Source organism: Acinetobacter bereziniae LMG 1003 = CIP 70.12, assembly GCF_000368925.1.
Taxonomy (GTDB): Bacteria; Pseudomonadota; Gammaproteobacteria; order Pseudomonadales; family Moraxellaceae; genus Acinetobacter; species Acinetobacter bereziniae.
On record NZ_KB849756.1, the window covers coordinates 2,061,679 to 2,119,349 of the forward strand.

At 39.3% G+C, this 57,671-nt stretch carries 44 protein-coding genes, 2 tRNA genes, 3 rRNA genes and 1 pseudogene (1 of these 50 running past the window's edge); 15 read left to right on the forward strand and 35 right to left on the reverse strand.

What is annotated here, in order from left to right; genetic code table 11:
• The first annotated feature begins 44 nt into the window (after positions 1–44).
• The gene (locus tag F938_RS19485) at positions 45–557 is read left to right on the forward strand and encodes a helix-turn-helix domain-containing protein (protein WP_005029281.1); all 513 of its coding nucleotides are present in this window, start codon (positions 45–47) and stop codon (positions 555–557) included.
• The gene (locus F938_RS19490; protein ID WP_010591792.1) at positions 554–1,399 is read left to right on the forward strand and encodes an IS3 family transposase; all 846 of its coding nucleotides are present in this window, start codon (positions 554–556) and stop codon (positions 1,397–1,399) included. The genes F938_RS19485 and F938_RS19490 overlap by 4 nt, the downstream gene beginning before the upstream one ends.
• Before the next feature lie 93 nt (positions 1,400–1,492).
• Here the strand turns inward: F938_RS19490 and ppa are convergent, their stop codons facing one another.
• Positions 1,493–2,017, reverse strand: coding sequence for an inorganic diphosphatase (gene ppa / locus F938_RS19495; protein WP_004825594.1), 525 nt, complete (start codon positions 2,015–2,017; stop codon positions 1,493–1,495).
• 121 nt (positions 2,018–2,138) lie between these two features.
• On the reverse strand, positions 2,139–2,537 hold the full coding sequence (locus F938_RS19500) for an MAPEG family protein (protein ID WP_004825596.1): 399 nt from the start codon (positions 2,535–2,537) through the stop codon (positions 2,139–2,141).
• A 67-nt stretch (positions 2,538–2,604) separates the two neighbouring features.
• On the opposite strand from F938_RS19500, the gene F938_RS19505 reads away from it, so the two are divergent.
• Entirely contained in the window at positions 2,605–3,033 is a 429-nt protein-coding gene (locus tag F938_RS19505; RefSeq protein ID WP_010591096.1) for a hypothetical protein, read from the forward strand.
• 76 nt (positions 3,034–3,109) lie between these two features.
• On the opposite strand, the gene F938_RS19510 is transcribed toward F938_RS19505, so the two are convergent.
• The 8 genes and pseudogenes from F938_RS19510 to F938_RS19540 all read right to left on the reverse strand — a co-directional run bounded on the left by F938_RS19510 (position 3,110) and on the right by F938_RS19540 (position 12,709).
• Positions 3,110–4,783 carry a long-chain-fatty-acid--CoA ligase gene (locus tag F938_RS19510; protein WP_005034492.1) on the reverse strand — a complete coding sequence of 558 codons (1,674 nt, stop codon included), beginning with the start codon at positions 4,781–4,783 and terminating at the stop codon, positions 3,110–3,112.
• Positions 4,784–4,932: 149 nt separating this feature from the next.
• Positions 4,933–7,152: a DNA topoisomerase IV subunit A gene (parC, locus tag F938_RS19515; RefSeq protein WP_005034494.1), complete on the reverse strand. Its 2,220-nt coding sequence runs from the start codon at positions 7,150–7,152 to the stop codon at positions 4,933–4,935.
• Between the two features lie 247 nt (positions 7,153–7,399).
• Positions 7,400–7,819, reverse strand: coding sequence for a hypothetical protein (locus F938_RS19520; protein WP_005034495.1), 420 nt, complete (start codon positions 7,817–7,819; stop codon positions 7,400–7,402).
• A 62-nt stretch (positions 7,820–7,881) separates the two neighbouring features.
• Complete coding sequence (gene niaP, locus F938_RS19525) at positions 7,882–9,201, reverse strand: niacin transporter NiaP (RefSeq protein WP_005034497.1); 1,320 nt, start codon at positions 9,199–9,201, stop codon at positions 7,882–7,884.
• A gap of 48 nt (positions 9,202–9,249) precedes the next feature.
• Positions 9,250–9,408: pseudogene (locus F938_RS24815) on the reverse strand (GNAT family N-acetyltransferase); the annotation flags it as partial.
• Positions 9,409–9,563: 155 nt separating this feature from the next.
• Positions 9,564–10,208 carry a trimeric intracellular cation channel family protein gene (locus F938_RS19530; RefSeq protein WP_004825611.1) on the reverse strand — a complete coding sequence of 215 codons (645 nt, stop codon included), beginning with the start codon at positions 10,206–10,208 and terminating at the stop codon, positions 9,564–9,566.
• A gap of 61 nt (positions 10,209–10,269) precedes the next feature.
• Complete coding sequence (locus F938_RS19535; protein ID WP_005034500.1) at positions 10,270–10,737, reverse strand: YchJ family protein; 468 nt, start codon at positions 10,735–10,737, stop codon at positions 10,270–10,272.
• A gap of 391 nt (positions 10,738–11,128) precedes the next feature.
• Complete coding sequence (locus F938_RS19540) at positions 11,129–12,709, reverse strand: TerC family protein (protein WP_004825615.1); 1,581 nt, start codon at positions 12,707–12,709, stop codon at positions 11,129–11,131.
• Between the two features lie 437 nt (positions 12,710–13,146).
• Between F938_RS19540 and F938_RS19545 the strand changes: the two genes are divergently transcribed.
• Positions 13,147–13,782 carry an LOG family protein gene (locus tag F938_RS19545; RefSeq protein WP_004825617.1) on the forward strand — a complete coding sequence of 212 codons (636 nt, stop codon included), beginning with the start codon at positions 13,147–13,149 and terminating at the stop codon, positions 13,780–13,782.
• 157 nt (positions 13,783–13,939) lie between these two features.
• Here the strand turns inward: F938_RS19545 and F938_RS19550 are convergent, their stop codons facing one another.
• Both F938_RS19550 and F938_RS19555 read right to left on the reverse strand, forming a co-directional pair.
• Positions 13,940–14,281: a GlpM family protein gene (locus F938_RS19550; protein ID WP_005034503.1), complete on the reverse strand. Its 342-nt coding sequence runs from the start codon at positions 14,279–14,281 to the stop codon at positions 13,940–13,942.
• Between the two features lie 109 nt (positions 14,282–14,390).
• On the reverse strand, positions 14,391–15,158 hold the full coding sequence (locus F938_RS19555) for a hypothetical protein (protein ID WP_005034505.1): 768 nt from the start codon (positions 15,156–15,158) through the stop codon (positions 14,391–14,393).
• Positions 15,159–15,612: 454 nt separating this feature from the next.
• On the opposite strand from F938_RS19555, the gene uvrA reads away from it, so the two are divergent.
• The gene (gene uvrA / locus F938_RS19560; RefSeq protein ID WP_005034507.1) at positions 15,613–18,444 is read left to right on the forward strand and encodes an excinuclease ABC subunit UvrA; all 2,832 of its coding nucleotides are present in this window, start codon (positions 15,613–15,615) and stop codon (positions 18,442–18,444) included.
• A 295-nt stretch (positions 18,445–18,739) separates the two neighbouring features.
• Positions 18,740–19,315 (forward strand): hypothetical protein, encoded by a 576-nt coding sequence (locus tag F938_RS19565; RefSeq protein WP_005034511.1) that lies wholly within the window; start codon positions 18,740–18,742, stop codon positions 19,313–19,315.
• 15 nt (positions 19,316–19,330) lie between these two features.
• Here F938_RS19565 and F938_RS19570 read toward each other — a convergent pair whose 3' ends face one another.
• Both F938_RS19570 and blaOXA read right to left on the reverse strand, forming a co-directional pair.
• Positions 19,331–21,046 carry a GGDEF domain-containing protein gene (locus F938_RS19570; protein WP_005034512.1) on the reverse strand — a complete coding sequence of 572 codons (1,716 nt, stop codon included), beginning with the start codon at positions 21,044–21,046 and terminating at the stop codon, positions 19,331–19,333.
• 281 nt (positions 21,047–21,327) lie between these two features.
• Positions 21,328–22,146 (reverse strand): OXA-229 family carbapenem-hydrolyzing class D beta-lactamase, encoded by an 819-nt coding sequence (gene blaOXA / locus F938_RS19575; protein WP_010591094.1) that lies wholly within the window; start codon positions 22,144–22,146, stop codon positions 21,328–21,330.
• Between the two features lie 905 nt (positions 22,147–23,051).
• On the opposite strand from blaOXA, the gene omp33-36 reads away from it, so the two are divergent.
• Positions 23,052–23,936: a porin Omp33-36 gene (omp33-36, locus tag F938_RS19585; protein ID WP_004825632.1), complete on the forward strand. Its 885-nt coding sequence runs from the start codon at positions 23,052–23,054 to the stop codon at positions 23,934–23,936.
• Between the two features lie 69 nt (positions 23,937–24,005).
• Here the strand turns inward: omp33-36 and F938_RS19590 are convergent, their stop codons facing one another.
• The 4 genes from F938_RS19590 to F938_RS19605 form a co-directional block, all read right to left on the reverse strand.
• Positions 24,006–25,973 carry a BCCT family transporter gene (locus F938_RS19590; protein ID WP_004825635.1) on the reverse strand — a complete coding sequence of 656 codons (1,968 nt, stop codon included), beginning with the start codon at positions 25,971–25,973 and terminating at the stop codon, positions 24,006–24,008.
• 169 nt (positions 25,974–26,142) lie between these two features.
• A complete protein-coding gene (locus F938_RS19595) occupies positions 26,143–26,820 on the reverse strand; it encodes an ion channel (protein WP_004825636.1) in 678 nt (225 codons plus the stop codon).
• Between the two features lie 270 nt (positions 26,821–27,090).
• A complete protein-coding gene (locus F938_RS19600) occupies positions 27,091–28,806 on the reverse strand; it encodes a cation acetate symporter (protein WP_005034517.1) in 1,716 nt (571 codons plus the stop codon).
• A gap of 1 nt (position 28,807) precedes the next feature.
• Positions 28,808–29,140 carry a DUF485 domain-containing protein gene (locus tag F938_RS19605; protein ID WP_004825640.1) on the reverse strand — a complete coding sequence of 111 codons (333 nt, stop codon included), beginning with the start codon at positions 29,138–29,140 and terminating at the stop codon, positions 28,808–28,810.
• Between the two features lie 186 nt (positions 29,141–29,326).
• On the opposite strand from F938_RS19605, the gene F938_RS19610 reads away from it, so the two are divergent.
• A complete protein-coding gene (locus F938_RS19610; RefSeq protein WP_005034520.1) occupies positions 29,327–32,818 on the forward strand; it encodes a hybrid sensor histidine kinase/response regulator in 3,492 nt (1,163 codons plus the stop codon).
• A gap of 417 nt (positions 32,819–33,235) precedes the next feature.
• Complete coding sequence (locus tag F938_RS19615) at positions 33,236–34,003, forward strand: hypothetical protein (protein WP_005034522.1); 768 nt, start codon at positions 33,236–33,238, stop codon at positions 34,001–34,003.
• Between the two features lie 98 nt (positions 34,004–34,101).
• Here F938_RS19615 and F938_RS19620 read toward each other — a convergent pair whose 3' ends face one another.
• The 9 genes from F938_RS19620 to F938_RS19660 form a co-directional block, all read right to left on the reverse strand.
• Entirely contained in the window at positions 34,102–35,346 is a 1,245-nt protein-coding gene (locus F938_RS19620) for an esterase-like activity of phytase family protein (protein WP_005034524.1), read from the reverse strand.
• Between the two features lie 104 nt (positions 35,347–35,450).
• Positions 35,451–35,846: a tautomerase family protein gene (locus tag F938_RS19625; protein WP_005034526.1), complete on the reverse strand. Its 396-nt coding sequence runs from the start codon at positions 35,844–35,846 to the stop codon at positions 35,451–35,453.
• Between the two features lie 170 nt (positions 35,847–36,016).
• Positions 36,017–37,180, reverse strand: coding sequence for a PQQ-dependent sugar dehydrogenase (locus tag F938_RS19630; protein ID WP_005034528.1), 1,164 nt, complete (start codon positions 37,178–37,180; stop codon positions 36,017–36,019).
• 443 nt (positions 37,181–37,623) lie between these two features.
• On the reverse strand, positions 37,624–38,523 hold the full coding sequence (locus F938_RS19635) for a hypothetical protein (protein ID WP_005034530.1): 900 nt from the start codon (positions 38,521–38,523) through the stop codon (positions 37,624–37,626).
• A gap of 68 nt (positions 38,524–38,591) precedes the next feature.
• Positions 38,592–38,706 (reverse strand): 5S ribosomal RNA (rrf, locus tag F938_RS19640).
• Between the two features lie 170 nt (positions 38,707–38,876).
• Positions 38,877–41,767: ribosomal RNA gene (locus F938_RS19645) — 23S ribosomal RNA — on the reverse strand.
• Positions 41,768–42,124: 357 nt separating this feature from the next.
• Positions 42,125–42,200: transfer RNA gene (locus F938_RS19650), tRNA-Ala, on the reverse strand.
• A 44-nt stretch (positions 42,201–42,244) separates the two neighbouring features.
• Positions 42,245–42,321, reverse strand: a tRNA-Ile gene (locus tag F938_RS19655).
• Between the two features lie 59 nt (positions 42,322–42,380).
• Positions 42,381–43,919 (reverse strand): 16S ribosomal RNA (locus F938_RS19660).
• Together the 16S, 23S and 5S rRNA genes with 2 tRNA genes alongside form the textbook arrangement of a ribosomal RNA operon.
• A 167-nt stretch (positions 43,920–44,086) precedes the next feature.
• Between F938_RS19660 and F938_RS23990 the strand changes: the two genes are divergently transcribed.
• A complete protein-coding gene (locus tag F938_RS23990) occupies positions 44,087–44,413 on the forward strand; it encodes a hypothetical protein (RefSeq protein WP_005034533.1) in 327 nt (108 codons plus the stop codon).
• A gap of 235 nt (positions 44,414–44,648) precedes the next feature.
• Here the strand turns inward: F938_RS23990 and F938_RS19665 are convergent, their stop codons facing one another.
• Positions 44,649–45,275, reverse strand: coding sequence for a TetR/AcrR family transcriptional regulator (locus F938_RS19665; RefSeq protein WP_026040263.1), 627 nt, complete (start codon positions 45,273–45,275; stop codon positions 44,649–44,651).
• A gap of 86 nt (positions 45,276–45,361) precedes the next feature.
• Between F938_RS19665 and F938_RS19670 the strand changes: the two genes are divergently transcribed.
• On the forward strand, positions 45,362–46,573 hold the full coding sequence (locus tag F938_RS19670; RefSeq protein ID WP_005034537.1) for an oxygenase MpaB family protein: 1,212 nt from the start codon (positions 45,362–45,364) through the stop codon (positions 46,571–46,573).
• 24 nt (positions 46,574–46,597) lie between these two features.
• Here the strand turns inward: F938_RS19670 and F938_RS19675 are convergent, their stop codons facing one another.
• The 5 genes from F938_RS19675 to def all read right to left on the reverse strand — a co-directional run bounded on the left by F938_RS19675 (position 46,598) and on the right by def (position 51,399).
• A complete protein-coding gene (locus F938_RS19675) occupies positions 46,598–47,767 on the reverse strand; it encodes a hypothetical protein (protein ID WP_004831943.1) in 1,170 nt (389 codons plus the stop codon).
• Between the two features lie 94 nt (positions 47,768–47,861).
• Positions 47,862–48,104: a DUF4199 domain-containing protein gene (locus F938_RS19680; protein WP_005034540.1), complete on the reverse strand. Its 243-nt coding sequence runs from the start codon at positions 48,102–48,104 to the stop codon at positions 47,862–47,864.
• A gap of 25 nt (positions 48,105–48,129) precedes the next feature.
• Complete coding sequence (locus tag F938_RS19685; RefSeq protein ID WP_005034542.1) at positions 48,130–50,214, reverse strand: TonB-dependent copper receptor; 2,085 nt, start codon at positions 50,212–50,214, stop codon at positions 48,130–48,132.
• Positions 50,215–50,296: 82 nt separating this feature from the next.
• The gene (locus F938_RS19690; protein WP_370469256.1) at positions 50,297–50,800 is read right to left on the reverse strand and encodes a DUF2946 family protein; all 504 of its coding nucleotides are present in this window, start codon (positions 50,798–50,800) and stop codon (positions 50,297–50,299) included.
• A gap of 68 nt (positions 50,801–50,868) precedes the next feature.
• A complete protein-coding gene (def, locus tag F938_RS19695; RefSeq protein WP_004831951.1) occupies positions 50,869–51,399 on the reverse strand; it encodes a peptide deformylase in 531 nt (176 codons plus the stop codon).
• Between the two features lie 123 nt (positions 51,400–51,522).
• On the opposite strand from def, the gene F938_RS19700 reads away from it, so the two are divergent.
• Genes F938_RS19700 through F938_RS19710 form a run of 3 tightly spaced genes read left to right on the forward strand, consistent with a single transcriptional unit; the run spans position 51,523 to position 54,442 of the window.
• On the forward strand, positions 51,523–52,674 hold the full coding sequence (locus F938_RS19700) for a LysM peptidoglycan-binding domain-containing protein (RefSeq protein ID WP_005034545.1): 1,152 nt from the start codon (positions 51,523–51,525) through the stop codon (positions 52,672–52,674).
• Positions 52,675–52,697: 23 nt separating this feature from the next.
• Positions 52,698–53,825 (forward strand): DNA-processing protein DprA, encoded by a 1,128-nt coding sequence (gene dprA, locus F938_RS19705; RefSeq protein WP_005034547.1) that lies wholly within the window; start codon positions 52,698–52,700, stop codon positions 53,823–53,825.
• Positions 53,826–53,872: 47 nt separating this feature from the next.
• Positions 53,873–54,442 (forward strand): L-threonylcarbamoyladenylate synthase type 1 TsaC, encoded by a 570-nt coding sequence (locus F938_RS19710; protein WP_005034549.1) that lies wholly within the window; start codon positions 53,873–53,875, stop codon positions 54,440–54,442.
• A 430-nt stretch (positions 54,443–54,872) separates the two neighbouring features.
• Here the strand turns inward: F938_RS19710 and F938_RS19715 are convergent, their stop codons facing one another.
• Both F938_RS19715 and F938_RS19720 read right to left on the reverse strand, forming a co-directional pair.
• Entirely contained in the window at positions 54,873–55,772 is a 900-nt protein-coding gene (locus tag F938_RS19715; protein WP_004831959.1) for a DMT family transporter, read from the reverse strand.
• A 156-nt stretch (positions 55,773–55,928) separates the two neighbouring features.
• Positions 55,929–56,573: a TetR/AcrR family transcriptional regulator gene (locus F938_RS19720; protein ID WP_005034551.1), complete on the reverse strand. Its 645-nt coding sequence runs from the start codon at positions 56,571–56,573 to the stop codon at positions 55,929–55,931.
• A gap of 140 nt (positions 56,574–56,713) precedes the next feature.
• On the opposite strand from F938_RS19720, the gene F938_RS19725 reads away from it, so the two are divergent.
• A protein-coding gene (locus F938_RS19725) for an MFS transporter (protein ID WP_005034553.1) crosses the window boundary here: on the forward strand, positions 56,714–57,671 show its 5' portion. Its footprint extends 287 nt past the window's final position; 958 of the gene's 1,245 nt are visible here — the first part of the coding sequence; it begins with the start codon at positions 56,714–56,716; the stop codon falls past the right edge of the window.

Below are 57,671 nucleotides of genomic sequence, written 5' to 3' on the forward strand. Positions count from 1 at the left end.
TGAACTGAACCCTATAAGTTGGACACAACTTATAGGGTATTTTTATGAAATACAATTTAAAGTTTAAACAAGCAGTCATTGCTTATTATGCTCAAGGCCATTCTAGTTTATCAACAGCCAAGCATTTTTCGATTAGTGATAAGGATGTCTCTAAATGGTTGGCTCAATTCAACTTAGGTGGAATTGATGCAATAAAACCAAAACAGAATAAGACAATTTATACAGCTGAATTTAAATATAAAGTATTAACAACTATGCAGGATGAGCGATTAAGTTTATCTGATACAGCTCTTCGTTTTGGTATTTCTTCCCCGAGTTTGATCAGTGTATGGCGTAAAATCTATCAAACCGATGGTATGCTTGGACTAGAACCAAAGTCTAAAGGAAGAGCACCCATGTCTAAAAATAAACATAAATATATTGTTGATAAACCTGATCATGAAAAAACAACTGCTGAGCTTCAGCATGAACTACTCTATTTACGCGCTGAGAATGCTTACTTAAAAAAGCTCGACGCCTTGCTGAATCCACCCAAAAAGGACAACAAGCAAGGTTGATTGATCAGATGAGTACTGAGTTTGCTTTGCCATTGCTTTTAGATATTGCTGAGTTATCGAGGAGTAGTTTCTACTATCATAAAGCCAAGCTAAATGCCGTAGATAAATATGCAGAGCTCAAGCAACGAATTTGCCAAATTTATGATCAGCATAAAGGTAGATATGGTTATAGACGAATCACTTTAGCCTTGAAGCAACAAGGTCTTCATCATAACCATAAATTGATTGCTAGGTTGATGAGAGGCTTTGGTTTAATTTCATTGATTCGGCGTAAAAAGTACAATGCCTACAAAGGTACATCCAATAAAATAGTCAAAAATAAACTCAAACGTAACTTTGAAGCGAAGCGACCCAATAAGCGTTGGCTGACAGATATAACCGAATTTAAAGTTGCTGATACGAAGTTATATTTATCTCCGATTTTAGACTGCTATAACAATGAGATTGTGAGCTATACACTTTCAAGACGCCCAGTATTTCAACTTGTTAAAGATATGCTTGATCAAGCCATAAGTCATTTACCAAACTCACGAAAACACAAGCTTATGCTTCATTCAGATCAAGGCTGGCATTATCAAATGAGCCAATTTAGGAGTACGCTTAAAGCGAATAAGATTAAGCAAAGTATGAGTAGAAAAGGGAATTGTTGGGACAATGCTTTGATGGAGAGTTTCTTTGGTACATTAAAATCAGAGACGATTTATCTAGAGAAACCAGAAAGCATTGAAGTCTTAGAGCAACAAATTCATGACTACATCCATTACTATAATCATGAGAGAATACAAATTAAACTAAAAGGATTGAGCCCTGTTCAATTCAGAACTCAATCCAGCGTTAACTAAACTGTCCAAGATTTGGGGTTCAGTCCATTTAATCATGCAGGTTTTTTATTGGTTTGAAGATTATTTAATCTTCAAACCGCATTTCTATCAGGCTTATTTTGCTGCTTCGATTGCTTTTAATACTTCAGCTTTAGCAACTTCAGAACCTTCCCAACCTGTCAATTTAACCCATTTCCCAGGCTCTAAATCTTTGTAATGTGCAAAGAAGTGTTCAATTTGATTCAACAACAAAGCTGGAAGATCTGAATATTCTTTCACATCTTTATAAAGCGGTGTTAATTTGTCGTGTGGTACAGCGATAAGTTTAGCATCGATACCACCATCATCTTCCATGTTTAATTTACCCACTGGACGACAACGAATCACTGAACCATGTACCAACGGATGTGGTGTAACGACCAATACGTCTAATGGGTCACCATCTTCAGACAAGGTATTTGGAACATAACCGTAGTTCGCTGGGTAGAACATTGCAGTACCCATGAAACGGTCAACAAATAAAGCATCTGAATCTTTATCTACTTCATATTTGATTGGTGCAGCATTGGCTGGGATTTCGATGATTACATAGATGTCATTAGGTGCATCTTTACCAGCAGGAATATTGCTATAGCTCATAGGATACTCTTTGAAGTGAGGTCTTATAAAAAATCTTGACGATTATAACGCTAAAATACGCGAACAGCTGCGGATTATACATTTTGCATCATCAAAATGAATGGATTTCGTCTAAATCCACTCAGACAATTCGAATAATCAATAATAATAAAATGATTGGACAAGCCATCGATAGAAACCAAATGATTGAGCGTAATGCTGAAATATTGGCTAGATAACAAATCCCATAGATAATGCGCAGTACAATATAAGCAATCCCCAACATCATGATCAAATGTTGTGAGACCACCATATACTCAGCCATAAGCACAGCGGCAATAAATAAAGGTAAGCTTTCAAAACTATTTTGTTGTACCGCATTGGCGCGTGCCGACAAGCCTGTGCTTTTGGCTAAAAAGTCACGAGGATTCTGGTTATCTGCGAGTTTAAATCCCCCAGATACTTTCGCAATAATGGTAAAAACATAAGGAAGTAAACAGGCAATTAGAATTAAATATATGATGCCATCTATCCCAGACATGATTTTTTCTCATGAAGTGTTAATGCAGGTTATCATAGCATGGCAATAACAGAATATTTTTTGTTTAATGCAGAGTTTTGCAAAATTGTGTAGTGAGGACAATGTCGTGCAGCCCGACCAAAATGAATTGTTTGAAGTTTTAGAGAAACAACGCCAGCAACATGCCGAGATTGATCGTATTCTTAAAATTGTGCTGCCTATTTTGGCATTTTTATTATGTGTGATTTGTGCCAATTATAACTGGCAGTCAACATTAGGCACGCTTATCATTTTAATTGTGGCTTTTTTTGCGGTTGCGATCAAACGAATGAATCTATATTTGTGGCTTGCGATCATTATCATCTATTGTTCGATTGATATTTATATGAGTTACGGCAGTATTGTTCCTTCTGCTTTAGGTCGTCAAATGGGAACAATGTTGACCTTTACTGCGATTGTAGGTTTAAGCCGTCCCTATATTGATGGTTGGTATAGTCGCTCAAAGCAAAATTTCTGATTCTATCCATCGTTGCACTGTTCTATGTTACAAAAAAAAGCGCCAATCTTGGCGCTTTTTCAATTTGAGTTTTTGCTTATTTACGCAAATCTTTACGTAAGATTTTACCTACATTCGATTTTGGTAAATCATCCATAAACTCCACATAACGTGGGCGTTTATAGCCAGTTAAGTTTTGTTTTGCAAATTCAAGAACTTCTTCTGTTGTTAATGAAGGATCTTTTTTCACAACAAACAGTTTTGGCACTTCACCAGATTTTTCATCAGGTACACCAATCGCTGCAACTTCAAGCACTTTTGGATGTTGTGCAATGACTTCTTCAATTTCAGATGGATAAACATTAAAACCAGACACTAAAATCATGTCTTTTTTGCGGTCTACAATTTTGAAATAACCACGGGCATCCATGACACCGATATCACCAGTACGGAAATAACCATCAGCTGTCATCACTTTCGCAGTTTCATCAGGACGGTTCCAATAACCTTTCATGACTTGTGGTCCACGAATCGAGATTTCACCTTGTTCACCTTGTGGTAGGTGGTTGCCATCATCATCAAGGATCGCCACATCAGTCAAAGGTAATGGAACACCGATTGTACCGCTGAATTCAGTCGTTGCAGGTGGGTTAGCTGTTGCAACAGGCGAAGTTTCAGATAAACCATAACCTTCAATAATGATGGTACCCGTCACTTTTTTCCACTCTTCCGCAGTTGAAGGCAATACAGCCATACCACCGCCCATCGCCATTTTTAAATTGCTGAAATCGAGCTGTCTAAATTCTTCGTTATGTACCAATGCATTGAATAATGTATTGACCGCTGGGAAAAAGCCCGGCTGATATTTACGTAATTCTTTAATCACCGCAGGTAAGTCACGTGGGTTAGGAATCAGAATATTTGCTTGACCTTTGTACATACCATAAAGTGCACACACCATAAATGCAAAGATGTGGTAAAGCGGCAATGCACAGAAGATACGGTCATCTTTAGCACCGTCACCCTGACCAAACTTACTTTGGAAAATACCATCACATTGCATTAAGTTTGCAACTAAATTGCGATGAGTCAGTTCAGCACCTTTTGAAACGCCTGTAGTACCACCTGTATATTGCAACACAGCAGTATCACTCAACGTCATGTTAGGGCGTTTGTAGTTGCTTGGACTTACTTTTGCCAATGCGGCATTAAATTTAATATGTCCAGGAATGTTCCAATCTGGAATTTGCTTACGTACTTTACGTAATACAAAATTCACTAAAGTACCTTTTAAAGTACCTAGCATGTCACCAACAGAGGCAACAACCACATGTTTTACTGGCGTTTTTCCGATAATTGCTTGGTAAACTGTTGCAAAGTTTTCAACAATAACCAATGCTTCTGCACCTGAGTCATTTAACTGATGCTCTAGTTCACGTGCAGTATAAAGTGGGTTGACATTGACAAGCACTAAACCTGCACGGAATACCGCCAAAGCAACAATAGGATATTGAAGGACATTAGGCATCATTACTGCGACACGTGCGCCTTTTGCCAAACCCAAACTTTGTAAATAAGTTGCAAATTTACGGCTTGCCAATTCAAGATCACTGAATGACATCACCTTATCCATGAAGATAAAGGCATCACGCGAACCAAACTTTTGGAAATTACGCTCAAAAATATCAATAAGAGAAGTATTTTCCTGGGGCAATTCTACAGTCTCTGGAATCCCAGTCTTTTGGTATTCAGCGAACCAAATCTTTTCCATAATGCCATAATCTCCAATCAGTAATCCTTAGTTTTAAACTGTTTTTCTCAATATCGAGCATAATTTTTTGGCTTCTTTGTGCTCAATATTGCATCCATTTCCACGAACACATTGCATATATAACGTATTTCGATCCAAGGATGCTAGTTTTATCTTTGAATCAACAGTTTATTTGCTTTTTGATATCCACGGGGTAAGAGTTGACCTTTCGATGCTCGTTTACCAATATACTTCTGTAAATCATCACCTTTTAGTTTTAATTGTTGCTGTCCTGCAAGCACTTGAATTACATCATCTAAATTCAACGTTAGCATAAACTGAATATATTCATCAGCCTCAAGTTGTATCAACTTGTTTCCCTTTCCTTTATTCAGCGTTGGCAATTCTGACAAATCAATCAAAAGTAAACGTCCTACTGAACTGAGTATAGCCAAATGAGTCTGATTTTCAACGACCTCTATCGGCATAGCTTTCGCATCATCTGTTACAGTCAAGAATGTTTTACCCGCTTTGGCATTGGTATCCAATTGTTTCGCTTGAGACTTAAAACCATAACCTCTTGAACTTACAGCAATAATTTCTTTATCTTCATCCCCTACCAGTACTTGAATAAAGCTCACACCGTTAGCAGGTGACAGTTTTGAACTCAACGGTTCTCCCAAACCACGTGCAGAAGGCAAACTATTTATTGACAAGGCATAACTTCGACCGGTCTCATCCAAAATATACACTTTTTGATTCGACTTACCTTGTGCAGAACTCAAGTACTGATCGCCTGCACGGAAATTCAATTTCTCAACATCAATTTCATGACCTTTGGCTGAACGAATCCAACCTGCTTCTGAAAGAATTACTGTGACAGCTTCAGCAGGCATCAAGTCTTGCTCGCTCATTGCCTGTGATTCTTCACGTTGCACAATTGGTGAACGGCGATCATCACCAAATTTTTTCGCATCATCTTTAAGCTCTTCAATAATCAAAGATTTTAAAGATTCTGGATTTGCCAACTGCTCACGAATCACCGCCGCTCTTGCCTCAAGTTCTTCCTGCTCACGACGCATTTCCATTTCTTCAAGTTTTGCCAAATGACGTAACTTGAGTTCTAAAATCGCTTCAGCCTGTATTTCATCAATATTGAAACGCATCATTAACACAGGTTTTGGCTGATCTTCTTCACGAATGATTTTGATCACTTCATCAATGTTTAAATAAGCAATGATCAAACCACCTAAGATATGCAGGCGCTTTTCAATCTTGTTGAGATGATATTGCAGTCGACGTGTGACAGTATGTTTACGAATTTCAATCCATTCTAATAATATTCTGCGAATTGATTTGACTTGTGGACGACCATCAGCTCCGATCATGTTCATATTGACACGATAACTGGATTCTAAGTCTGTAGTCGCAAACAAATGACTCATTACCGCTTCTGCATCAATACGATTTGAGCGCAGTACAATCACTAAACGTGTTGGGTTTTTATGATCTGACTCATCACGTAAATCACTCACCAAAGGCAATTTTTTGGCTTGCATCTGATCTGCAATTTGCGTAATAACCTTAGAGCCTGAAACTTGGTAAGGCAGTTCAGTTATGACGATTTCATTTTTTTCAATATGATAAATTGCACGTGTTCGGTAACTTCCACGCCCTGTGGTTTGGAGCTTAAGTAATTCTTCACGTGAGGTAATAATTTCTGCTTTGGTCGGCAAATCAGGTGCAGGAATATATTCTGCAACTTTTTCATCGGTTAAATTAGGATTACGAATTAATGCAATTGTGCCTTTGACCACTTCACGTAAGTTGTGCGGTGGAATATCGGTCGCCATCCCAACAGCAATACCTGTTGTACCATTCAGCAAAATATTCGGTACACGCGCAGGTAAACTCACTGGCTCTTTCATTGAACCATCAAAGTTATCTTGCCAATCACAAGTACCTTGACCTAACTCTGATAATAATAAATCGCTATAAGTTGAAAGTTTAGCTTCGGTATAACGCATTGCTGCGAAAGACTTAGGATCATCAGGTGAACCCCAGTTGCCCTGACCTTCAATGAATGGATAACGATAACTAAATGGCTGAGCCATCAGCACCATAGCTTCATAACATGCAGAGTCACCATGAGGATGATATTTACCCAGTACGTCACCGACTGTACGTGCAGATTTCTTTGGCTTACCACTTGGCTTTAATCCCAACTCGCTCATCGCATAGACGATACGGCGCTGTACAGGTTTTAAACCATCACTGATATGAGGCAGTGCACGATCCATGATCACGTACATGGCATAGTTCAGGTAAGCTTGTTCAGTAAATTCTGCTACGGAACGGTTTTCTGTCGCATGATGCGCAAGGCTTGTCATAACAACCTTTTATCCTAATTAAATTCGTTCTAAATAAATGCTGATGTATCTACATTCTTATGCTAAGTCGCAGCGCCTGACGACACAAGCACAAGTGTACGCCACAACGACAAATTGCGTCTTTCAGTGTTTCTAATGACGTAAAATTATCCACTTTTTGGAAAATGAGCAACTTTTATTTAAATGGTTATTTTAAAATTCGAATATACACTTTATTTCAAACGAAATTTATAAATGCTGAAACTTATTAGAGTGGTCCAATTCGTGCTTTTATAAAATGAATGCTCAAACTCAGCAACCACCCGATCCCATATAAAAACAGCAAAGTAACAGGAACCACTAAGCTATACGCTTCCATCCAAGACAGCCGATCCAATAAAGGACCTAACCCAATTACATTAAATGCTGACACTTGAAAACCTATGGGTAATTGTAAGAAAACAAAATTTCCTTTGTTATCTGTCATTGGATCTAATGCAATATATAGACAAAATGCACTAAGCAAAAGATAAATAATACAAAAGCTTAATCCTATTTTACTTTTCATTATTTCGCCCTCAATTCTTGTTTGATCTAATCCATAATATAGCGATAAATTGTTTGTTTTTAATTCAATATACGAAAAATTAAAACGGCTGATCGCTAAGATTAACCCGATATCAGCCATTCTATACTTATTATTTGTTATCGTTTTTTTGGCGCTTTACTTTTAATACTTCTAATCAACCACTATAACCCAATCTCTTCTAAAGTCTTGCCCTTGGTTTCTTCACCCAAGACCAGTACAACAGCTGCTACTGCTAAAAGTACGGCTGTAAACATCATAAAGACTGAACTAAAACCATTGCTTGCCACCATCATATGAGTGACGACCAGTGGTGCAACGATTCCGCCAATACGCCCAATCGCAGATGCCCAACCTGAGCCAAAGGCACGAATATTGGTGGGATACTGTTCAGGCGTATAAGTATATAAAACACCCCACGCACCCAAATTGAAGAAAGACATTAAACAGCCCCAAAACATGATCATATTGACTGAGGTGGCTTGTCCAAAGAAATACGCAGATACCGCACACATCGCAATAAAGCCTGCCAGCGTAGCTTTACGCCCCAGCTTTTCAACCAACCAAGCAGCAGCAACATAACCCGGCAACTGCGCCAAAATCATGCCCAAGACATATTCAAAGGACTGCACGATGGTATAACCTTGTTTGACCAACAAACTGGGTAACCATGTGAAAATGCCATAATAAGAATAGACGATACCAAACCAAATCAACCACAACATCAAGGTCCGGCGGGCAAAAGCACTCGACCACAGTTGAGTGAAGGAAAGATTTGGCTTGGCGGCAACAGGTTTAACTTCAATCGTAGTGATCACTTCTACACCACATTGTCGTTCAAGTTTTTGTACCAGCGCATGAGCTTCGTCAATGCGACCACGATTAATTAGATAAGGAACAGATTCAGGCACTTTTTTCAAAATCATGAAAACATAAATGGCAGGTAATCCACCAATCAAAAATGCGATATGCCAACCATAATCAGGGATCACAAAGTATGAAATCAAAGCTGCAACTAACCAACCTAACCCCCAAAAACTTTCAAGCAAAACAATAAACCGACCTCGAACCTGAGCAGGGATATATTCACTGACCAGCGTCACAGCAACAGGCAATTGCCCACCCAGCCCTAATCCGACAATAAAACGGAAAATCAACAGCCATGTCAGATTCGGCGCAAAAGCACATAACGCGGTTGCAACGCTATACGTCACCAAAGTAATCGCAAAGACTGTTCTTCGACCGATTCGATCAGCCAAGCCACCTGAAAATACAGCACCGATTGCCATTCCGACAAAGCCAATCGAGACCACCCAGCCTTTTTCCGTAGGTGTCATCTGCCATTCTTCTGCCATTTTGGTCAAAATAAATGAAATCAGACCTGTATCCATGGCATCGAACATCCAGCCCAGTCCGATCACCCACAGCAAAGTATAGTGAAACTTCCCAATGGGTAGACGTTGTACACGTGATACTAAATCCATAAGACACTCAACAAATAGGTAAATTGATCGACAAGCGTGGCATACACTTTATTTTTGAAGAATTAAGTTCAGAATTTCTCCCGACAATCCGTCAAAATCTTTAAATTCTTGAGAATGAAAACCATTGTTGATCAAAATTTTTCGAGATGGAATATTTACAGGATCAATAATGGCGATTAAACCCTTTAACTGAGACTGTTTTTTTGCATGACATCAACTTTTCTGACGAGTTGAAAATTTGCTCTAAAATCTAAGGTTGTAAATTTTCCAAGTTTAATCTTTGGGTTGCCTCTATATGACATATACAACCTCAAATTCGGCGATAAATCTTCAAAATACTCTTCTAAATAGCATCACTATATTCAGCTTTCATCTTTAGAGGAGGCTGATTGTCCATCATCATCTTTATAAATAAATTTCGGCATTTCTAAACCAAAATAAATAGCAATACAGCGTAGCGCAAAACCAAACACCAATGTCGAAATTACAGTGATTTCTAGAGATAAGCCAAAGTCTATACAGAACCAGTAGAAAATAACAGCAACAAAGGAAATTGATGCATACAACTCTCGACGGAATACCAACGGAACATCATTACACAAAATGTCTCGTAAAATACCGCCTGACACACCTGTCAAAACACCAGCTACTGCTGAAACAACAAAACCATGCCCCATCTGTAACGCAATCTGACAACCAATAATGGTAAAACCAATTAAACCCAAGGCATCTAACAATAAGAAAATGGAGTGCAAATGCTTCATCCATTTAGCGATGAGAATTGTGACAAAAGCCGCACAGCATGTCAGTACAAGATATTCAGGATGTTTCACCCAAGTGAGCGGATAATGTCCCAACAAGACATCACGGACCGAACCACCGCCGAGTGCGGTTACACAGGCAATCAACACTACACCAAACCAGTCCATACTACGTCGTCCTGCTGACAACGCTCCCGTCATGGCTTCTGCTGTAATTGCAATAATATAAATAATGGTCAGTAACATTGCCCTTCATCCACTGATGGGTAAAAGATGCGCGCTATTTTAAGTCAAAACGAGCTAAAAGCTACAAGAATTGCGCACAACATTGCTTAAATTTTTTTGTTGATCCACAAATACAAGGCTGTTTCATTGTAACTTGCTGATCTGTGGTTGGATCTAAAAAATACCACTGACCTACATGATAGACAAAATGTGAAACTTCATGATGAATCTGCGTTTGCTGACCATCATGAAAATGTGCTTTAAACTCAACCTGAGCATGATTTTTATCCAGCTTTTCTTTGGCTTGAACTACCTCTAATTTGAGCCACTGATTAGACTTACTCCATGCTGCAATCGCCTGTACATCCAATGCTTGCTGCTGCCCCAATGCAGTGGTTGCCACAATATATGCAATCTCTTGTTTGGCAAATGCGCTATAGCGAGATTTCATTAATTGCTCAGCTGTCTGGGCTTTTTTTTGCCCCAAATGTAGTGGCTGACAACATTGACTATATTGCGCCGAACCACAGGGACAGGATAGATTGGACATAGAAAACTCAAAATCTGAATAGGCTTAAATGATAATGCAACCCTACTTAAAATCGAAACTTTTCTCAAAAATATAGCGTTATAAAAACAGCTGATTTAAATGATGCAAGTTTTCAAGAATATTCAAGCCATATCACCAGATTATTCATATAAGTCATTTACTTTGAATGATTTATTCCAACTCGACTTTAAACCTTTTATACAAATTTTTAGTGACTGTTTAATGCTTTATCTGTTTTGTCCTTTTATAAACCGTGGAATATCTCTCTATCCTAAAGCAACATGAATGTCGCCATTGGCTACGCTACAGCTTATACCGATCATCTGAACAAAAAAACAAGCCAGTTTTTCAACTGGCTTGTTTTCAATATCCTTGCTTTCAATATTAAGGTTTATTCTGAGTCTTTAGATGGCGACAATGCCACAATATGAACTTTTTCAATCTTATGCCCATCCATCGTGACCACTTCAAACTCATAACCATCTGCTTGTAACTTCTGACCATTTTCAGGTAAGCGACCAAGATGGAACAAGATATAACCCGAAAGTGTTGAATATTGCTCTGACTCATCTACCAAATCTCGACCTAACAGCAATGAAACATGGCGAATATCGGTTGAACCTTCCAACATCAATGAACCATCTTCCAAGCTTTCAGCAGCAGCCTCCAACTCATCTTCATCAGGGAATTCACCTGCAATCGCCTCAAGTACATCAATAGGCGTGGCAATCCCCTCGATTGAACCATATTCATTGAGGACAATCGCCATTTGCAAAGGTGCTTGACGTAGTTGCTCCATCACCATCAACACTTGTGCATTTTCATGAACAATGACAGGTTCACGTAAGTGTTTGTCAAAATTCAAAATACCCGTTTCAATATAATCATTGAGCACTTTATGCGTGAGCACAATACCTGCGATATTGTCTAATTCACCATGCGCTAAGATCAGTCTTGAGTGAGACATTGCCATTAAATTTTCTTTGATGGTGGCTTCGTCTTCATCCAAGTCCAACCATTCTAATTCTGGTCGTGGCGTCATGACTGATTTCACTGGGCGCTCAGATAAACCCAATACACCTTGTACCATGACACTATGGTATGCCCCATTTTCATCATCAAAGATTTCATCTGCTAAAGCTTGTGTTGCAATCACATCATCGGCTTTACCATTTTGACTTTCTGCATTTTTGCCCCCTAACATTTTCAACACTGCTGAAGCCGTACGGAAACGCAAATCTGTGGTTGTGACCATCTTTTCTTGATTCTTACGCATGGTTTGGTTCATGAACTCAATCAATACCGAGAAACCAATGGCAGCATATAAATAACCTTTCGGAATATGGTATCCAAAGCCCTCAACAATCAATGAAAAACCAATCATCATCAAGAAGCCTAGACATAAAATCACGACAGTCGGATGTTTGTTGACAAAGTCCATCAAAGGTTTAGATGCCCACAGCATAATCCCGACGGCGATCACCACAGCAATCATCATCACTGAAAGCTCTTTCACCATACCTACCGCAGTAATCACACTGTCTAGGGAGAATACAGCATCAAGAATGACAATCTGAACAATCACCATCCAAAAAGCCGCATGGACTGGATTTTCTTCTTTTAAATCCTGTCCACCTTCAAGGCGTTCATGGAGTTCCATTGTGCCTTTAAAAAGCAGGAATACCCCACCAAACAACAGGATAAGGTCACGACCAGAGAAAGGATGGTCGAAAATATGGAATAAAGGTGCGGTGAGCGTAACCACCCAAGCAATGGATGCCAGTAAAACCATGCGCATACACAGCGCAAGCAACAAGCCTAAAATCCGTGCTTTATTGCGTTGCTCTGGAGGAAGCTTTTCTGCCAAAATTGCAATAAAAACAAGGTTATCAATACCTAGAACTATTTCCAAAACAACCAAAGTCGCCAGACCAACCCACGCCGAAGGATCGGACATCCATTCAAGTATCATTGATCTTGCTCCATTGCAGTTGCGCAATTGATATTTTCAGCATTTGAGAACTGTAAATTTCGAAACAGAGAAGAAAACTTTAGTTTATTTTGAAATATTTTTTTGTCTAAAGATTGTGCATTTTCGGAGCGACTACAACCACTACCCATGATGATTCATTTGTTGATAAACAGGCTTTAATTATAGGCAGTTTTGATAAAAATTTCATCTTATTTGTATGGGATTTTATTTGCTTAGCGCATAAATCGTAACTCACTATATTGTCGTAACGGCGGAGATCGCTCATTTTCATGATTTGCTCACTCTCACCTCAATAGCAACCCTTTAACGATACAAATCATTGCAAAAGTGCCTATAACGCAACATGTTTTTGTCATATTTCTTGCTTAAGGTAGTCGAAATACATAAGAACATGATAAGTTAAGGTGAAAAAATAAATGATGAATAGTGTATTGCCTGTAATGATAAATGAATCGTTAGAATTAGATCAGCAAACTCCTAAAGCAACTCAATGTTTAATTGCACTGTATTGTGGCTCCCGACCTGGAAATAATCCGACTTATAGAGAAAAAGCAATTCAATTGGCTCAAGGCATAGCCGAACATGGTTTTGGCATTGTCTATGGTGGTGCCAGTATCGGTTTGATGGGACAAGTTGCAGATACCGTGACTGAACATGGTGGTGATGTTGTAGGCGTGATCCCTGAATTTATGCTGGATTATGAAATTGCACATAATCAACTGACTGAACTACACATCGTACAAAGTATGCATGAACGAAAAGCCATGATGGCAGATCGTGCCAGTGCCTTTGTTGCTCTTCCAGGTGGTTTTGGAACCTTTGAAGAAATCTTAGAAGTCGCCACATGGGGACAACTCAATCAACATCAAAAACCCATGATGTTATATAACGTGAATGGATTTTATGACCATTTGATTGCCCAGTTAGATCATGCTGTTGTTGAAGGCTTTTTACCACCACAACATCGTGCCAAACTGATTGTGTGTAACCATGCTGATCAAATCTATAATGCAATTAAAAACTTAGAAGCGCCTAAACAATTCGTCGTCTAAGCTTTATATCGTCAATCGATGGAATGAATAAGATGAATTTTCAAAAACTCATCTTATTCAGTCTGATAGGGTTCAACTTTTGATCAATCTATTCAAATTAGATCAATAACATTGAATACAGATGCAATTACTTCAAAGCAGGACTAAAACGACTATATCATTGGTGGAATATTTGCCATCCATAAATTAAACCTGCAGCAGCTACAATCCAACACAATGTCGCAACGCCAAAACAAGACCACATTGAAAGTTTTGTTGCCAATAAATAAACCACCAACAAATAAATAAAATAAGGAACGAGTGACCATATTCCGAATAAAGCGGTTTGTTTTAACGCTTCGGCACCTTTTTCTTGAGCTACGATTACATGTGCGATCAGTGCAAAGGTGGGAAACAGTGGAACCAAGCCCGCAATATAAAATGTCTTACTTTTTGAAAGAATTGAAATCAGTAAAACTACTGCTGCACCGATACTGCATTTCAAAAATAAAGACAACATTGAATACCACTCAAACAAACATCAGATCTGAGCAAGAGTTTACGCCAACATTATCCTTTTGAAATCTAAAAAATCAGCTTATTTCATCCAAAATCAACACAATGTTGAATTAGAATGCACGTTTCAATTTGCCACGATGAATAAAGGCAAAAAAAGCCATTGCCGCTAACGCACCGAGGAAAAAGATGAATTTAATTTCACTTCGGCTTAAATGGTATTCAGATTTGTTGGTCTCTGTTTGGCTAAAATCTGCTTTTATAGGTGGGATACTTGTCGTCAGATAAGAGTGTTTGATATTTTTAAAGTTTAATTCAGTCAGCGCAGCTGGTTTTTCACCTTTGCCTACTAAAACATAGGCAGCAACAACATCAAAATCCACTGCATTTTGAATGCCAAATTTAACCTTTATCGGTTCATAAGTATTGTATTCTGGAATCCAATCATTCAGCTGACTGTAGATACGAATGGTGTCGGTCTTTTCTAATTTGGGGTCTTGAATAAGTTGAACAGCGTTTTCATCCAACAAAGCGGTTAACGCTTTAAATTGATGAAATGAATACTGATTGGTTTGTGTAAGTTGCTCTGCAATCAAGGTTTGCTGCGTGGAATGTTCGCTTGGCTTCGCTTTATTTAATAAGCCTTGATTTTCAAGTATAAAATCTGCTTTTGACGTCAATCCAGGGAAGTTTTGACGTCCGACTAAATATACAGCTGTCCAAATCTGATCGCCAGGTTGAACATGTTCTAATTCCACTTCATACAATTGATTTGGTTTAAGCTGTAAAACTTGGTCAAACAGGACTGGCGTAGCATCTTCTGCAAAAACATTGCACGAAAATACCAAACAAAGAACACATATAAGTTTGTGTATATTCATTTTTAAGCCCCTGTAAATGCGATACACATCACATATGTTACAGTAAAAATAATAACCAATCGCAGAATAGTTGTCTTACAATCTGTTTTTCTAGATAAATGGTTTTTCCTCTAATTCAGTAGTCATAACCAAACACTCAAAACAAACCAACCCGTTGGGTAAAAAAATACAGACTCAACTTTTGATATATGAAACTGGTTATTTCATAAGCATTTCATTTTAAATAAATTATATTGTCATATTGAACGTATAAAAATTAGACCAATAAAATAAATCACAATCAGTCTAATGCTATGAATCTTATTATTTTATGTAAAACATTGATTGTGGTAGCTTTTAAAAAATGGTCAGTTAGATGACACAATTTGTCGCTTAAAAACTATTTTTTACAGCTTGAACAAAATTAAATCGCTATCATATAGCACTTTAATTCGCATAATTTCGAGAAAGTTTTATGAGTCAAAGTCATATCCGTATTCGAGGCGCACGTACCCATAATTTAAAAAATGTGTCACTCGATATTCCACGTGACAAGTTTGTGGTGATCACGGGACTTTCAGGCTCAGGAAAATCATCACTGGCTTTTGATACTTTATATGCTGAAGGTCAACGTCGTTATGTTGAATCCCTCTCTGCCTATGCACGTCAATTCCTCTCACAAATGGAAAAACCAGAAGTCGACTCAATTGAAGGTTTAAGCCCTGCGATTGCCATCGAACAAAAGTCGACCAGCCATAACCCTCGTTCAACAGTCGGAACCATCACTGAGATTTATGACTATCTACGTCTACTCTATGCACGTGTAGGTACACCCTATTGCCCTGAACATGACTTACCCATGGTTGCACAAACTGTTTCTGAAATGGTAGATGCAGTTAAAGCTCTAGAAGAAGGTACAGCGTTAATGCTACTTGCACCTGTGGTTCGTGAGCGTAAAGGTGAATACACCAATCTGTTTGAACAATTACAAAGTCAAGGTTTTGTCCGTGCGCGTGTTGATGGTGAAGTGATTGATATCGATACTCCGCCAGAGCTGGATAAAAAGAAAAAACATACCATCGAAGTGGTTGTTGATCGCTTTAAAGTACGTGACGATTTAGGGAACCGTATTGCAGAAAGCTTTGAAACAGCACTACGTCTAGGTGGTGATATTGCAGTTCTATCGTGGATGAGCGGTGAGCAGCCTGATCGTGTGTTTTCTGCAAAGCACTCATGCCCTGAATGTGATCGTGCAGTAGCCGAACTTGAACCCCGTCTGTTTTCGTTCAACAATCCTTTCGGTGCCTGCCCTGTCTGTGATGGTTTGGGTACGCGAAGCCACTTTAGCGCTGAAAAATTAATCCCTAGCCCTGATGTATCTATTAGCCAAGGGGCGATACGTGGTTGGGACAGACAACGCCCTTACTACTACAGCATGATTCAAAAAGTTGCAGATCATTTCGGTTTTTCATTAGATACACCATGGAATGAGCTGGATGCAGAAACCAAAAAGAAATTTCTGTATGGAACAGGCAAGGAAAAAGTTGATTTAAGCTATATCGATGAACGTGGTCGTAAGCACAATCGAGTACAACCTTTCGAAGGTATTTTGCCCCATTTAGAACGCCGCTATCGTGAAACTGAATCGAATTATGTTCGCGATGATTTGGCACAATATTTATCAAATGCCGCTTGTGATGCTTGTGGTGGCTCACGCTTAAATGAAATTTCCCGTCATGTTCGGGTAAAAGATAAAACCATTGCTCAAATAACTAAAATGTCGATTGGTGATGCTGAAAGCTACTATCAAGATTTAAATCTTGAAGGTGCCAAAGGTGAAATTGCCGATAAGATTTTTAAAGAAATTCGTGAGCGTTTGCATTTCCTTGTTTCCGTTGGTTTAAATTATTTAAGCCTTTCACGTTCGGCTGAAACCCTTTCAGGAGGTGAAGCACAGCGTATTCGCCTTGCTTCGCAAATCGGTGCAGGCTTAATGGGCGTGATGTATGTTTTAGATGAACCATCTATCGGTTTACATCAACGTGATAATGACCGTTTACTTGAAACATTGGTACGATTGCGTGATCTTGGCAATACGGTATTGGTGGTTGAACATGATGAAGATGCCATTCGTGCCGCTGACCATATTATTGATATTGGTCCTGGCGCTGGTATCCATGGCGGCCATGTCATTGCAGAAGGTACTTATGAAGAATTGGCAAGCAATGAAGATTCTTTAACTGGTAAATACTTATCTGGAAAATTAAAAATCGCAGTGCCTAAACAGCGTGTAACACCGCCAAAACCTGATGAGCAAATTAAACTGATGGGCGCAGCAGGTCATAACCTTAAAAATGTTGATCTGAGCATACCTTTGGGTGTGATGACCTGTGTGACAGGGGTTTCTGGTTCAGGAAAATCAACACTGATCAACCGTACGCTATTGCCTTTGGCTGCAACTCAACTCAATGGTGCAACCACCTTAACGGCGGAAAAGTTCGACTCGATTGATGGCTTGCAATTCCTTGATAAAGTGGTCGATATTGACCAAAGCCCGATTGGACGTACACCACGCTCCAATCCTGCAACCTATACAGGTTTATTCACCCCGATTCGTGAATTATTTGCTCAAACACCTGAAGCGAAAGCACGTGGTTATGCCGCAGGTCGTTTCTCTTTCAACGTCAAAGGTGGTCGTTGCGAAGCCTGTGAAGGTGATGGCATGATCAAAGTGGCGATGCATTTCTTGCCTGATATGTACGTGCCTTGTGATGCCTGCCATGGTCAACGTTATAACCGTGAAACTTTGGAAGTCGGCTATAAAGGTAAAAATATTTCTGATGTGTTGGAAATGACGGTTGAAGATGCCATGCATTTCTTTGATGCAATTCCTGTCATTCACCGTCGATTAGAAACCTTAAACCAAGTGGGTTTAGGCTATATTCGTTTAGGTCAGTCAGCAACCACTTTGTCTGGTGGTGAAGCACAACGTGTTAAATTGGCACGTGAATTGGCAAAGAGAGATACAGGCAAAACCTTATATGTCCTTGACGAACCAACGACGGGCTTACACTTCCACGATATTGCCAAGCTTTTAGACATCCTGCATGAGCTTCGCAATAAGGGCAATACGATTGTGGTGATTGAGCATAATCTGGATGTGATTAAAACTGCGGACTGGGTAATTGACTTAGGTCCTGAAGGTGGTTCAGGTGGTGGTCAAATTATTGCTGAAGGCACACCAGAAGATGTGGTTAAATCGAAAGTTTCACATACAGCGAAATTCCTAAAACCGTTGTTGAAGTAAGGCGATTTATTGCATTTCTGCCCTCTCTTGTTTTAGAGAGGGCTCACGTCTCTATGCTCGTCGTTAAAGGGGCATAGAGGACTCTAAGTCTTTATAATTAAAATTAACATATATAACTGATATTTTTTATCCACTTTGATATTTGTCTTTTACCCATCTATCCGTCAATTATTAGCTTATATGTCAGGTTTTCTGATCTATATCTTGGCTCATTACTCTGTCTTTTAACTGTAAAAATTTTGCATTTCCAATTTATACAAGGCAAGATCAATCCATAGCACAGGATATTCATCATATGAAGTTTCTTTACCCATGCTTTTTGATCCCCAGTATTGCTTTACTCAGCGGCTGTATCGGCAATATGAATCCAGCTGGTGGAAATGGTCGCCCCAACTATCCATATTTCGTCACTACACAACCCATGATCATTAAAAAAATAAATGTACCGGCAGGGACTATACTGACCTATGAGAAACAAAGTTTTAAGACAGGCAAACAAAATCAACTCATGAATGAAAATAAACTACAATCCATTTTGATGCCAAGTGGACAAAACATCATATGGGGTGGCGTACCCGTCAGTATGATCGAGAAATTTTTCAATTCACAAATGCGCGGTTATAGTGTTCATGCAGAATTCGAAAAGTTATCACCGAGTCAAAGCACGAGATTTTCAAAATTATGGAAAAGTTGTAATGACCATCTTGGAATTACAATTAAAAATAATAACGATTGGTCATTTAATCTGAATAATATAGCTGATGTAGAAAATTGTAGTGTGCTTTATCAACGCTACTTTAAACATGATACTGAACAACAGCAATTTCTGGATCAGTTATATCGGGAATTAAAAAAAGTGAATCTCAAATAACCGTGTTTGAATGAACTATCCCACGACTTTATTGCGACCTTGTGCCTTTGCTTTAAATAAAGATGCATCCGCTTGCGCGAATAAATCTTCCCAATTCTTTGCCCCTGTTGCTACGCCAATACTTACGGAAACATTCAAGTGATCTGTTGAAGGTGTATGATTAAATTTCAACTGGGAAACATCTGCCAAAATACTTTCAGCAATTTGCAACGCCCAATCCCACTCGACTTGATCAATTAAAATCAAAAACTCATCGCCACCAAAACGTACAATCAAATTTGACTGGGCAATATTGGCTTTTAGACACTGGGCAATTTCCACAATGACAGAATCGCCTAGGATATGCCCAAATTGATCATTCACATATTTAAAATTATCAATATCCACCATGATTAGTGTGAGTTTTTCAAAACGTTCTGTTTGAGTGGCAATATTTTTTAAATAATCTTCTAATGCCAAACGATTCGAAACTCCGGTTAAAATGTCCGTATTGGCACTGTTCTGTAATTGAAATTCAAAAGCATCACGCTGTTTTAACATTTCTTTTAATTTATCAATGGCATCTTTCAATGTGTGCACTTCTTTACTAGGAGCGGTAGAAACAGCGCCCATATAGTCACGCTCTTGAACTTGTGATAACTCTAAAATCATATTTCTAGCATAAATCAAAGGCTCAAAGAGTTTTTTCCTAGTATATAACATGGTAAAAATCGCCACAGCCAATGACAAAAGCGAGATAAATAATGTGATCAAAAACTGACGTTGCTCCGACTCCAATTGTGCTTGAGCACTCAACGCATGTGTTTCCAATAAATACTTTTGTAAGTCGATCACTGAATTGAATTTCCCAACCAAAACATCAGTCAACTGATTGGCTGTTAAAAAATAAGCTTGCTGATGTGAACTTTCCTCAATTAAACGATTAACAGTCGGTAATCCTTGATCAATAAATTGGCTTTTTACTTGAGCGTATAAATGTAGATATGCTGGCGTTTTTAAATTTTCCATTTGCATGGTATCCATCAAACGCCATAAGTATTTTACTTGCTCTTGAGTCTGTAGTGAGCGCGCTTTGTTATATTCAGGAATAGGCTCTGAAAAACTCAGTGGTGCCATAATATTGGAAGCCACACGCCCCGATTGATCTCGTAAATCCGCCAAGATCAATACGATAGATGCATAGTCCGTCACATCACTATTTATTTTTTTTGAGTCATTGATTAAGCGCTGTAACATGGCTCTACAGCTATCCCATGCAGCAAACATCCCCTGAATTGCTTGATCCATTTGAACAGAAGTACGTTCTTTTGCAGGCAATGCCAAATAAGCATCGACCTTCCCCCGTGCGACAGCTAAATCATGTCTTAACTGTACATCCACCTGATCCGCTAAAGCATTGAAGCCTGTCTGCCTTAAAGATTCGACAGTTAGATCAATTTGCCGATCCACCCCCTTACGATAATCTTGCAAGGCTTTCATATTTTCAGACAAATCTTGGGTTGAGCTCGACATTGCCTTATTCGTTGGTGCCCTTTCTCGTGATATTTTATTTGATGTTTCTGCAAAAATTTGTAAGGTTTGAATATCGACTAAAATTCTCTTTGAACGAACATATTCTTGATAATTACTGATAATTTGAGGAACAGCGATCAATAAAACGGACAAAATAATGACTGACATAAGGATAAGCAAACGGGTGCTTATTTGTTCTGATCGGAGTTCCTGCACCATCGTCATGACCCTATGGGAAGTAATGTCGAATGAATCTAAAAAATTTGGCTATATTATAGGGTATCTGAATCAATTCTACCCAAGTATTTAAACTTCAGTCTGTTTATTGCATTCACTATACTATCGCTTTTACAGATAAGTGATATTGAAAATTAACATTTTACATATAAATAGATTATTCTTAAAATATAAAAATCAAATGAATTATCACATTTTGAAAATATACCCTTTTCAATGCCCAGTTACCCCCAATAAACTGGGCATTTTTTTAACTCATGCATTTATCTTAAATAAAAAAATAGACCCAATTTGTCCAAAATACTTAAGGTTAATTGTTTACGTTCAGCTGGATCATTACCTGCTTGCATGTTCATATTTAACGCAAATGCAGTCACCTTGCCATTGGGTTGTTCAACCCATCCCGTATACCAACCCACTTGAGGTTCAACATCCATTCCCCAACCACTTTTAGCATACAGTTTACTGTCACCACGTCTCTCGATATAAAGCATATCTTTGACTTGTTGCTGTACATTTGAATCAAAAGGCAATTGCTTCATTGCCAGTTGATAGGCAAATTGAACTTCTTGTTCAGGGGAGATTTTTAAAGGACCCACCAACCAAAAATTATCGACTTGCTGACCAATCTCCGCATTGCCAAAACCTACACGCTTCACTTCTTCACGCATCAATTCCAAGCCAATACGTCGAGCAAGCTCTTGATATACAGGAACAGCTGAAGCCTGCATCGCTTCTGCCAAAGTCATATCTTTTTCCCATGCTGAAAAAGCGCGCTTTTCACCATTCCAATGAAATACTTCAGTATTGGTTGCTTTTGCATTTTGCAAGCCAATTAAAGCATTCAACATCTTAAATGTAGATGCAGGAATATATTCAGTCTTTGCTCGGCTTAGATCATTACCATAACTTTTTAGATGAATCCCATCATAAGTAACAAACACAGCTTGAGTCTGTGCTTGATTAAATAATAAAGGAATCTCAGTTTCTCGCTCTGATATGACTGGGCGTTGTAGTTTTGAATCATAAACACAACCTGAAAATGCCAAACTACTGAGGATGACACAAAATAAACCTTTCATTTTAAACTTCATGATATTGGTGACCTTAAATACCACTCTAACATGCTGAAAAATTGAAATCGTAGAGATCATGGAAAAATATATTGTGCCAAGAATGTAAGAAAATATTTACATGTGCAATATATTGGTGCATAATGCACCTCATTAGGGCAATAATTAGGTTTTCCTCAGCAGAAACTTTAGCTTTGCTCCAGATTTTGGCGAAAAATCCCAGTTTTCTTTGAAAATTGGGATTTTTTTTGGCAAAAATCATGCCAACCCTATCTTAGATAGGTTAAGTTTAGCACTATATTGGTGCGAAATTTCTCCCCCTACCTGATTTGATGAAAATTTATTGATTTTTAAACAAAAAAAAGCCCAACCTTGGGGAAAGCTGGGCATATAAACTGCGAATTTAAAAAAACTCATTGAATAGCAATGAACTTTATAGACTTATTATCTAAAATCCATCACACTTTGTAAAACCTATTAAATTGATCGGATATAGAAATATTATCGTTTTTACTAATAATTGCGCCACAGCTAACACTTTATTAAATAAAATGAATATTAAATCACATATTTTATGCCAGCTAAGCAGATTTTAATGACATTTTCTTGACATTGATTGCAAAAAAACCATCGAAAATACAAATTAACAACAGAATACAATAGAAAAAACAAATCAATAAAATTCGTATTTTGCCATCCTTTTTTTAATAAATATTACTGCTCTTTAGTTTTATTTACTTGTTCTGATTAAACTTTTTCTAAGGTTGACTTGAAGCTAAACAAATGTTCGTTTTTTAAACAGTGTTTTTTTCATGTATCTGCTTTGTAAACATACGTCTTAAACATCATTGACTTAATATCTTGTTACAATACAATGCCGTGTGTTTCACCAATTTCTCCTATTGGAAAAGATTATGAAAAAACTCGGTTTAGCCACTGCTCTATTATTAGCCATGACCGGCGCACAAGCATACCAATTTGAAGTTCAAGGTCAATCAGAGTATATCGATACAACTGAAAATGACAAAGACTTCACTGGTGGTCTTCAAGGTACTTTCTACTTCAAAAATGTTGACTCTTCTAAAGGTCCTTTGGCTGAAGCAGCGTTCTTAAACCAAGCTTCTAACGTATCTTTAGCGTACAACTATGGCGAATTAGATGCTGGCGTAACTGCACACAACTATGGCGCTAAAGCTGAAGCTTATGTTCCAACACCATATGTTCCTGCTTATGCAAGCGTATCTTATAGCCACACAATTCTTGATGGCAAACACGGCTTATCTAACGATCAAGGCGACCGTTTTGCTTTAGAATTAGGTGCTTTACCTACTCAAAACTTCTTGGTTGCAGTTGGTTATACCAACGTTGCTGACCAAGTTGCTTTAGATGCATTCAATGTAATGGGTAACGGTGTTGCTAAAGCAACTGCTGAAGCTGCAACAATTGGTGAAGATCAAGACGCAATCACTGCACGTGCTAAATACGTTGGTGGTATTGACGGTACGAACATGTCTTTAGCATTTGAATCAGGCATTATCTATGGTGATGCAACTGCATACCAATTCAAAACTGATTTCTATTTGAACCCACAATTAAGCATTGGTGCTTCTTACGCAGCTTCTAGCTACGAAGGTTCTCCAGATTCAGCTTGGGGTGCGAACGTAAACTACTTCATCACTCCTGCGATTGCAGTTGGTGCAAGCTATGTAAATGCAAACTACGAAGCGAAGAAAGAACAAGCTATCTCTTACTTTGGTGATACGCAAACTGTTGGCTTAAACGCTAAATTCCGTTTCTAATAACTTAGAAATCGAATCTGTAAAAAAGGACTCTCACGAGTCCTTTTTTATTGCTTGAAGATAAATAACTTAGCTTCTCAGCACATTTAAAAAATGCAAGTGACGTTCATATTGATCAATGATGTCTTGAATCAAGTCTTCCTGTGTCCACTCCATCACATCATAGTTCTGACCGCCCTCTCTTAAAAATACTTCAGCTTGATAAAAGTCATCTGTTTGTTGATGCTGTTCATTCATCATAAAGCTGGGTGCAACCATTTCCCGCACCATTACTTTATAAATAAAATTTAGTTCGTCATGATGATCTACACTCAACTGAACACCATCTTCCAATTCTTTGATGACGACATTCAAATGACGGCGTTTGAATTCAAAACGAATACTTTCAAAAGCTTTAATCACATGAGATTGGATATATTCATGCACCTCAGCTTGTGTATGCGGATAATGCATAATTAAGCCTAGACGTTGTTGCCAACTTCGTGGGTTTTGTACAGCTCTTGGAGTAATTCTTGCGACTTGTAAAGCTTGCATTTTGGTCACATCCACACGAAGTGCTTTCACTAAGCCCCAACATAACAACAGCATAATAAATGTGAATGGCAATGCACTCATCATTGTCGCAGATTGTAATGCACTAAGCCCACCCACCATTAATAGAATGATCGAAAGTACTGCCATTAAAATGGTCCAAAACAAACGTTGCCAAGTCGGTGAATTATCAGACTTTGCTGTGAGATAGTCGGTAACCAATGCACCAGAATCTGCTGAGGTGACAAAAAATAGAACCACAAGTACCGTCGCGATTAGACTTGAGATTCCTGCGAAAGGTAAATGAGCGAGGAATTCAAACAATGCCACTGAAGAATCTTTTTGCACAGCAGCCATCAAACTGTCTTGCCCCTGTTGCAAAATACTGAATAATGCAGCATTACCAATAAAGCCCATCCAGATCAGGGTAAAACCTGTCGGAATCAGCAAAACGCCAACAATAAACTCTCGAATGGTACGCCCTTTCGAAACACGGGCAATAAACATCCCCACAAATGGTGACCATGAAATCCACCATGCCCAATACACAATGGTCCACCCACCGATCCAACCATTGGATTGATAGGCATATAAATTAAAGGTCATGGTGAATAAATTAGAGATGTATTGTCCAGCATTTTGAATTGTGGCTTGTAAAATATAAACACTTGAACTGGCGAGAAAAATAAAAACAAGGAGTAGCAAAGCCAAAACCAGATTCAGCTCAGAAAGTCTTTTAATTCCTTTATCCAAGCCTAAAAATACGGACAGTGACGCAAGTGTACTGACGATGATGATCAATATAATTTGCGTTGTAATATTACTTTCCCAGCCGAATAAATAGCTCAAGCCAGAGTTAATTTGGGTTACACCGAAACCTAAAGTCGTGGCAACACCAAATACCGTACCAATGGTCGCAAAGGTATCCACGGCATCACCAATAGGTCCATAAATCCTGCGTCCAATAATTGGATATAGGCCCGAACGGACTTTTAGTGGTAAATGATAACGGAAAGCAAAATAAGCCAGTGTTAGACCAACCACAGCATAGATCGCCCAAGCGTGTAAACCCCAATGGAAAAAGGTAATTCTCATCGCTTGTTGCGCAGAGTCAATACTTTGGGGATCTCCAGTAGGTGGGTTGACATAGTGCATGACTGGTTCAGCCACACTAAAGAACATCAAACCGATGCCCATACCAGCGGTAAACAGCATGGCAAACCATGACCCATTGCTATATTCAGGCTGACTGTGATCTGGACCGAGTTTAATTTTGCCCATCTCAGAAAAGGCAATAAAAATAAGCAAAATTAAAAAAATTGCGACAGACAAAACATAGAACCAGCTAAATGAATCCGTGATCCATTTATTCATTTGCGTGGTCATCAGTTCAAAGGCATTAGGTGCAAAGATAACCACCGCTAAAAACAGCGCAATTATTCCAACAGTGCTCAAGAAAACATTTGGATTGATATTGTCAAACCAAGTGATTTTTTTGGAAGGCATATTTCCCCCAGGTTTTTATATTAAAAGGACAGACGTATTAAAGTCAAAAAAGGCATTCACAATAGTGAAAAAAGACGAATCCCGTAGAACAGCGATTAGATTCAGCACACATTATAATTTAAATTAATATTTTCAACAATTTAGCAAATGTAACAAGATAGTTTTCACGTTATTTTGGTTTATTTTCAATATATTGCAGTGCAATCATACGTGAAACGATCAGCGCAAAATACATCACACCACAAAACATTTGCAACATCGAAATCACACGTGCTGCGGGTGCAACAGGGATCAAATCCGACAATCCAGTTGCAGATTGCAAACTAAAACTAATAAACAATAAATCCAGCCAAGACTGATAATCCGCAACATGATTGGGGTTTTGAAAGCTTTGTGGAACCAATAATTGGCAAATACTGTATAAAAAGGCAAAGCCCCAAGCAATCAGGGTAAAAACTGCCCCAGCAGCAAATAACTCATCTTTGGTAAGGTAACGGTCTGCAAACATATAACGGATCAGTCCATAAGCAGCACAAAAATATGCTGCTGCTTCAAAAGCATGGGCGATAATTTGCAAAGTAACGGAATGAAAACCGATCAGCATCAAAAAAGATAACGAAAAAGCCCCCAACACAAAGCTTAACCCAAGCACGGTAAATGTTGGTGTTTGTCGTATTACCTTGGCAATGATCAACAATGCAGACACCCCAAGCAGCCATGTAAGAATTTGATAGCTTCTACTGGCATTGGTGTACACAGACAAAACCAAAATCAGCAATTGCACCAATAATAGCCATGCCGAAGGCAATTGCTTGAATCCTTTCCAAAATTCGACGATTGATTGCATAAATAATTTCTGGTTATTGTTTTAAAACTTCAAATTAACATATTCATTCAATTTGATAAATTGTTTAAATTTTACCTTATTGTTCAATCTATAAATTGAGATAATTCATCCTATTTATAACATGCTAAATCGTGCGCTTTTCAAGCTTTATTTCTACTCTAAATTATTCAAGCACCTAGTCCTGTTATAAAAGGGACATGAAGGCTTTCAAATTGAAAACCCATAAAAAAACACCTTCGAAAAGGTGTTTTTGAGTTGATTCGAAATCAATTAGTGATCTGAAGCACCTGAGATGCCAATACCTGTTTGTGAGCGTACAAACTGTGCATCAAATGCTTTGCGTTCTGCTTGCGCACGTGCTGATTTATCAGTCACAGAGAACAACCAGCAGCAAATGAAGGCTAACGGCATAGCGAAGATTGCAGGACCATTGAATGAGTTGATTGGTGTATCAGAGATTTTTAATGTATCTACCCAAACAGCTTTCGATAAGATAATTAAAGTCACTGCTGTTACTAGACCAACAACACCACCAATAACTGCACCACGTGTCGTTAAGCCTTTCCAGAACATTGAAAGTACCAACACTGGGAAGTTTGCACATGCAGCTACGGAGAATGCCAAACCAACCATGAAAGCAACGTTTTGTTTTTCGAACAAAATACCTAAGATCATCGCGAAAATTGCTAGACCTAAAGTTGCGATCTTAGACATACGTAATTCAGATTCAGGTGTAGTTTGACCTTTTTTGATTACGTTTGCATATAAGTCATGTGAAATTGCAGAAGCACCTGAAAGTGTCAAACCTGCAACAACTGCAAGAATAGTTGCGAACGCCACTGCTGAAATGAAGCCCATGAACAGATCGCCACCCACTGCATCAGCAAGGTGTACCGCTGCCATGTTGTTACCGCCAACTAATTCTAGTTTGCCAGTTACAGCCATTTTTGCTACATCAATGAATTGTGGGTTGTTTGATACGAACAGAATCGCACCGAAGCCGATAATGAATGTTAATAAGTAGAAGTAACCAATGAAACCTGTTGCCACAACAACTGATTTACGCGCTTCTTTTGCGTCTTTAACAGTAAAGAAACGCATTAAGATATGTGGTAAACCTGCGGTACCAAACATTAATGCTAAACCAAGCGATAATGCATCTAATGGGTTTTTCGTCAAGCTACCTGGACCCATGATCTTAGTTGCATCTTCGATGCTTACATCATGCACTTTTGCAAATACATCGATAGATTGTTTAAACATTTCAGAGAAGCTATAGCCTACAGAATGCATCACCATGAACGCCATGAATGTTGCACCTGAAAGCAACATCACCGCTTTAATGATCTGTACCCATGTAGTCGCCAACATGCCACCAAAGATCACATAAGCCATCATCAGAAGACCAACGATCACCACTGCAATGTTATAGTTCAAACCAAAAAGAAGTTTGATTAGCTGTCCTGCACCCACCATTTGTGCAATCAAATAGAATGCAACAACAACCAAAGAACTGATTGCAGCAAGTGTACGTACCGGCTTTTCTTCTAAGCGGAATGAAACTACATCAGAAAGGTTGTATTTACCTAAGTTACGCAGACGTTCAGCAACCAAGAACAGTACCACTGGCCAACCAACCATGAAACCTAGTGAATAAAGCAGACCATCAAAACCTGAGCTAAACACCATTGCAGAAATACCCAAGAACGATGCAGCTGACATGTAGTCACCAGCAATCGCCAAACCATTTTGGAAACCTGAGATACCACCGCCAGCTGTATAGAAGTCTGCTGTATTGGTGGTTTGTTTTGCAGCCCATTTAGTGATGAACAAGGTAAGACCAACGAAAATTGCGAACATGATAATCGCATGCCAGTTGGTCGCTTGTTGCTGAGCTTCACCTAAATCTGGACCAGCTTGTGCAACAGTAGAAAGCAGTGCAGTAGATGCAAGTGCTGCTTTAGTCTTTAAAGAGTTCCATTTCATCTTAGTGAAGTCCTTTTTCATGAGCAATTGCTTCTACTTCTCTCATTGCATCTTCATTCAATTGATCCAATTTATTGTTGGCAATATATGAATACACACCACACAAAATGAAAGATAAAACAATAATGCCTAGACCTAAAGGAATACCCCAAGTGGTGACTCCACCACTAAATGAAGTCATCAAAAATTCTTTGTTATAGCCAACTAAAAGCATAAATCCAACATAAACGAACAACATAATTGCAGTTAATGTCCAGCTCAATCTACTTTTTTTAGCAACCATTTCTTTGAATTTTGGATTTTGTAGAATCGCCTCTACTTGTCTCTCATCCATAACCATGCTCCTTGATAAGCGACCAGAACCCTGGTTGCTTTTTTTAATCTTTTTTTACATGGTCAAAATTAACAATATTGTGGGGTTCTCGTAACTTAGACTTTGGTCGTTAAATTTTGAGCAAAGTGCGTGAGTCAATTCATGGATGCGGTATGATAGGGGGTAGATTTTTATACTGTAGTCCTTATGAACAGTTGGTTAATTATAGGGGTTTTAGCCCTTTACATCTTCATTCTCTTCGTTTGTGCCTTCTTTGGGGAGAAGCATGCCAGCCGATTAAGCACTCGTGGCAGAATGCTTCTCTTTAGTCTAACATTGGGCGTTTATTGTTCATCTTGGACTTTTTATGGTGCAACTGGTGCAGCAGTAAGAGAAGGGATTATTTTCCTACCGATTTATTTAGGACCTTTATTATTCGTTTGGCTAGGTTATGACATTTGGCGTCGTTTAGGTCGTGTACGCCAGCATCATGCCATTTCATCGATTGCCGACTTTGTTGCTGCTCGTTATGGTAAAAGCGGAACACTTGCCTCTTTGGTCACCATCTTAGCAGTTATTGCAATTATTCCTTATTTGGCTTTGCAGTTACGTGCGATTGCACTCAGTGCATCGGTCATGCTCGATCATAATACCCAAGTTGTTTCAACCACAACCAATGGTGTACTTGGACTCACTGCGGTGCTTGCAATCTTAGCGATGATGTTTGGAACGCGACAAATCGCCAATACCGAACAGCATGGCGGACTCATGCTTGCGGTAGCATTTGAATCTTTTGTCAAACTGTTTGCACTACTCTGTGTTGCCTTCTTTTTTATTTTTGACCACCCTCAAAATATTGTACAAATTTCACATGATGTACAAAAAACCTTTCATGAAGTGCAACTGTTTGGTGTTCCTGAAACATTTTGGATTCAAACCTTATTGGCATCTTTAGCGATTATTTGTTTGCCCCGTCAGTTCCACGTTGCTGTGGTGGAGTTACGCGATGAAAAGCATATTCGAGGTGCTAGACGCTGGTTTGCTGCTTATTTAATCCTTACCATTATTGCCATTATTCCAATTGCCAGTTGGGCACTTCATGCAGCACCGAAATATTTAACCATTCCAGATGTTGCGGTACTTTCTTTACCGATTAGTTATAACCAAGACTGGTTATCTTTACTGGCATTTTTAGGGGGGTTTTCTGCATCTACAGGGATGCTTTTGGTCTCTTCTGTCGCACTGTCTATCATGCTGAGTAATGACTTGATCATGCCTGCTTTATGGAAATTTGGAATTCTTTCCCGTCATGATAAACGCTTACCGCAAGTGCTTAAATTTACACGTCGTGTGTGTATTTTAGCGGTGATGCTACTTGGTTTTCTATTCTTCCATTTCTTTAATGATATTGACCAACTCTCAACTTTTGGTCTTTTGGCATTCAGTGCTGTTGCACAGTTCTCACCAGCATTGATTGGTGGTTTATATTGGCGAGGAGGTAGCCGCCAAGGGGTCTATTCTGGTTTAGTGGTCGGTTTTATCCTGTGGTCATATACCTTGTTGCTTCCAACAATTTTGCGAAGCTTACCTGTTGAGTATAGTGAGTTCGCACATCAGTTTTTAATGTTTGGTCCTTTAAATATCGAATGGTTAAGACCAGAAGCATTATTTGGTTTTGAATCATTCGCACCATTAACACATGGTGTTATTTGGGCACTCGGATTAAACATTACCTTATATATCTGGGTATCTCGAATTTATCGCCCAAGTATTGCAGAACAAATACAAGCCGAAAGCTTTTTCTATTACGAAACCAAACCTTTACCTGCGCAAAATACTTCGACTGATATTAACTATTTACACCATGATGTTGCCAAGCTCAAAGTTGGCGATTTAATCGCACTGGCTAAACGTATCACTGGTGAAGGACCTGCAACACACGCATTTCAGCAATTCTGTGCTATGAACAATGTGGTTTTAAATGAAAATAGCAGTGCAAATGGGATGTGGTGGCGTTTTACCGAACAGTATCTTGCTGGAACGATTGGTGCAGCATCTGCGCGTACCTTATTAACTACAGCGATGGTCAATAACGGCTTAGCCTTGGGACAAGTTGCCAACATTCTTGACCAAGCTTCACAATGGCAACGCTTTAACCAAAATCTCATCATGACCATGATTGACCATATGACGCAAGGGGTCAGTGTGGTGGATGAAAATATGTGTCTGGTGGCATGGAACAATCAATACCTCAAACTTTTTGATTATCCTAAAGATCTCGTTTATGTCGGTTGTCCAATTGCAGACTTGATTCGTTATAACGCTGAACGTGGTGAATGTGGTCCTGGCTCGGTAGAAGAACATGTACGCAAGCGAATTCACTGGATGAAAGTCGGAAGTGCGCATGAGTTTGAACGAATTCGTAAAGATGGTCGTGTGATTCAAATGCGTGGAAATCCAATTGAAGGTGGAGGTTTCGTTACCACTTTTGCTGATATTACCGCATTCCGTGAAAATGAAGCTGTACTTGAAGCCCGTGTCTCTGATCGTACCCAACAGTTGGCTGATGCACTTGAAGAACAACAACTTGCACGCGAACAAGCCGATAAAGCCAACATGTCAAAAAGTCGCTTTATTGCCGCCGCCAGCCATGACTTGCTTCAGCCCATGCATGCCGCACGTCTATTCAGTACAGCATTAGAACAAAGCGTTCAGTCGGATGAAGACCGAAAAACTTTACAACAGCTTGACCGTGCTTTGCATGGTGCAGAAAGCATGTTATCTGCTCTTTTGGATATTGCACGCTTGGAAGGTGGTTCAATTCAGCCGAAACGCCAAGCCTATCCATTACATGATTTACTCAGTGATTTGGAACTGCAATTTAAATCGATTGCCGCACAACGTGATATCCAGTTGCACGTACATGATGCTCAATTCTGGATTGACACCGACCCGCAATGGATTCGTCGTATCATCCAAAACTTTGTTAGTAATGCCTTACGTTATACAGCGCGTGGGCGTGTCGTGGTGGGTGTACTGCGTGCTTCAGATCTTCCACAACATATCCGCATTGGTGTTTGGGATACAGGTCCTGGGATTGCAGAAGAACAACGCATTAAACTGTTTCAGGAGTTTGAGCGTTGTGGGCATACTTCACCTTGGGGGGAACAAGGTTTAGGGCTTGGTCTTGCGATTGTTCAACGAATGACCAGCTTGTTGGATTATCCTGTACATGTCTATTCAGAGCTCGGTAAAGGCTCATGCTTCATGATTGATGTCCCCGTTGTAGAAGCACCTAAAATTGTTGCTACACCAGTGCAAGCTGTTCCTTTAAAAGCAAAAGCATATAAGATTTTATGTTTAGATAATGACGATACAATTTTGGAAGGCATGACTACCCTGCTGACCAAATGGGGTTATCAAGTCTTTAAGGCCACAGAACCTGAACAGGCTTTGGACATTATTCAAAGAGAAAATATTCAAGTCTGGTTAGTGGATCAGCATCTAAACAATAGCAAAATTGGTTTGGATTTCATCATTGAAAATCGTCAGGAAAATGTTCCTGCAGCACTGATCACCGCAGACTCCGATCCTGAATTACCACAACGTGTCAAAGATTTAAATGTTGTGCTTTTAAAGAAACCACTTAAACCAGCCTCACTACGCGCATGGTTATCTGGATTGAAAATTTCAAAATAGTGTTGCCTATTAGAATCCCCTTCTTTAATGTTTTGAAACATTTACACGCGCTAGAGCTTCGTGCTCTAGCGCGTGTGTTACACATTTTTTTAAGATAAATAGCAATTTTTTTTAAGGATTGTGCAAAAGCATTCAAAAAGCTGCCAAAGACTGCCTTGTTTATTGGCGAAAGATTCCAAAGCTTTATTTTCTATGGCAAATAACATCAAAATAGTAAATATACACTTGTATAGTTAGTTACAATTTTATATTTATTTGATTTTAAATAATAAAAAACTACTTTTCACCCCATATACAACTTTAGTCGTATTCCTATTGCATCTCAGATAAATCAAAAATTAATTCAAGACAAAATCACGCTCATGTTTAGGGAAACAAAAACAGCGTTTGAATTCAATTTTAAATAGGATTTTAGCTATGAATATTTCAGAAACTGTTCCACATGGGCTACACCAAGCTCAACAATTCCATCGTCAATATGGTGCTAATTCAATTCTGCCTGAAATCGATTGGCAAGCTATTTTTAAACATAGTAAGTTGCAAGACACTCAAATCCAAGCGCTGAATACCATCTATCAAGCAACAGTACCTTTAGCACTGCAAGTTTTTGATGAATTAAAATTTGATGTATTTGCACCTGTTGCATTTCATCCACAAGGTCTAGGTTTATTTGATAAATTAGCCCAACAAGAAGAAAAGTTAGTTCAACGCTTAGAAGATGAATGCGAATGCTTAAATGATGAGGTTCGTCATCAAGTCTGGAGTATGTTACTTCGTGGTGGTGCTGTATTGGTATTTAAAGCATGGTTAGGTAAAGTTAAAACTGGGGAAAATAGTTTAGACATGACCCAGTTTGATGAACTATCAGACTTGTTATTCATTAAAACTTCACCGACAACGCTCGCAATGCGTCTAAAAGTAGATGCTCATGCAGACTATGACCATGTATTCTTGATGTATGGCAATGATGTCTTCCTTGATCGCTTCAATAGTTTAGAAACAGCAGCATTATTTGTTGATTTAGGCGTATATGATGCAGCATTTTTAAGTTTACGTGATGATCGAGTTGCGGATTACCTCAAATCTAAAGGTTATGTAACTCATGAGCAGATCGAAGATTTAAAATGCGCTTTAAATCCTCTGGGTTGCCCAGATCAAGTCTCTAAACAAGATTGTTTAGCCTAATTGCCTTATTTAGGAAGTACAAAAAGCCAGTCAAATGACTGGCTTTTTACTCTGATCAAATATCCACATACGATTCTTTGAATAGTTGCGACTCAGTATTAATACAATGCCTTAGGCAACTTGATCTGAATAATTTCATTGTCATCAGCACGCTTTGCATTTCGTCCAGAAGATCCGGGAAAATTATTGTCGTTCATCACAGTTAAAGTATTTTTATTTTCAATAATGACATCTTCAATCGTTTCAAATGGAAAGGCGAATGTAGTGCCTGTACCGATATCACCATCATGTGGCGCACCATATAAATTATTTGGATTAGCAACGTTCATTAAATCGACCAAATCTGAACGTTTAACCGCTTTACCAACATCGCCAAGCTCAATTTGAATCAGCTTTTTATAACCATCGAGCTTATTCTGACTCGCATCACGTTCGATAATAATGCCAGATTTGTCATCGTACATTTGGAAGTCACCAATATTGGTCGCTTTGGTATTTAAAGTGAAATAATAATAACGTCCTGTATAGGCTTTTTTCTTTACATCAAATTGAGAAATCAGTAATTGCTGAGTGGTCTCGCCTTTTAAGGGTTTCTCTAGTAATGGGTATAAATATTGCCCATCTTTAGACAATGCCATACCTTCGAAACCGCCACTTTGCTGAACCAATGGTTCAACATAATTTATATTCGCTTTGTTGAACTGGTTTTGTGGTGAGCGTAATTCAGCGCCTACTTTCAATGGATTTGGTAATGGAATTGGCGCATCCAACAAGATTCCATCTTTATCAAAATGCAGTAAATAAGGTCCAAACTCATCCCCAATCCAATACGTACCATCCGCAGTACGTTGAATCGATTCAGGATCAAAATCAGCGCCAGTGAGCAAACGATCAGCGGTATTTTGATTGACGATATTAAACGGAATTAATTTATTTGGGTCACGAAGTTGGACAAAGCTCATCACTTGAACTTTCGCTGTTCCAGATGACTTGGTTCGAAAATCAGATTTGATCTGATACAAACGCAACAGAAAATCTGATGAATTATCTTGGGTACCAAAACCATTATCAGCCATGACCATATAGGTACCGTCATTATTTTTTAATGCACCTGAAAAACCTTGTACGGGCTGTCCTTTAAATGGCGGAAATATACCATTGGCACCTTTGACGAAAGCGCCTGAATTTGGACCAGCAGCATAAGTTTCAACATCAAGCTTAGCAAATGATAGCAATGTAGGCACGGTAACCGATGATTCGAACGAAAAGTCGTTGTCATCATCATTACAAGCGGTTAAACCCAATATACTGAAAGCTAAAAGTGAGTAGGCTAATTTTTTCATAAAGGTCTTTTTATTGGTTTAAATGAGCCTTATTTAAACCAATCAGGATGACAATTTTAAGTCATTTCAATGACAATACGGAGTCAAGTAAGTTTGATTTTGGATCAAATTTGAATATCAAATCCCAAATCAATATCACAAGCTGCTTGACCACCACGTACTCCCCAATTTTCCGTTGGGATCTCTCTTAATATAATTTTTATATGATCTTTTGGAATTCCAAATGCAGAAAGGTTATTTACAATTTTAAGATACAAACTTCGTTTTGTGTCCAATGTACGCCCAACAAAGCAATCGATAGTGATACGAGTAAACTTTTCGGGATTACGCTTATTTGGAGGGCATAAAAAGCGATGTGGATCATGTACGATTAAACAAATATTACGATCATCATCAGTAATTTTAAATACACTAACTAAAGCATTTTGAACTGCTCCAACTAAATCCACTTCTTGTTCAACAGAATATTGATATCGAACATCAATTGTAGTTGCAGGCATTATTTGTTCTCATTTTATGTTATTTTAAAATCAAAAGGATAGCATGATTAATATACTACCGTATCAATTAACCTCATATTGATTAAATTGTTTCAACATTTTCTCATCATAAAAGTTTGATGTATCATCTATCCTTAAGATATAACAATATATTGAATTAAATAAGTTTTCTATTTTAGTAATAGTCTTAATAGCCCAGCATTTTTTCCATCTTCCAGTACCCAAATCGAACCATCATGCGCTGGATAAATATCTCGAATCCGCTGTTTCATGTTCAAACGCTGTATTTCACGAACTGGCTTTGATTCAGTATCGACCACAATAATTGCTTCTGAAGACAATCCACCAATGAGCGCCTTATTCGTCCATTGAGGGAACAATTGTTTTTGATAAAACACCAAATTCGATGGAGAAATTACAGGTGTCCAACTGATCTCAGGTGCTTTAAATTCAGGACGGGTGACATGATCAGGAATCTCTTTTCCTGAATAATGATCCCCATTGGAAACAATGGGATAACCATAATTCTCACCTTTATGAATTAGATTTAATTCATCACCGCCCTTAGGTCCCATTTCTACAACCCACAATTGGTCTTTATGATCAAAAGCGATACCTAAGGGATTACGATGCCCTAAAGACCAGACTTGTTTTGCGATTTCACCTTGTTGAGTGAATGGGTTATCTGCAACAACAGTACCATCATCATTCAGTCTAATGACTTTACCCAAATTCGACTTCATATCTTGTGCAGGATCAAATTTCTGACGTTCTCCAGAACTGATCCAAAGCTTTCCATCTTTCCCAAATAACATACGATGCGCATAATGCCCTTGTCCTGAGACCTTTGGAACTTGTTCCCATATTCTTTGTATATTGCGGATTTGAGGATTTGTTTCTTGCAGGTTTAATTCACCACGAACTACAACTGCGCCATAACCACCATTGCCTTTTTCAGCATAACTCAAATAGATTTGATGATTATTTTTATAGTCAGGGTGCAAAGCAATATCACCCAATCCACCTTGCCCACCATAAGCAACTGGCGGAACACCTAAAATATCAATGCTTTGTGATGAAGAAGGATCATAGAGCTTTAATTTCCCTCGTCTCTCTGTAATCAATAATCGCCCATCCACCAATTCAGTCATTGCCCAGGGTTCATCAAATGTCGCGACTTTTTCAACACGATAGCTTTGATCAATCATCGCAGTTGTGCTTTCTGTCGCTTGTTTTACTTCAGATGATGAATTGCTTTGAGCATTGCATGCACTGAGTAATGTACAGCCCATGAGTAGAGGTAAGTAAAAAAATTTCTGTCGTAACGCTTCCATTTCTTGTTCCTCAATACTTTGATGTTTTATTTATTGTAAAGAAAAGACAGTATTGAACTATTTTATATTGTTAACAGCAATTTTCTAATCCATTCGAAGTAAGCATTTACCTACAAATCCTGCCGAATTTAGCGAATATACGGTTGCTTTAAATTCACCTATTCTATCGTTATCGGGAACAGGAAGTTTCCCAGACAAAACAACAATAACAAAACGTCTGAGCATCAGGAACGTGAGATTCGACAGGAGTCAAATCTAACACACCAATACGAAGAAAACCCCATCAGGATGATGGGGTTTTCTTTTTGTAACTATATAATATATTATGATGTACATCTTAAGAAGCTATAAGCTTCTTAGATAAGCAATAACTTTTTCCATCTAATCATTTCTCTTAGATGTATTAAAACACTAAATTCGCAAATCATGTCCTTTTATTCTAATTAAGGTATTGAATAAAATTTTAGATTTGGCAAGTATTTATTAATCAAACCTAAATGAATATTTATCCTAATTCCAACAGCGGTATCAAAATATTTCCCTCTGCCTAGCTTATGCTCAATTAGAATTGCTGTTAGTTTTTGCTTTGGTTGATTTACAATAAAGGGCTCCTTGAAAAAAATACCCTGTGAACGAATGATAGCCCCCCCACTACATCCTTTTAAATTTGGAGAAGTCTCCCATAATTTTCCATTAATTAGTCTTTTCTTATCATAGACCATAGCAACATGTATATCTTGATTTAAATTATAATAATCATAGACTTCTTTCGGCATTTCTCTTGTAGGAAATCCCTCTTGCTTAAAATTGGCTATACTATTCGAGATGTTTGATCTATTTGATTTAATCCCTGAAATAATATAAGGATTATCTTGAAAATTATTACATACTTTCAAGTTAGTTCTATGTAAGTCCAAATCATCATAATCTAAAAAAATCTTTTTAAAGCTTTCATCTAATTTAGAATGTATATGATAAACACTTGCATCTATAGGATCACTATTATGATTTTTCCCTGATTTTGCTGTACTGAACCTATCTCCTTGTAAATAAATAAGTTTTAAGCCTCCAAAATAACCTACAATGATTGGCTTATTTCCAAATTCATGAAATACATGTGCCGCCGAAAAAATAAAATATTCTCCACACAAACAAACAGCTACACCTGAACCAATTTGTTTTGGCATTTTTTTATTTTGTTGATAGCAAAATATTGCAACTGTAGCAAATTCAACCTTAGGATAAAAGCCTAAAGAAAAACTATGAGCTCTATTATGTTCGAGCATTTTCGTTTTTGTATTCTCATCCTCTAAATTATATTCTAAAAACATCATTTCATTCATTCACTTTTATATTTTCCCCATAAAAAAACACCCTCAACATTTTAGTTGAGGGTGTTTTAAGAATTAAAAGCTGGCGATGACTTACTCTCACATGGGTAACCCCACACTACCATCAGCGCTAAGAGGTTTCACTTCTGAGTTCGGGAAGGGATCAGGTGGTTCACTCTTGCTATTGTCGCCAGCAAACTGTTATGGACTTTTTCGGGTCTTATGGGTATGCCTTACTTTGTTCCAAATGAGTTTAACAGAAGAACATTTGAGTTGGTTATTGTAACTAGCTTTACAACTAAATCAAGTTTCTTTGATCTTTTATGAATCAAATGATGCTTCACATACAACTGCTTGGGTGTTGTATAGTCAAGCCTCACGAGCAATTAGTATTGGTCAGCTTCATGCGTCACCGCACTTCCACATCCAACCTATCAACGTCGTAGTCTTCAACGGCTCTTTAGAGGACATAAAGTCCTAGGGAAATCTTATCTTGAGGTAGGCTTCCCGCTTAGATGCTTTCAGCGGTTATCCCTTCCGAACATAGCTACCCGGCGATGCGACTGGCGTCACAACCGGTACACCAGAGGTTCGTCCACTCTGGTCCTCTCGTACTAGGAGCAGATCCTCTCAAATTTCCAACGCCCACGGTAGATAGGGACCGAACTGTCTCACGACGTTCTAAACCCAGCTCGCGTACCTCTTTAAATGGCGAACAGCCATACCCTTGGGACCTGCTTCAGCCCCAGGATGAGATGAGCCGACATCGAGGTGCCAAACACCGCCGTCGATATGAACTCTTGGGCGGTATCAGCCTGTTATCCCCAGAGTACCTTTTATCCGTTGAGCGATGGCCCTTCCATACAGAACCACCGGATCACTAAGACCTACTTTCGTACCTGCTCGACTTGTGGGTCTCGCAGTTAAGCGCGCTTTTGCCTTTATACTCTACGCGTGATTTCCGACCACGCTGAGCGCACCTTCGTACTCCTCCGTTACTCTTTAGGAGGAGACCGCCCCAGTCAAACTACCCACCAGACATGGTCCTCGTCCCGGATAACGGGACAGAGTTAGAACCTCAATATTACCAGGGTGGTATTTCAAGGATGGCTCCATAGCAACTGGCGTCGCTACTTCTAAGCCTCCCACCTATCCTACACAAGTAAGATCAAAGTTCAATGTCAAGCTGCAGTAAAGGTTCACGGGGTCTTTCCGTCTAGCCGCGGGTACACCGCATCTTCACGGCGATTTCGATTTCACTGAGCCTCTGCTGGAGACAGCGCCCCCATCATTATGCCATTCGTGCAGGTCGGAACTTACCCGACAAGGAATTTCGCTACCTTAGGACCGTTATAGTTACGGCCGCCGTTTACTGGGGCTTCGATCAAGAGCTTCGCTTACGCTAACCCCATCAATTAACCTTCCAGCACCGGGCAGGCATCACACCCTATACGTCCACTTTCGTGTTTGCAGAGTGCTATGTTTTTAATAAACAGTTGCAGGGGCCTGGTTTCTGTGGCTGCCAATAGCTCAAGGAGCAAGTCCTATCACCGTCAGCAGCGTACCTTCTCCCGAAGTTACGGTACCATTTTGCCTAGTTCCTTCAGCAGAGTTCTCTCAAGCGCTTTGGTCTACTCGACCTGACCACCTGTGTCGGTTTCGGGTACGATTCCTGTGTAACTGAAGCTTAGAGACTTTTCCTGGAAGCATAGTATCAGCCACTTCACGAGTAAACTCGCTTGCTATCAGTTCTCAGCATAGAGCACCCCGGATTTGCCTAAGATGCATGCCTACAACCTTCCACCTGGACAACCAACGCCAGGCTGACTTAACTTTCTCCGTCCTCTCATCGCATTACACAGAAGTATTGGAATATTAACCAATTTCCCATCGACTACGCCTCTCGGCCTCGCCTTAGGGGTCGACTCACCCAGCCCCGATTAACGTTGGACTGGAACCCTTGGTCTTTCAGCGAACGGGTTTTTCACCCGTTTTGTCGTTACTCACGTCAGCATTCGCACTTCTGATACCTCCAGCATGCTTCTCAACACACCTTCATCGGCTTACAGAACGCTCCCCTACCACGTATACAATGTATACATCCGCAGCTTCGGCATATAGTTTTAGCCCCGTTACATCTTCCGCGCAGGCCGACTCGACTAGTGAGCTATTACGCTTTCTTTAAAGGGTGGCTGCTTCTAAGCCAACCTCCTAGCTGTCTATGCCTTCCCACATCGTTTCCCACTTAACTATAATTTTGGGGCCTTAGCTGGCGGTCTGGATTGTTTTCCTCTTGACTACGGACGTTAGCACCCGCAGTCTGTCTCCCGGATAGTACTCATAGGTATTCGGAGTTTGCATCGGTTTGGTAAGTCGGGATGACCCCCTAGCCGAAACAGTGCTCTACCCCCTATGGTATTCGTCCGAGGCGCTACCTAAATAGCTTTCGGGGAGAACCAGCTATCACCGAGTTTGATTAGCCTTTCACCCCTATCCACAAGTCATCCCCTGGCTTTTCAACGACAGTGGGTTCGGTCCTCCAGTTAGTGTTACCCAACCTTCAACCTGCTCATGGATAGATCACCCGGTTTCGGGTCTATACCCAGCAACTAAACGCCCTATTAAGACTCGATTTCTCTACGGCTCCCCTATGCGGTTAACCTTGCTACTGAATATAAGTCGCTGACCCATTATACAAAAGGTACGCAGTCACCGAACAAGTCGGCTCCCACTGCTTGTATGCATGCGGTTTCAGGATCTATTTCACTCCCCTCACAGGGGTTCTTTTCGCCTTTCCCTCACGGTACTGGTTCACTATCGGTCAGTCAGGAGTATTTAGCCTTGGAGGATGGTCCCCCCATATTCAGACAAGGTTTCACGTGCCTCGCCCTACTCGTCATCATTATATGTGCACTTTCGTGTACGGGACTATCACCCTCTACGGTAGCACTTCCCAGAGCTTTCCGCTAATACACATATAACTTAATGGGCTGATCCCCGTTCGCTCGCCGCTACTGAGGGAATCTCAATTGATTTCTTTTCCTAAGGGTACTGAGATGTTTCACTTCCCCTCGTTCGCCTCGCATGACTATGTATTCATCATGCGATACCTACCTTATGGTAAGTGGGTTTCCCCATTCAGAAATCTCCGGATCACAGGATATTTGCCGCCTCCCCGAAGCTTATCGCAGGCTATTACGTCTTTCATCGCCTCTGACTGCCAAGGCATCCACCACATGCACTTAATTACTTGACTATACAACCCCAAACAGTCGTTAATCCCTACAAGGAGGATCAACAATGTGGATTTAACCACTTCTATTTGTTGCTTGTGAACTTAATCACTGTACAGCTTCAATTTAATTCATATACCAAAACGCTTGATTCAGTTTTATCGCTAGTTCTCATTTCATTCCGCTTTAACAATTGCTTGTTAAGCTTCATAAAACGAGTTAAACAATTATTTCAACTCAAATATATTCTGTTAATGATTCACTACCGCCTCGTCAGCAAGTAGTTCACTGTGATAAATCACAGAAGTTAATAAACTCTATAAACTTCAGTTCATTAATTTCTATAATCAATCTTTTTTAATCAGGTAACTGCGTAGTAGTGGTGGAGACTAGGAGAGTCGAACTCCTGACCTCCTGCGTGCAAAGCAGGCGCTCTACCAACTAAGCTAAGTCCCCAGCTTAAGATCTTAATATATCTGCTCTTCTGTGTTCAGTAGACTTGGTGGGTCTGACAAGACTTGAACTTGTGACCCCACGCTTATCAAGCGTGTGCTCTAACCAACTGAGCTACAGACCCTCAGATACATCAATGAAGAACAACTTGTTGTGGATTCTTACCAATCGTCAATCTTTCGTTAAGGAGGTGATCCAGCCGCAGGTTCCCCTACGGCTACCTTGTTACGACTTCACCCCAGTCATCGGCCACACCGTGGTAAGCGTCCTCCTTACGGTTAGACTACCTACTTCTGGTGCAACAAACTCCCATGGTGTGACGGGCGGTGTGTACAAGGCCCGGGAACGTATTCACCGCGGCATTCTGATCCGCGATTACTAGCGATTCCGACTTCATGGAGTCGAGTTGCAGACTCCAATCCGGACTACGATCGGCTTTTTGAGATTAGCATCCTATCGCTAGGTAGCAACCCTTTGTACCGACCATTGTAGCACGTGTGTAGCCCTGGTCGTAAGGGCCATGATGACTTGACGTCGTCCCCGCCTTCCTCCAGTTTGTCACTGGCAGTATCCTTAAAGTTCCCATCCGAAATGCTGGCAAGTAAGGAAAAGGGTTGCGCTCGTTGCGGGACTTAACCCAACATCTCACGACACGAGCTGACGACAGCCATGCAGCACCTGTATGTAAGTTCCCGAAGGCACCAATCCATCTCTGGAAAGTTCTTACTATGTCAAGACCAGGTAAGGTTCTTCGCGTTGCATCGAATTAAACCACATGCTCCACCGCTTGTGCGGGCCCCCGTCAATTCATTTGAGTTTTAGTCTTGCGACCGTACTCCCCAGGCGGTCTACTTATCGCGTTAGCTGCGCCACTAAAGTCTCAAAGACCCCAACGGCTAGTAGACATCGTTTACGGCATGGACTACCAGGGTATCTAATCCTGTTTGCTCCCCATGCTTTCGTACCTCAGCGTCAGTATTAGGCCAGATGGCTGCCTTCGCCATCGGTATTCCTCCAGATCTCTACGCATTTCACCGCTACACCTGGAATTCTACCATCCTCTCCCATACTCTAGCTTCCCAGTATCGAATGCAATTCCCAAGTTAAGCTCGGGGATTTCACATCCGACTTAAAAAGCCGCCTACGCACGCTTTACGCCCAGTAAATCCGATTAACGCTCGCACCCTCTGTATTACCGCGGCTGCTGGCACAGAGTTAGCCGGTGCTTATTCTGCGAGTAACGTCCACTCATCTTGGGTATTAACCAAAAGAGCCTCCTCCTCGCTTAAAGTGCTTTACAACCATAAGGCCTTCTTCACACACGCGGCATGGCTGGATCAGGGTTCCCCCCATTGTCCAATATTCCCCACTGCTGCCTCCCGTAGGAGTCTGGGCCGTGTCTCAGTCCCAGTGTGGCGGATCATCCTCTCAGACCCGCTACAGATCGTCGCCTTGGTAGGCCTTTACCCCACCAACTAGCTAATCCGACTTAGGCTCATCTATTAACGCAAGGTCACAAGTGATCCCCTGCTTTCCCCCGTAGGGCGTATGCGGTATTAGCATCCCTTTCGAGATGTTGTCCCCCATTAATAGGCAGATTCCTAAGTATTACTCACCCGTCCGCCGCTAGGTCAGTTACCGAAGCAACCTTCCCCGCTCGACTTGCATGTGTTAAGCCTGCCGCCAGCGTTCAATCTGAGCCATGATCAAACCCTTCAGTTAAAATCATTAGTGACTTAAGGTCACAATTCTGGCTCATCAATTACTGACAAATTCTCTCAAATAAACTTCGAGTAATTTAAACCAATCAATCAATGATAATATTTCGATCAATCAATCAGTAAAAATCCACACAAGTTGTTCTTCATATTCTCTTAATGATCTTCTTCATGCTTCGTCAGCATCAAGCTAGGTCGGCTATATTACTCTCTATCTCTAGAAAGTCAACTGTGATTTCAAATTATTTTTTAAACTTCCTTTCTAAAACCCAACTTAATCAATTCAACCAAGTCATTGTTTTATCAGAAGTTTTAATCTTCATCACCGCCGATGGATGTGCATTCTACAGCATTCCTAACCTAACACAACCCCCTTTTTTAATTATTTTCTTAATTTCGCTTTGTTTGCCTATTTATTCCCCTAAATCTGGCTTTTTTATTAAAAAAATGCATTTTTGGTTTAAAAAACACACAGTGAATATGATTTTAATTCGTTAGTCTCCTTGAGCACTCCTCTTCAGTTCAACAGCATCACTCGAATTTTCATCTCGATCATTATTATTTCTTGTTCTATACCTACCTATGAATCAAAATCACAATAATCTGCTGAATGACTATCTCTACTTACTCTACTTACATATGAGGACACGTGTGGAGATGGTGATAACCAAACAATCCGTTCTTTCACATATCTATTGACATTTTGGACTGACGTTTTGGTTCGCCTTTTATTTTAGGCTTGGCTTTGAGATTGCACGATGTTGGTATCTTGTTCCAAATAAGCCAAGATCATTAAGGTTAGTTCTTTTTTAAGCTGTTGCTCTGAAATTAGAAAGTTATTATGGCTTACATAGCGCATCATAGTAAAAAGCGTACTGTTAATAATGACGAAAGACTTATTCTTAAGCACTTCAAAACTCCAATCCTTAAAAAAGCGACTGAATACATATAAGCCGACTTCATAGAAGTGCTTTTCTAAAACTTTTGCAGCTTCTGAATTGTTATAACCATGCCAATGTTTCAACACCTCTATAAAGAAACCACCATCAGCTTTCATCATGTCAAAACCGAATTGAATACTAAGCGGTATGATTTCATTTAAACTTAAACCTTCTTGGCTGATGGCAATTTGTTTAAGTGCAAGTCCGAGCTGCTCGCTTTTACGGCGTAGCAACTCCTGAATGATTTCTTCTTTATTGCCAAAATACTGATATATCGATCCGACACTGACACCTGATTTTTCAGAAATTTTAGGTGTGGTGACATTTAGCAAACCGTGTTCAGCAATACACAATTGTGTTGCTTCTAAAATGCTATCTACAACATTTCGAGCACGTTGTTGTTGGGGTTGTTTTCTCATTGGCATATTCATCCCGAAATGCGAATTGAATACGAATAATTATTCATATTAGAGTTTGACTAAACAATAATCAGGTCAAACGAAAAATGCAAACCTTAGTTAAGCCACAACGACTTGCACCCTATGAAAAAATGTCACGAACTAATCTCAAGACTAGAATTTTTCATTATTTTACAGAACAACCTCTACAGCCAAGTTATGCCGAGTATTTATCTTTAAACGATGCGCTACAAACGGGTGATAATGCAATGGATCAAGTTATGGATTGGGTCATGACCAACCCTAGACAAAATCGCAAGCTTTTTGAAGCGGCGTTGTATCAAGGTTTAGATAAACTTCCTCATGATATTCCAGTGCTCACTGATTTTTTTAAAATTGTCGAGCATGCACCGAGTTGGCTGGATTCAGCCAAAATTGAAACAGCAATCAAATTCACGCATCGTTTAGGTTCCAATGGAACTTTTATTCTACGTGATCTCGCTTTAATGACAGGTTATCAATACCCCGGCTTTAACCAACCACTTATTCAGACTGGGGCTTTGCATAAATATGCAGGAAAACGTTTAGCAGAAACGCATAAGTGGTGGTTAGATGTCAATCAACTGAATAGCTTCTCACGTTTTAACGATGGCTTTACCTCGACGATTTATGTTCGGTTCATTCATTCTCTTGTACGTTATCAGTTGAATAAGTCAAAAGATTGGGATCACGAGATTTGGGGCACACCCATCAATCAATATGATCAAGCCATGACCAATATTGCCTTTAGTGCGGTGCTTCTGATCGGTGTGAGAGCCATTGGTATTTTTCCAAGCAAAGCTGAGTGCGATGCCTTGATGCATTTTTGGAAGTACGCGGGTTGGTTAATGGGAATAGATGAAAAATGGTTAGTCAATAAAGAGTCTGAAGCGTGGAAATTATTACAGTGGATGAATTATGCGCATCCCAAAGTTGATGAAAGCAGCAAAGCTTTAGCCGTCAGTTTATCCAAAGAACCTTTTGAGCGGCACTATAAATATTTCAATAGATTTTTACAAAGAAAGGCTTATCAAAACCATTTAGACATTACTCAGTTTTTTATTGGGCAACGTAAAATGAAAAATCTAGGACTGAAACCGCGTACGCTGGCATGGTATCCATTGTATTTAATTGCTAAAAATACATTGGTTTATCGTGGCGCAAAACATATCCCTAAACTTGATCAATATTTGCAAGAAAGTGGTCGTGCCAAACAAGAATATGCCCTAAGCCTCTATCAAAATGCAGGAAAGCAACTCGCGAGTATGCATCAGTCATGATTTGAAAAGTTAAGGTGTTCAGCCTTAACTTTGTTTTTCCAAGCGGTGTTTATAGATATTAAGTACAACATCACTAAATTCATTCAGCACATAGCGTGTCCATAAATCCGCATACCAATTCACTTCAGTTGATAAACGATAATCGATCGTTAATACCATTTTCGTTTGCTGTGGACTAATGGCTTCCAGTTGATAGTCTGTTGTTAACAAATTGAAATATGCTCCACCAATTTTCAAATGATCATCTAAAGATCCTTTGGGAAAGGATTCCTGATTAAAAACATAAGTCCAAGCCAACTGCGTTGGTGCATGAGACTGAGTGATTTTTTCTTGGAAATGAATACCGCGTTGCCAATAAATTTGACGAATCAAGCCATTATCTGTTTGCTCAGTCATTCCAGAAATTGGTTTTGGAAAACCCATTAAAAAAATTGGACTAAATTTTATTTCGCTGGACTGAATCTGTTGGATATTATTAATCGATGCAAAAACATCTTGAATAGGTGCATTAACAATAATTTCTTGACGTGTTACACCATTATGATACTGAGAGAAATCAGGTAATAGTAACAAGCCTAGCAAAGGTAAAAGTACAATAGAGTAAACTTTATTATATGGCTTCCATAAACGTCGACATAAAAAATGCATGCATGTCGCACCTAAAGTCGAACAGAGGAAAAATATCGGCGCTGCCATGATCAGACAAATGCCACCCTCTCTTAAAATGACTACACCAACAACAATGATCCCGAATAAAATATAAATTTGCTGAAGAAATGTTTGTTTTAACGAATTTGGAGATTTTAAAGATTTCACATACTCCATGATCGCACCCAGACTAAAAGGTAAGAATAGTAGAAATGCCACTGTCAACATTTTCTCTGAACTTAAAGCAATCAGTGAGATGATTAAAAAATAACAAAGCACAATACAAAGCAAAGGTAACCAACGAATAAATGCTGTTCTTGCAGGATATTCCTGAAGAATTTTCATACTGGGTTGATGAAATACTCTACAAATTAATTTTCGATCAGGTTGTACAATGGTCTGATAAATACGAATTTCGTCAATTCCTTCAATTTTTAGTCGTTCTCTAAATATTTGTTCAAACGCTGTTGTCCACTCTTCATCCGCGATGGAAACTTCGCCATATTGTTTAAAAATATCAAGATAAGCTTCTATTTTTTCATTCATTTCTAATTATCTTTACTGTTTGACCCTATTTTAAATATCTGTAATTAAAAAGGAAGTCCTCAGACCTCCTTTTTATTTTAAGATTTTCACATCATCAATGATTATGCTTTGGCTCTGAAGCTGAATGCTGTATATTTTGCATATCTTCATGACTCATCTTAGACATGTCGTGCTGTTCAGCCGCTTTCTGTTTTTGACTTGGCATATAGTCAGGTTCATTGGTAATCGCCAAATAGAAGATTCCCATGAAAATGCAGCTTAAAATAATTGCGATGACTAGCAACTTCCATCCCCAAAATGACTTTTCTGGCGATAACTTATTACTGTCGTTACTCATATGACATCCTCATATTTCGGTAAAATTAAAATTTCATGCTCACGCGCGCCCAATAGTTACGCCCAGTATTATTAAATTGCTGTGTGCCGACTTGACCATCAGCGCCAACACCTAACTTATTCAAATGTTCGGTATAGGTTTTATCGAATACATTATCGACACCAACAGACAAATTCAGATTTTTTTGAATGTTGTAAGAAGCATTTAGAGCCAAAGTGGTAAAGCCTTTGCTTTCACCTGTATCATAACCCACGATATTACCTTGGTTTAGGCTAATACGATCTTGTTTTGCCACAGCACGCCATAACAATCCAAAAGAATATTGATCTTGCACATATCGTAAGTTTAAACGTCCTTCTAATGGTGCAATTTGTGGTAATGCTTGATGTGTGTCGGTATTTTCACCCCATGCATACATTGCACTAAGATCAGCTTGAATGGCATCAGTAAATTGGTAACCTACCCCAGCTTCTGCACCTGCAATGGTTGCATCGACATTTTTTGCACCCGCACTAAATGATGAACCATGACTATGCCCATCCATTCCACCTGTTGGATGATTATGATAACTCAATAAAATAAAGTCATTAATCAACCCAGCATAAGCTGATGTCCATGCGCTGAAAGGACCATGTTGGTATTGATAACCAAGATCCAACTGTAAAGTTTTTTCAGTATCTAAGCCGTTAAAAGCATTAGGTGTACCAGGATTACCATGAGCTGAACTAAAAAGCTCCCAATAATCTGGAACACGTTCCACATAACCTAAACCAATATAAGACTTGGCATTATGTTCAGGATGCTGACCTTCTAAACGTATAAAGGCACTTGGTAATGTTTTATCTAACTCAAGATTAAGCCCTTTTGCTTTTGATTCTGCTCTTAAATCCTTTACATTCACTTGATCTAAACGAGCACCTGTCACCAACTTGTAGGCATCATTAAACTGATAGCCTAACTCACCAAATGCACCATAAGACTGAAATTTCATATTAAGCGCAAAAGGCATATTCATTTTTGGAGACACCATATCTCCACCATGCTTATTAAATTGTGAATCTATCCCTGTAATTAAACTTAACTTATCCCATTCACTGGTCATGGCTAAACGGCTATTTAAAGTACGGCGTGTCACCTCCATATCGGAATGATTTAACACCATCTCATGTTTGTTATTCATAACCAATTCAGGACTTGGCTTACGTAAACTATAATTATCCATAATATGGTCGTTATAACTATAATTAACCTGCCCTTCGAGTTTTTTAATCACAGGGCTCAGATTTTTTTTCTCAAAACGTAGACCAAGGCTTTCACGAGCAAACTGCGAGCCATCCATGGTTCGACCGGCATATTCAGCCTCACCATCTGCTTTACCGCCTGTTAGTTCAACCCAAGTATCCTCATTGGGTGTCCATCCCAGAGCCAAGTCCGTATTCCAGCGCTCCCAAGAAGATGGAACTTTATGACCATCACCATCTTCATAGCTATTGGATTCAGAACGGTTGGCATTGACACGTAAATATTTTTTACTGTCGCCAACAGCAGCTTCAATGTTGTGGTCCAAACGCCCAAAAGATCCGACCAAAACACTGGCTTGACCGAGATAGTTTTTCTCATCAGTCAATGTTGGTTTCTGACGCTCAAAAATGACAGTTGCTGCTGAACCTGTATTGGCATATTGAACGGTTTGTGGTCCTTTCACGACTGAAATTCGATCAAAGCTTTCAGGTTGAATATATGATGTTGGTGCATCCATTCGTGCAGGGCATGCGCCTAAGTTTTCTGTACCATCTGTCAATATTTTGATTCGTGTACCAAACATGCCACGGAACGTAACATCACCATTGGTTCCACCACTTTTAATGGCGTTAAAACCCGCGATACTTTGTAGATAGTCCGCACCATCTGTTGCAGGTACAGGCTGAATTGGCTGTTTAGGATCAGCATGAACAATCAATCCGTTGGCGTCATTATTGAGCTGAGCTGTCACAACAATCGGTGTGAGTTGAGCAGTTTCCTGCTGATCTTGAGCAAAAGCGGTTACTGAATAACAAGCGATAGAAATCGCAGCCGCTAAGGGCTGTAAAAAAAATTGAGGTTGAGCCATTTTCTTTCTCTTAAATCATAAATATGAGCTGCGACAAAGCAGCATCAGGACCTCGACAAAAAGTTCCTAAAAAAGTTTTGATTTAAGCGAAAACGGGCGGAGCGCGTCCTTGAGGAAGTAAAAATAAGCGTTGCAGGACAAAATAAACATGTCGAAATGCTTTTTGAAATGCAACCAGACGTACTTGGATACGATCTAAGATTTCTTTGACTTCAAGTTCTGGAGGTAAAACCAGATTGCCATAGACTGTACAGTATTGGCATTGGTGACCTGCATCATGATGATGGCTTGTCTGTTCTTGTACAGCAGGCTCATGATGTGCCATCAGATGCTGATGACCCGAAGCCTCCTGCGTCAAAGAAGCCGAATGATGTTGATGATGAGTACTTTGTTGATGTTTCTCATAAAAGTGACTTTGCACTAAAGCTTGAGTAATAGTTTCACAGACCGGCGCAATTTGATATTGCTTCGGTAGCAAAGGCTGTAAAAATACAGCAATCTGTAAAAAAACTGCGGTGAAACCCAGCAGTAAACCTATTCTCAACAAAACGTTCGTCTCAACATTTTTCGAGCCAGAGTATAACAAAGCCCAAACAAAATTGGGCTTTGTATTGAAGAAAAATTCAAGAAACTTTTAACTTTCAATTCTCTATATCAACGTTTTGCAGGAACTTTCTGCTTTTCACGTTGACGCACGACTTTTTCAACTTTTTCACGTGCACGTTGACGCTTCAACGGAGATAAATAGTCAACAAATAACTTACCGTTTAAGTGGTCCATTTCATGTTGAATACACACAGCCAATAATTCATCCGCTTCAAGCTCAAAAGCTTTACCATCAAGGTCAATTGCTTCGATTTTAACTCGTGACGGACGCTCAACTTTATCGTATATTTGGGGAACAGAAAGACATCCCTCTTCATAAGAGAATGTTTCTTCTGTAAGTGGTGTTATTTTGGGGTTAATGAACACCATAGGTTGGTCTTTATTTTCAGACAAATCCATGACGATAAGTTGAATATGTTGATCGACCTGTGTAGCAGCCAGACCAATACCTGGCGCTTCATACATGGTTTCAAACATGTCAGCTGCTAATTGACGAATTTCATCAGTTACAGCATCGACAGGTTTTGCAATGGTACGTAAACGGGGATCAGGAAAACTTAAAATTGGTAATAAGGCCATACTGTATCCTCTGTTGCTATGCCATTGATCTTAAAACTAAATGAAGAATATGCTTCATTAAAAAAATGTGTGTAATATGCGTATTATAACGCATATAGAGACATAATTTTAGGAATTATGATAATGAAAAAGGTTTTAACTGGCATAACAGGTTTTCATGCCAAGGGGTTCAAGAAACAGTTACTTGCTGTGACACTATGTTTAAGTGCAGGATTCACTTACATGGAAATGACACATGCAAGCCCAAATGTTAATCCACCTGCACTCAAATCCAGTGCACCCAATGTTTATGTGGTGAAACGTGGTGATACCTTATGGGATATCGCAGGGAAATTTTTAAGTAAGCCGTGGCGTTGGCCTGAAATCTGGGCAAGCAATAAACATGTTAAAAATCCACACTGGATTTATCCTGGCGATAAATTACTGTTATGTACTTTAGATGGTCGTCCATTAATCGGCGTGGATGAAGGTGATGGTTGTGAGGGTATTATTCGTCGTCATCAAGGTGGAACATCTTTACGTCCACAAGTACGTGTGGAGTCATTAAACAGTGCAATTTCGGTGATTCCTCTATCTGATATTCAACCGTGGCTAGAACACAGCATTGTCATCAGTCCTGAGTCTTTACAAAATATTCCTTATACCATTGGTGCTGCTGATAATCGTGTGATTACGGGTGCTGGTCAAACCGTATATGCACGCGGAAATGGCTTAGTGGTAGGTCAGCGCTATGGCATTTACCGCGAAGGTAAACCTTATATGTTCCTCAATGCGGAAGGTAAAAAGTTTAATGCGGGACTGGAGTTATCTGAAGTTGCTTCAGCAATCGCAACGGCGGGTGAAAATGATGTCACCACACTTGAATTGACCAAGAGCTACAATGCCGAAGTTCGTAAAGGTGATTATGTTCTTCCTAGCTATGATGCAGAACTACCGAGCTTGTTCTATCCAACCACCACTAATGAAGTGAGTACTGGTGGTAAAGTGGTGCGTGTCCAAGGTTCGATTGGTACAGCAGCGCAACACAGTGTGGTCACTATTGATCGCGGTAACTTACAAGGTGCGAAACCTGGACAAGTATTTAGTATTTATCAACAAGGTGAAGTTGTTCGTGATCCAAAAACCAAGGAATCGGTAAAATTACCAAGTCAGCAAATTGGTACACTGATGATTTTTAAAAGTTTTGATCATCTGAGTTATGCTTATATTTTAGAAAGCAACTTACCGATTAAAATAGGTGCTGAGATCAAACCACCTGCGATTACAGATCAGTGATTTTTCAGTAATGTGATGTAAATATGTTGAATCAAATACCCGATCATCAATTGAATGCCATTCAACTTTGGTATTTGGTTCAACACTCAACCAGCGCCTTCCGTAAGCTAGAGAGTTATTTTGGTTCTATTGCAAAAGCGGTAGCTCCAGAAAGCTTACCCCGCTGGTCTGAACTTAAAATTCATAAAAATCATATCGAGCGAGCCAATGTCTTTGTAACAGCACAAGGACAATCCCAATTTAAAATATGCTTAGATAAAATCCAACAACATAGTGATTTTATTCTGTTAGATACCGATTCAAATTACCCACAACAACTGCTTCCTTATCAAAACCATCCTCCAATTTTATTTGGAAAAGGGTCTTCACAAAACTTGAGTCAACCTCAGATTGCAATTGTCGGTAGTCGAAAAGCCAGTCCGCATGGAAAACAAGTGGCATATGATTTTGCTTATTATTTAAGTGAAAAAGGCTTTTTTATTACCAGCGGGTTAGCGCAAGGAATTGATGAAGCTGCACATATGGGTGGTCTCAAAAACCAGCGAACCATTGCTGTGATTGGTACAGGGTTAGATTTAGTTTATCCAAGCCAAAATCGAAAGTTACAAGAGCAAATTCTACAAAATTCTGGAAGCATCATCAGTGAGTATCTTCCAGAGACTCAGCCTATTTCACGTAATTTTCCTTATCGAAATCGTATTGTGAGCGGTTTAAGTCTAGGTGTTCTTGTCGCAGAAGCACAATTGGGTAGCGGCTCATTAATTACCGCTCAAACGGCGGCTGAACAAGGTAAAATTATTTTTGCCATTCCTGGGCATATTTATGGAGAACACCACCAAGGTTGCCATCAACTCATTCGTGAGGGTGCAATCCTTGTTGATCATCCTGAACAAATTGTGGAAGATTTAGCTCTACCCACCCAATGGCAATGTACACAGCAAGCTGAAACCAACTCACAGCCCCCTGAAATTCCTGAATATTTATTCCAACTCTACCAATTACTAGATTGGATTGGGCAAGACCTAGATACATTGGCTCAAAAATCCAAACTCAACACCGCACAATTAACCAGTTATTTGATGGAATTAGAACTGTTGGGACTCTGCATTCAACAATCTGGACTATACTTACGTTGCCGAGTCAGCTATTAAGGTTCACAATAGCCTTCTATTTTTTCGAACTGACAAGGTGAACATCAATGATTACAACCTCAGTTGCTGAAGCTGCACAAATTCTTCAACAAGGTAAAGTATTGGCTTATCCAACAGAGGCGGTATGGGGTCTAGGTTGCGACCCATTTAATGAACATGCATTTTTAGAAATTCTTAGACTCAAGCAACGCCCTATTGAAAAAGGGGTCATCTTACTGGCAGGTCAGCTTTCGCAAGTTGAACATCTACTAACAAATGTAGACTCAAGTATTCGTGAACAAATCATACAATCTTGGACTCAACGTTCTCACACGGAACGAGCGACAACATGGTTACTTCCAGCAGACGAACAGATTCCACAATGGATCAAAGGTCAACATACACAAGTCGCTGTTCGAGTCACCAATCACCCATTATGTACAGCTTTGTGCAATGCATTTAATGGTTTTATTGTTTCAACCAGCGCCAATCCTGCAAGTTTAACACCAGCTCGCTCACTACAAGAAGCCAGTCACTATTTTGGCTCAGAATTGAATTATTTAAATGGTGATTTAGGTTTAAGCCGAGAGCCAAGCAAAATTATTGATGCCTCAACTGGGCAAATCATTCGTGATTAATCAGAAATATCTCAATCAACACGTCATCTTTTGTGAAAATTGACATTAAAAAAAGCAAAAAAAAACTCAGCCATATATAGGGTTGGCTGAGTATAAAAAAGGATGCGGTTAATCACATCCAGAGGGTATGATGAATTTGATAAATACAGTGTAAGCCAGTTTCATTAAGAAATTCTTAATTGGCTCGATGAAAAATATTATCCTATAAATATTTTTCGAATACAAACATATTATTCCGCCTATTTTTTAATCATACTTTATAATCAGCAATTGATTACAAACTCGCAATATATTTAAGTAGTTAAATTTATTTTATTATTTAAGATTTTGAACGCTAAATTCTTAATTAAAAATAATTTTTGAGTGAATTTAATACTGAATCAGAACACAAAATAGTTGATTAATCGTATAAATTTCACTCATTTTAAATTTAAGATGCAGAAATAGATTTACTTTTTTTGACACTATGTGACTTTTTTTGTGCCAAAGCAATACCGACCAAAATGATGATTCCACCAATTGTATGATAAATCGTCCAATCTTCATGTAACCAAAAATACGCAATAATGGCGGTAAATACAGGCATTAAGTTCATAAAAATACTGGTTCGATTTGGACCCAAATATTGAACCGCCATCATCCAAAGTAAAGGTGCGATCAGGGATGGGAATGCACCTGCATACAGCACACTGGCAACATTACTCGCATTTATCGTATCGATCCCTAAATAAAATACAAAAGGTAAGTGATAAATCAAAGTAAATGCGATTTGTACATATAGACTCAGGAGTAAGGGCACTTTTAATTGCCATTTCTTTAAAAATACGCCATAAAAGGCATAAAAGAACACAGCTAAGACCATGATCAGATCACCAGAATGACCTGCCAATTGAGTCAAATTAGCAAAATCTCCACGCCCGATCACATACACTAATCCTGCAAAAGACAATATGCTCCCGATCACTGCATAGCGATTTGGAATTTCACGCAACAACATCATCGATACCAGTATCGTAAATACTGGAATAAAGGCATTGATAATCCCCATATTCGTTGCAGTGGTGTAATGCGCCGCACTATATGCCAAACCTTGGTACAAGAACATCCCAAAAGCACTCAGTACGGCAAATTGAACAAAGTGTTGACGGATTAAATCCCGTTGCTGCCAGACCTTAGACAACATAAAAGGAGTCAAAAGAATAAATGCCACCAACCAGCGATAAAAACTAATACTGACAGGTGAAATATAATCTGTGACATAACGTGTCACTGCAATATTGAGTGACCAGATCAAGACAGCGATAATGGGTAAACTGACTGCCCACCACATAGGTTTCGTGTTGGTGTACATAACTTCCACTATTCATGAGAACTTGCAAGAATTATCAATGAAGTCTGAATCAATTTAAATATGGCATTTCAGACATCTATAGGGTTTTTCAGACAAATCACTGTAAGGTATTGATATTACCGAATATTCTCAAACCTAAAATAAGTCCCAAGTTTTTATTGCCAGTGCCACCACATTTTGCAACTGTTTTAACCCCACACCATCACGAGCTTGCATGGTTAAACCTTGGATCACCGTAGAATAATAATCTGCCATTGCTTGTAAATCAGCTTGTGGATTTAGATCACCATCTTTTATCCCTTGCTCTAAGCGTTGATAAATTCTTTCTTTGACTTGCTGTCTTTTGAGTAGTAAATCATGTTGAATTGGCGCATGTTCTTGAGAACAATTGATGGTTGCTGTCACCAACATACAGCCTGTTGGTTTATTCTGTTGAACAAGTTTTTTAAGATTTTCATGCAGATAAAGTTCAATCGCAATTTTTGCGGTCTTGGCTTGTTGAAAAATAATATCTAGTGAACAAGCCTCATGTTTTAAGTAATAGGCTAAACAGGCATAAAAAAACTGTGATTTATCACCAAAACTACTGTAAATACTCGGTGCAGTAAGATTGAGTGCTTTGGTTAAATCACTCATCGATGTCGCCTCATAACCAAATTCCCAGAACAACAACATCGCTTTGTGCAATGCCTGTTGCTCATCAAAACATTTGGGGCGACCACGTCCGCGTTTAATCACCTGTTTTTCCGCGACTAAATCATGCTCTTCAGAATCCGCCATAATCTTCACACATATTTTTATAACAAACATTATTAAATTAATTGACAGCTAAGAATTAATCAAATATTTTATTTTTATAACGATCGCTAATCAATTAAAACTCCCTCTCACATTCTCATGCTTTCATCAGGACTATATTCATGAACATGATGCAATCAGAAATTTCGCAACAACCTTCATCAGAGGTTGCCCCCAGTAATCAAGGCAGTTGGCTAGCACTGCTTACCGTTGCTGTCACTGCTTTCGCTTTGGTCACCAGCGAATTCCTTCCTATTGGTGTTCTGAATAGCATTTCTACAGATTTGCATGTCTCTGTGGGTACAGCAGGGTTAATGATTACATTACCAGGCATCATGGCAGCCTTAGCGGCTCCATTGTTACCCGTACTGGTAAAAAATTTAGATCGACGTTATTTGCTACTCGCCCTTGCTGCAACCATGGTTATTACCAATGCCATTACTGCAATTGCACCGAATTTTGAAATTTTATTAATCAGCCGTTTTATTCTTGGTTTTGCCATTGGTGGCTTCTGGGCAACTGCCATTGCTTTAAGTGGTCGTTTAGCTCCGAGACACCTGCCTATTGCCAAAGCAACAGCGACGGTTATGGCTGGTGTAACTTTAGCGACTGTACTTGGTGTGCCAATTGGCACATGGCTCAGTGATGCTTATGGTTGGCGTACATCATTTGCCATTACCGCTGTCATTGGATTTATTGTGTTGTTGCTGGGTGTCAAATTTATCCCGAGTCTAAAACCAGAATCAGCCATCCATTTTAAAGATTTACCTGCTCTATTAAGAATCAATAAAGCCAGACAAGGTTTAATTATTATCTTATTAATTGGTTTAGCTCACTTTTCTTCATTTAGTTATCTCACACCATTTTTCAAAAATTCAGCAGGTTTTGATAATGCAACCATCAGTTCACTCTTGTTACTATTTGGTGTAGCTGGCGTATTTGGGAATGCGTTTGCTGGTTACAGTGGTAATTTAAATGTTCGCTATACTTTTGCCTTTGTCGCAATTTGTTTTGGAATTGTGTTCTTCGGCTTCCCACTCTTGGCAATTCAACCGATTGGTGCATTTATTCTGACTGCGC

What these genes read in the sequence shown, in the direction of transcription:
- F938_RS19485 (WP_005029281.1), top strand. Translation starts at nt 45, where the DNA reads ATGAAATACAATTTAAAGTTTAAACAAGCAGTCATTGCTTATTATGCT.
- ppa (WP_004825594.1), bottom strand. Translation starts at nt 2,017, where the DNA reads ATGAGCTATAGCAATATTCCTGCTGGTAAAGATGCACCTAATGACATC.
- F938_RS19500 (WP_004825596.1), bottom strand. Translation starts at nt 2,537, where the DNA reads ATGTCTGGGATAGATGGCATCATATATTTAATTCTAATTGCCTGTTTA.
- F938_RS19505 (WP_010591096.1), top strand. Translation starts at nt 2,605, where the DNA reads ATGCAGAGTTTTGCAAAATTGTGTAGTGAGGACAATGTCGTGCAGCCC.
- F938_RS19510 (WP_005034492.1), bottom strand. Translation starts at nt 4,783, where the DNA reads ATGGAAAAGATTTGGTTCGCTGAATACCAAAAGACTGGGATTCCAGAG.
- parC (WP_005034494.1), bottom strand. Translation starts at nt 7,152, where the DNA reads ATGACAAGCCTTGCGCATCATGCGACAGAAAACCGTTCCGTAGCAGAA.
- F938_RS19520 (WP_005034495.1), bottom strand. Translation starts at nt 7,819, where the DNA reads ATGGCTGATATCGGGTTAATCTTAGCGATCAGCCGTTTTAATTTTTCG.
- niaP (WP_005034497.1), bottom strand. Translation starts at nt 9,201, where the DNA reads ATGGATTTAGTATCACGTGTACAACGTCTACCCATTGGGAAGTTTCAC.
- F938_RS19530 (WP_004825611.1), bottom strand. Translation starts at nt 10,208, where the DNA reads ATGTTACTGACCATTATTTATATTATTGCAATTACAGCAGAAGCCATG.
- F938_RS19535 (WP_005034500.1), bottom strand. Translation starts at nt 10,737, where the DNA reads ATGTCCAATCTATCCTGTCCCTGTGGTTCGGCGCAATATAGTCAATGT.
- F938_RS19540 (WP_004825615.1), bottom strand. Translation starts at nt 12,709, where the DNA reads ATGATACTTGAATGGATGTCCGATCCTTCGGCGTGGGTTGGTCTGGCG.
- F938_RS19545 (WP_004825617.1), top strand. Translation starts at nt 13,147, where the DNA reads ATGATGAATAGTGTATTGCCTGTAATGATAAATGAATCGTTAGAATTA.
- F938_RS19550 (WP_005034503.1), bottom strand. Translation starts at nt 14,281, where the DNA reads ATGTTGTCTTTATTTTTGAAATGCAGTATCGGTGCAGCAGTAGTTTTA.
- F938_RS19555 (WP_005034505.1), bottom strand. Translation starts at nt 15,158, where the DNA reads ATGAATATACACAAACTTATATGTGTTCTTTGTTTGGTATTTTCGTGC.
- uvrA (WP_005034507.1), top strand. Translation starts at nt 15,613, where the DNA reads ATGAGTCAAAGTCATATCCGTATTCGAGGCGCACGTACCCATAATTTA.
- F938_RS19565 (WP_005034511.1), top strand. Translation starts at nt 18,740, where the DNA reads ATGAAGTTTCTTTACCCATGCTTTTTGATCCCCAGTATTGCTTTACTC.
- F938_RS19570 (WP_005034512.1), bottom strand. Translation starts at nt 21,046, where the DNA reads ATGGTGCAGGAACTCCGATCAGAACAAATAAGCACCCGTTTGCTTATC.
- blaOXA (WP_010591094.1), bottom strand. Translation starts at nt 22,146, where the DNA reads ATGAAAGGTTTATTTTGTGTCATCCTCAGTAGTTTGGCATTTTCAGGT.
- omp33-36 (WP_004825632.1), top strand. Translation starts at nt 23,052, where the DNA reads ATGAAAAAACTCGGTTTAGCCACTGCTCTATTATTAGCCATGACCGGC.
- F938_RS19590 (WP_004825635.1), bottom strand. Translation starts at nt 25,973, where the DNA reads ATGCCTTCCAAAAAAATCACTTGGTTTGACAATATCAATCCAAATGTT.
- F938_RS19595 (WP_004825636.1), bottom strand. Translation starts at nt 26,820, where the DNA reads ATGCAATCAATCGTCGAATTTTGGAAAGGATTCAAGCAATTGCCTTCG.
- F938_RS19600 (WP_005034517.1), bottom strand. Translation starts at nt 28,806, where the DNA reads ATGAAATGGAACTCTTTAAAGACTAAAGCAGCACTTGCATCTACTGCA.
- F938_RS19605 (WP_004825640.1), bottom strand. Translation starts at nt 29,140, where the DNA reads ATGGATGAGAGACAAGTAGAGGCGATTCTACAAAATCCAAAATTCAAA.
- F938_RS19610 (WP_005034520.1), top strand. Translation starts at nt 29,327, where the DNA reads ATGAACAGTTGGTTAATTATAGGGGTTTTAGCCCTTTACATCTTCATT.
- F938_RS19615 (WP_005034522.1), top strand. Translation starts at nt 33,236, where the DNA reads ATGAATATTTCAGAAACTGTTCCACATGGGCTACACCAAGCTCAACAA.
- F938_RS19620 (WP_005034524.1), bottom strand. Translation starts at nt 35,346, where the DNA reads ATGAAAAAATTAGCCTACTCACTTTTAGCTTTCAGTATATTGGGTTTA.
- F938_RS19625 (WP_005034526.1), bottom strand. Translation starts at nt 35,846, where the DNA reads ATGCCTGCAACTACAATTGATGTTCGATATCAATATTCTGTTGAACAA.
- F938_RS19630 (WP_005034528.1), bottom strand. Translation starts at nt 37,180, where the DNA reads ATGGAAGCGTTACGACAGAAATTTTTTTACTTACCTCTACTCATGGGC.
- F938_RS19635 (WP_005034530.1), bottom strand. Translation starts at nt 38,523, where the DNA reads ATGAATGAAATGATGTTTTTAGAATATAATTTAGAGGATGAGAATACA.
- F938_RS23990 (WP_005034533.1), top strand. Translation starts at nt 44,087, where the DNA reads ATGCTTCGTCAGCATCAAGCTAGGTCGGCTATATTACTCTCTATCTCT.
- F938_RS19665 (WP_026040263.1), bottom strand. Translation starts at nt 45,275, where the DNA reads ATGAGAAAACAACCCCAACAACAACGTGCTCGAAATGTTGTAGATAGC.
- F938_RS19670 (WP_005034537.1), top strand. Translation starts at nt 45,362, where the DNA reads ATGCAAACCTTAGTTAAGCCACAACGACTTGCACCCTATGAAAAAATG.
- F938_RS19675 (WP_004831943.1), bottom strand. Translation starts at nt 47,767, where the DNA reads ATGAATGAAAAAATAGAAGCTTATCTTGATATTTTTAAACAATATGGC.
- F938_RS19680 (WP_005034540.1), bottom strand. Translation starts at nt 48,104, where the DNA reads ATGAGTAACGACAGTAATAAGTTATCGCCAGAAAAGTCATTTTGGGGA.
- F938_RS19685 (WP_005034542.1), bottom strand. Translation starts at nt 50,214, where the DNA reads ATGGCTCAACCTCAATTTTTTTTACAGCCCTTAGCGGCTGCGATTTCT.
- def (WP_004831951.1), bottom strand. Translation starts at nt 51,399, where the DNA reads ATGGCCTTATTACCAATTTTAAGTTTTCCTGATCCCCGTTTACGTACC.
- F938_RS19700 (WP_005034545.1), top strand. Translation starts at nt 51,523, where the DNA reads ATGAAAAAGGTTTTAACTGGCATAACAGGTTTTCATGCCAAGGGGTTC.
- dprA (WP_005034547.1), top strand. Translation starts at nt 52,698, where the DNA reads ATGTTGAATCAAATACCCGATCATCAATTGAATGCCATTCAACTTTGG.
- F938_RS19710 (WP_005034549.1), top strand. Translation starts at nt 53,873, where the DNA reads ATGATTACAACCTCAGTTGCTGAAGCTGCACAAATTCTTCAACAAGGT.
- F938_RS19715 (WP_004831959.1), bottom strand. Translation starts at nt 55,772, where the DNA reads ATGTGGTGGGCAGTCAGTTTACCCATTATCGCTGTCTTGATCTGGTCA.
- F938_RS19720 (WP_005034551.1), bottom strand. Translation starts at nt 56,573, where the DNA reads ATGGCGGATTCTGAAGAGCATGATTTAGTCGCGGAAAAACAGGTGATT.